Here is a 43,432-nt window from a genome sequence, read left to right on the forward strand (position 1 = left end):
CTTCGTGTTCATGGGGGCCATGCTCGAGCGCTCGGGCATCGCCGAACGATTGCTTGTGGCCATGGGCCAACTGCTGCGGGGAGTCCGCGGCGGCCTGGCCCTGGCGGTGGTGCTGGTGGGGGCGCTCCTCGCCGCAACCACCGGTGTCGTCGCCGCCACGGTCACCACCATGGGACTGATCTCCCTGCCGGTGATGCTGCGGGCGGGCTACGACCGTTCCCTGGCCACAGGAGTCATTGCCGCCTCCGGCACCCTGGGCCAGATCATTCCGCCAAGCATCGTGCTGGTGGTGCTTGGCGACCAGTTGGGGGTCTCCGTTGGTGACCTGTTTCTGGGATCGCTGATCCCCGGGGTGCTGATGACCGCGGGCTTCGCGCTCTACGTCCTGGTCATCAGCAGCCTGAAGCCCGAGCTAGCGCCAGCCCTCACCGCCGAGGCCGGCTCCAGCCAGCCGAGCGGCGGGGCACTGTTGAAGGTGCTGCTGCCGCCCCTGGGCTTGATCCTGCTGGTGCTGGGCAGCATCTTTTTTGGCCTGGCCACCCCCACCGAAGCTGGAGCGATTGGGGCGATCGGAGCCATGGCCCTGGCGGCCCTGGAGGGGGGACTGAATCGCCGCGGCCTCAATCAGGTCTGCGACGACACCCTGCGCACCACCGCGATGGTGATGGCGATTCTGCTGGGATCCACCGCCTTCAGCCTGGTCTTCCGCGGCGTGGGCGGCGATCAGCTGATCAGCGATCTGCTGCTCAACCTGCCGGGGGGCAAGGCGGGCTTTTTGCTGGTGAGCATGGCCGTGATCTTTGCCCTGGGCTTCTTCATCGACTTTTTTGAGATCGCGTTCATCGTCTTGCCCTTGCTGCTGCCCAGCGCGCGGCAGTTGCTGGGACCTGAGGCCCTGCTCTGGTTTGGGGTGCTGATCGGCGCGAACCTGCAGACCTCGTTCCTCTCGCCCCCCTTCGGCTTTGCCCTGTTCTTCCTCCGCGGGGTGGCTCCAGACGAGGTCAGCACCCAGTCGATCTACCGCGGTGCCTGGCCCTTCATCGGCGTTCAACTCGCGGTCTTGCTGCTGATCGTCTGCTTCCCGCCCTTGGTGAACTGGCTGCCGTCGATGCTGCGCGTCTAGGGATGCTCCGGCACTGCCGCGGCATCCGGTCGACGGGGGTCAGCCACACCCCAACTGCCAAGGAGTCTCTCGGCGTCGTAGCGGACTTCTGCAGAGTTCGCTGACCCCATCGCTGGACGCAGCTGGAGTTGATGGCCCCGCTGCTCCAGCAGCCGCCAGGTGTCGGGACTCAACCCCTGCTCCGTGCTGATTTGATCAGGCCAGAGTTGGCTGTGGATCCGGGTCTCTGCCACCGCTGAGGCCAGGTTGAGGCCATGCACCAACCGGTTCAGCAGCACCTGCAGAACTGTGGTGATGATCCGGCTTCCGCCTGGGCTGCCCGTGGCCAGCAGGGGCCTGCCATCGGCGTGGAACACCAGGGTCGGGGTCATCGAGCTGAGGGGACGGCGTTCTGGGGCGATGGCGTTCTGGCTGCCCTGGCGCAGGCCGTAGGCATTGGGCGCTCCGGGCTTGGCCGTGAAGTCGTCCATCTCGTTGTTGAGTAGGAACCCGGCGCCAGGAACGCTGATGCCATTGCCGTAGGCCGTGTTCAAGGTGGTGGTGGTGCTCACCAACCCGCCATCGCGGTCCACCACAGAGAGGTGGGTCGTATTGGTGCCGCCCTGGGCCGGCAGTACCTCGGCTTCCAGCTCAGCGGCAGGGCGGTGACGATCGAGCCGAATCTGTCGCCGTTGGGCATCGGCATAGCGATCACTGAGGAGACGATCCAGCGGCATCGCCACCTGGTCCGGATCGCCCAGGAGTCGGTTGCGGTCCCGGTAGGCCAGGTTCATGGCCTCCACCATCCGGTGAATCGTCGCGGCGCTGTTCAGACCGCTGCGCTGAAGCTGCAGCGGCTCCAGGACCTTGAGCAGTTGCAGCAGGGTGGCCCCGCCCCCGCTGGGAGGGGGCATCGTCAGCACGGGATAGCCCCGGAGTTCCCCCTGCAGCGGACGCATCCAGGGGGCTTGATAGCGCTTGAGATCCTCCAGGCTGATCAGACCGCCCTGGGCCTGCATCAAAGCGACCAGGTTCTCGGCCAAGGGACCGCTGTAGAAGCAACGGGCGCCCTGCTCAGCAATGCAGCGCAGACTGCGCGCCAGCAGCGGTTGCTTCAGGCGCTCGCCGCTCAGGTAGGGGGCCCCATCGGGCTTGAAGAACTGGGAACGGCTCGTGGGATCAGCCTTCAGCAACGGCGCCGCCGCCTGGAGGGAGTCACTCAACTCCGGCCCCACCAGAACACCCTGTTCAGCCAGGTCAATCGCCGGCTGCATCACCTGGGCGAGGGAGAGGCAGCCATAGCGGCGTTGCACCTGGGTCAAGCCAGCCACCGTGCCGGGGACCCCCGTGCTCAGGAGGCTGCGCAGGGCCCGCTGGCGATTCACCGTGCCGTCGGGGTTCAAGAACAGATCCGCCCGGGCCGCCAGCGGAGCCTTCTCGCGGAAGTTCAGGGCCACGGCCTCACCTCGGCCCAGGCTGATGGCCTGGGGAAGCTCCGGTCCCCGGGCTACCGCCGCACAGGTGCGAATCGGCCCCCGCTTGGGCAGCCAGAGCAACAGGAAGCCGCCGCCGCCCAAATTGCCCGCCTGGGGCAGGGTCACCGCTAGGGCAAAGGACGTCGCGACGGCCGCATCGACGGCATTGCCGCCCCGGCGCAGGATCTCAGCACCCACCGCCGCGGCCTGGGCCTCCTGGGCTGCCACGACTCCGGCGGAGGACTCAACGGGATGGAAACGTTGACTGCGCTCCTGCAAGAGGTTCGCCCCGGCCGCGTTGGGGAAGGCCAGGGCGAGGCAGGCCACAGCCATGGCGAAGGGGGAGTGTCGTCTCATGGCTCCATTGCTCCATAGCCGCCGCCACCGGGGGTCGCCATCTGGAGTTGATCACCGGGCTGCAGCTCCACCAGCGCAGAACCCGGCAAGGGCTCCAGCTGCGCAGAGCCGGCCCGCCGCAGGCTGTTTTGACCGCAGGCCCCAGCGCCGCCACCGGCCAGACCGAAGGGGGGCACCAGGCGACTGCCGCTGAGCAGGGAGGCCGTCAAGGGCTCCAGGGCCGTCAGGGTCCGCACCACGCCATGGCCACCGGGCCAGCGGCCGATGCCCCCGCTGCCGGCGCGAATCGCAAACTGCTCAAGCCGCACCGGTAAGCGCTGCTCCAGGATTTCTGGATCCGTCAGGCGGGAGTTGGTCATGTGGCTCTGCACCGCATCGGCACCCGCAAACCCCTCGCCAGCTCCGGTTCCGCCGCACACCGTCTCGTAGTACTGGCAATGGGCATTGCCAAAGCTCAAGTTATTCATCGTCCCCTGGGAGGCCGCCAGCGCCCCCACCGCCGCAAACAGGGCATTGGCCACCGCTTGGGAGGTCTCAACATTCCCCGCCACCACAGCGGCTGGGGGCCGGGGGTTCAATAGACAGCCTTCCGGCACCACCAGTTCCAAGGGATCAAAACAGCCGGCATTCAGGGGAATCGGCTCCTGCACTAGGCAGCGGAAGACATAGAGCACCACAGCCTTGGTGATCGCCAAGGGGGCGTTGAGATTGCCCTCAATCTGAGCGGAGGTCCCGCTGAAATCAATCCGAGCGCGGCGCTGCTGGCGATCCACCGACAGGCGAACGACGATCTCCGGGCCGGCATCCAGCGGAACCCGCGCCTCGCCATCGGACAGTCGACTGAGGACCTGACGCACCGCAGCGGCCGCCTGATCCTGGACGTGACCCATGTAGGCCAGCACCCGCGCTTCACCCACCGCATCCATCAAGGCCAACAGACGCTGAACCCCGAGGTCATTGGCTGCCAGTTGCGCCTGCAAATCCGCCAGCAGCTGATCGGGGTTGCGGGCCGGCCAGGGCCCCTGGGCCAGCCGCTCCCGCCAGGCCTGCTCCAGCAGCCGGCCGCCCCGCACCAGCGGGACGTTGTCGAACAGCAGTCCCTCCTCCGCAATCGAACGACTACTGGATGGCATGGATCCAGGCGTGATCCCTCCCACATCGGCGTGGTGGCCGCGGGAGGCGACGAAGGCCACGGGCTGGTCACCGCCTGAGGGGGAAAACAGCGGCGTAATCAGCGTGAGGTCCGGCAGATGGGTGCCGCCATTGAACGGGTTGTTGGAGACGACCGCATCCCCGGGCTGCAGGGGCTCGAGCTCCCCCTGCTCAACGGCCCGCATCAGGGCCAACACGCTCTCCCCCATGGAGCCCAGGTGAACGGGGATGTGCGGCGCATTGGCCACCAGACGTCCCCGCCCGTCAAAGAGGGCACAGGAGAAATCCAGGCGCTCTTTGATGTTCACCGAGACGCTGGTCTGCTGCAGACGGGTGCCCATCTGCTCAGCAATCGCCATGAAGCGATGGCCGAACAACTCCAAATTGACCGGGTCAGGATCAGTGGTCTGGGCCTTGCTGGACTGAAGACCAGCCGCTGCCTCACGGCTCAAGAGCAATTCGCCCCCAGGCAGGCAGCGCGCACGCCAGGACGCGGGCAGCAGGTTGGTGCCTGTGGCCTCACAGATCAAGGCCGGACCCTCAATGCACTGACCCGGGGCGATCTGGGCGCGCTGCCAGAGGGCGGCGGACCTCCAGGCGCCATCCAGGAAGACCGAGACGCTCCCGGGCCCTTGGGGCTCGGCGGCGACGGCATAGCTGGAGCGGGGGCGAGCCATGGCACCGGGCCAGCTGAACTCCAGGCTGAGGCGATCGACGACAATCTCGGGCCGATCGCCGCTGGGGAGGTAGCCGTAGCGCTGCTGGAACTGGGCGATGAACTGCTGCCGCAGCCGCTCAGGGCCCGGGCAGGGCTGGGGCCAAGGCACCGCCAGGCACTGGTCCCGGCCTGGTAAGCGCAACTGCAGGGTCCGCTGCAGCTGGGGAGACGCGGGGACGGCACGGATCCGTTCAGCCGTGATCGCCTCCAGTGCAGCCAAGTCGCCTGCTGAGAGCGGACGCCCCCAGGACTTCTCCCACACCTGCCCCTCATCCGCCAGGCCAATGCCGTAGGCCGACAGCACCCCAGCGAAGGGATGCAGGAGCACCTGCTGCATCCCCAGCCGCTCCGCCAGGGCACAGGCGTGTTGGCCGCCAGCCCCACCGAAGCAGCAGAGCACGGCTTCACGCACGTCATGGCCCTGCTGGATCGAGATGCGGCGAATCGCCTCGGCCATCCGCTCCAAGGCCAAGTCCAGAGCCCCCTCGGCCGCCGCCTCGGCCGAGCAGCCCAAGCGCTCGCCAAGGGCTTCGAACTGCGACCGCACAACACTCCCATCCAGCGGTTGATCAGCCTTGGGGCCAAAGACCGCGGGGAACTGCTCGCTCTGCAGCCGCCCGAGCAACAGATTGGCGTCGGTGACGGTCAGGGGCCCACCGCGGCGATAGCAAGCCGGACCGGGATCCGCCCCCGCCGACTCGGGACCGACCCGCAGGCGCACACCATCGAACTGGAGGCGCGATCCACCGCCGGCGGCCACGGTGTGAATCGCCAGCATCGGCGCCTGAATCGGCAGCCCCTCGAGCTCCACCTGCTCCAAGCGGGGCCAGGGCCCATCGCAGTAGCAAACGTCGGTCGACGTCCCGCCCATGTCAAAACCGACGATGCGGCCAAAGCCCGCCTCCGCCGCCGTGCGCACCGCACCGACGAGCCCCCCGGCCGGCCCCGACAGGATCGTGTCCTTGGCGCGCAGCGCAGCTGGGGCAGCCAAGACACCACTGGACTGCATCACCCGCAGCGGCACATGGCGGCCCAGGGCCTCTTGCACCTGCTGCAGATAACCCTGCAGCACCGGACCCACGGAGGCCTCCAGCACCGTGGTCTGACCCCGCGGCACCAGGCGCGGCAGGGGACTGACCTGATGGGAGAGGGCGATCTGCTCAAAGCCGAATGGCTCCAACCAGGAGCCAAGTTGCTGCTCATGGCTCCCATTGGTGGTGCTGTGCAGCAGGGCCACGGCAACACTGCTGTAGCCGTCCTCCTTCGCCGCCTGAACGGCAGCCCGCAGTTCCTCATCCAACAGCAGGGGCTCAAGCTCCTGGCCATCGGCCGCCAGGCGGCCCTGAACCTCAATCACCCGGCCCTGCAACGGCTGCGGACGGCGAATGGCCAAGGCGAAGAGATCAGGCCGGTGTTGATCTCCAATCGTCAGCAGATCAGCGAAGCCCCGGTTGATCAGCAACAGGGTGCGCGCACCGCCGCGCTCCAAAAAGGCATTCGTGGCCACCGTGGTCCCCAGCCGCACCTCGGCCACGAGCCCCGGAGGAATGACGTGCTGCTCCGTCCCCAGTCCCAGGCACTGACGAATCACCCGAACCGCCGGATCCCCCGGATGGTCGGGTTGCTCCGAGAGCACCTTGAAGACCTCCAGCTCCCCATCCGGCCTGCTGGCCACCACATCGGTGAAGGTGCCGCCCCGATCGATCCAAAAACGCCAGCCTGAGCGGGTCATGGGCTGACAGAAACGCTGCGATCTAGCGGTAGTTCTGGAACTGCAGGGGCACTTCGACGTCCTGGTCCTTCAGCAGCTGAATCACCGCCTGAAGGTCATCTTTGCTTTTGCCGGTCACCCGCAGGGCATCACCCTGAATGGCGACAGTGACTTTCTTGAGCTCGTCGCGAATGGTTTTGCTGAGCTTTTTCGCCAGCTCCTGACTGAGCCCTTTGCGCAATTTGACCACCTGCTTGACCTTGTTGCCGCCGACGGGCTCAGGGGTTTGGAAGTCGAAGATCTTGAGCGAGAGGTTGCGCTTGGTCGCCTTCTGACGCAGCACATCCTCAACCGCCTGCAGCGTCATATCGCTTGCGGTCGTGATCGTCAGGCTGGTCTCCTCCAGGTCCACTTCGGTGCCCGAATCCTTGAGGTCGTAGCGGGTCGAGACGTCGCGGCGCACCTGGTCCAGGGTGTTCACCAATTCCTGCCAATCGAAATCGGAGACGACGTCGAAGGAGTAGCTGGAGGCCATGCGGTCGCGCGGGGTGAACCGGGCTCAGCCTAGAAAAGGAGGCAACCCAAGCCCGTTGGCCCCGATGCATCCCGCCTTTGCCTGGTCGCTCTTCCTCAGCGCCGGTGTTGTGGTCTCCAGCCTGGTGCCCCTCGGCGCGGCCCGCTCCAAGGCCGACTTCCAACTGAGCGACCTGGCAGCCCCCCGGGCCATGGCCGAGCGGCTGCCGGACTGGGGCAAGCGGGCCAACTGGGCGCACCTCAACAGCTTTGAGGCCTTCACCCTCTACGCCCCGGCCGCGCTGATTTGCCTGATGGCCGGCGTCAGCTCGCCGGTGGCCATCGCCGCCGCTTGGATCTATCCGGCCCTGCGACTGGGCTACATCGCCGCCTACGTCGCCAACCTTCCGCCCGTTCGCTCCCTCTGCTGGGCCGGTGCCATGACCTGCGCCGGTCTTCTCTATTGGGAGGGACTGCAGGCCGTCATTGCCGCGGCCAACTGAGCAAAAGGGTCAGTCGAAGAACATCAGGCTGACCACCTTGCCCATGTCTTCTGCGGTTCGGCAGCTCGCCAGCAGGGTCTCGCTGTCGTGGAAGGCAAAGCAAATCAGCTGATCGCAGCGGCGAATGATCTCCTGGTTGCAGAGGCTGCTGGCCATCGGCAACGGCAGCTCGTCGTTCTCCGGTTTCTCGACCAGGTGCAGAACCCGATCGAGCTGCTCGCGGGATTCCCGGGGTTGTCTATCCAGGCTTTGCGGCAGCAGCACCGTCAACCGTGACGGGTCGATCTCCAGGACACCGCGAATCACAGCGGCATTCACGCCCTGGGAGCCCGAAGTAATCAAGCTGTGCCCCTCCTGGGCCAGGGAGCGGGCCACCAACTCCACCAGGTGGACCGAAACCACCGGCACATGGCGGCTGCCGAGAATGGCAATGCGACGCTTACTCCGGTCCTGGAGCATCGCCAGCTCTTGAGCCAGGGTGTCAATCCGGTCGAGGGCCGGCAAATCAAGAGACCGGGTCAACGCATAACACCAGCTGACGTTTCGAAACTAGCAGTGATTACGCAGGGACTGGCAGCCGTAGGCGACTGAAAAGCCGCTCAAAATCGCAATGCTCTTCCACAAGGCGGAAGGCATAGGTGGCCTTCACCGATTCATGCAGCCGCACCTGACCGAAGGCGTTTTCGATCACCCCAACGGTCGTCAAGGTGTCGTGGTCGACCTTGAGCAAGGGAACCTCAAGTTCCTCAGCCCTGGAGATCAACTGGGGCAACGGTTCACCCGCACCCGTGAGGATCAAACACTGGGTCGAGGCCTCCAGCGCAGCCAATTGGATATCGGTGCGGTCCGCACCCGTGACCACAGCCATGTTGCGGCGGCGACGGAAGAACTCCATGGCGGAGTTCACGTTCATCGCACCAATGGACAGGGTCTCGACCAGAAGATCGTGCCGCTCAGGGCAACACAGGGTCCGGGCATCGAGGCGGCGAGCCAATTCCTCGACGGTGACGCTGCGCAGCAGCGGCGAGCGGGGCATCACCCCCAGCACCGGCAGGCCAAGCCGCTCGAGGGCGGGGACCACATCAGCGCGCAGGGCCGTCACCTGGGCGGGGGGCACTCCATTGAGCACCACCCCAGCCAGCAGCTCACCCAGTTGATCGCGCGCGGCGAGCAGGGGCTCAACGCTGCTGCTGTCGTCCCAGGCGTGGACGAGCAGCACTGGCGCCTGCAAGCCCTCGGCCACCTGGGCCAGGCTCAGTCCATAGAGACGGCCATCGTTGAGGCTGCCTGAGGCCTCCATCAAGGTCAGCCCCTCGCTCGAGGACTGCAGTTGCTGCTGCAGCCGCTGGAATCCAGCCCCTGGCTGGAGGTTGCCATCCAGCAGACGCGCCCGAGCTGCTTCGGCGTCCTTGAGATGAACCGAAGGGACCAGCTGGTCATCCTTGAGTCCCAGGATCTGGCCGACGAAGCGCACGTCATCGTCGATCAGCGGGTCGGAACCCTCAGCGCTATCAGCCAGGGGTTTGCCCAGCCGAACGCTCACTCCACGCTGCAGCAGCTGGCGGGCCAAGCCCAGCACCACCGCCGATTTGCCACTGAAGGGCGCACAGGAACCGATCAGCAGGGCGGGGGAACAAGCGTGATTCGCCGCGTTGCCCTGGCCCATGTCAACCCAGTTGTTCAATCGAATCTAAGGGGTGCCGGGGGGCGGATCGAGTCCAAGCAACAACCATTGCCAGAAGCTCTCAGGCAGATCCATCGAACCGTCCTGCTCCCTGCAATCCATCAGCCAGAGCACCAGCTGAGAGGTGGCCACCGAACAGGCGTAGCTCGCCCCAGGCAGTGCCGGTGACGGACGGGTCGGATCCGCCTCCACCACCAACTCCAACTGCGCCGGCTCCGAAGGGGCCACCCCCGCCCGCCAACGCAGCTCAAAGGGCCGCTGCCCAGCGGGCTTGAGCTGACGCACCCCAGAGCAGGAGCCACGGGCCAAGGTCTCCAGGGCGCGCTCCAATTCCGCCGGGCGCGCGCTCCCCTGGCAATAGGGAGCGAACAAGGCCACCAGCCCCGCCGACATGCCAAGCACCGTCCTCTGCACCGAGGATGGCGCAAGCTGAGGCCATCGCCCACCGCTGCATGGGACTGCCGCGCTTTCAAGGACGCACCGTTGCCCTCACTGGAGCCAGCGGCAGCCTGGGCCAAGCCCTGTTGCAGCAGCTCGACGCGGAGGGAGCGCAGCTGATCGCCCTGACCAGCAGCGATCGACCGCTACGCACTGAACGCGCCAATGGGGACCCCATCCCCCTCGAACAGGTGCGCTGGAGCGTGGGCCAGGAGCAGGCCCTGAGCGACGTGCTGGCGCGGGCCGACATCTTGGTGATCAACCATGGCGTGAACTGCCATGGCGAGCGCAGCCCCGAAGCGATCGTGCGATCGCTCGAGGTCAATGCCCTCAGCAGCTGGAGGTTGCTCGAGCTCTACGCCCAGCAGGACGACGGCACGCGAAAACGGGAGGTCTGGATCAACACCTCCGAGGCCGAGATCCAAGCGGCGGTCAGCCCGCTCTATGAGATCAGCAAACGGCTGCAGGGCCAACTGCTGAGCCTGCGGAGCCTGGACCTGGCCACTGAGACCTTCCGAATCCGCCGGCTGGTCCTCGGCCCATTTCGCTCCGCCCTCAATCCCATCGGGCTGATGTCTGCGGCGTTTGTCGCCCGGGAAATCCTGCGGCAGACCCACTGGGGATTGGGGTTGGTGATCGTCACACCAAACCCCTTGACTTATCTATTGATGCCCCTTGCGACCCTCAGTCGCTGGGCCTACTTCCGGCTGGTCAGCAGCCGGCCCTAGAAGTCGCGGTCGGTCAGGATCTCGCAGCCGTCGCTGGTCACCGCGATGGTGTGCTCCCACTGGGCCGAGAGGCTGCCGTCAACGGTCACCACGGTCCAGCGGTCCTTCAGGGTGCGGCAAACCTTGCTGCCGGCGTTCAGGATCGGCTCCACCGCGAGGGTCATGCCCGGGCGCAGCTTCATGTTCGGCAGCTCCCGGGTGCGGTAGTTGAAGACCGAGGGCTCCTCATGCAGGTTGCGGCCCACGCCATGGCCGGTGTAGTCCTCCACAACCGCAAAACCGTTGGCCTCGACGTGGTCCTGAACCGCACCGGCCAGATCCAGCAGGGTGCTGCCCGCCTTGACCGTCGCCAGGCCCTTCATCAGTGATTCCTGGGCCACCCGCGCCAGGTCCTGGGCCTCCTGGGAAGCACCCTCACCGACCAACAGGCTGATGCAGCTATCGCCGTGGTAGCCGTCGAAGTAGGCGCCGGTGTCGACCTTGACCAGGTCACCGGCCTTAATCACCCGCTTGTTGCTGGGGATGCCGTGGACCACCTCGTTGTTGATCGAGGCGCAAATGCTGGCGGGAAAGCCGTGGTAGCCCTTGAAGCTGGGCGTCGCACCCATCTCGCGAATGCGCTTCTCCGCGTGGGCGTCCAAATCCCCTGTGGTCATGCCCGGTTGGGCCAACTCCATGATCTCCCGCAGGACCGTGGCCACGATCCGGCTGGCCTGGCGCATCGTCTCGATCTCACGCGCGCTCTTGACCTCGACACCGCGGCGACTTTTCTGAATCCGGGGGCCGGTCTGGGTCACCGCCGACTGGGGCACCTGACCTTGTTCTTTCTGGGTGGCGGCCAGCAAATCAGCAAAGAGGTTCATCGCGCCAGTGCAGGCCTGCTCTCTGCAAGTTAGAACCTGAGCCCTGAACTGTGCCGCATGCAAGCAACCCTGGCCTGGATGCGGCGCCTCCATGCCGCCATCGCTCCGCTGGTGGTGCTGCCGCTGCTGCTGACCGTCTGCAGCGGAATGGCCTATCGGCTTCTGAAGGATTGGGGAGGCTTCGGCCGGGACCAGGTGCACTGGCTGATGGTCCTGCACGAAGGGGAATGGCTGGGCACCACCGCGGAGCCGATTTACGTGCTGCTCAACGGGCTCGGTCTGCTATGGATGCTGGTCACAGGCACCACCCTGGCAATCCGCCGGCTGTGGCGTCTGCGCCCCCGGAATTCGGGGGCACCTTGAGCCAGTACACTGGTTGTTTGGCCAGGCGTTTTAACGGAGCTGGGATGGCAGCGGATTCCAAGGACATGACCGACGAGATCAAGAACGAAGAGACCCAGGAAGCCGCCGGCACCGAGGCTGCAACTGACTCCGCCGTAGCTGTGGCCGAAAAGCCTGCTGCTGCAAAAGCAACTGTGGGCAAGCTCAGCGCCCACGCCCTGATGCAGGCCTTTGAGGCCGAGCAGATCGCCAAGAACCCCAAGGAGCTCCCCGACATCTACGTCGGCGACACCGTCCGGATCGGCGTGCGCATCACCGAGGGCAACAAGGAGCGCATCCAGCCCTTCGAAGGCGTGATCATCGCCAAGCGCCACGGCGGCCTCAACGAGACCATCACCGTTCGCCGCATCTTCCAGGGCGTCGGCGTGGAGCGCGTCTTCATGATCCACAGCCCCCAAGTGGCTTCCATCAAGGTGGAGCGCCGCGGTAAGGTGCGTCGGGCGAAGCTCTTCTATCTGCGCGACCGGGTGGGCAAAGCCACTCGCGTCAAGCAGCGCTTCGATCGCTGAGGCTCACCGCCTCCAGCACATCGGCCACTTCTCCCAGGAGTGGCCACTGAAGACCTCTGCTCAGCAGAAGTCTTTGAAGAGGGGACATCGGCCCTGCGCCGTTAGTTCAGTTGGTAGAACGCAGGTCTCCAAAACCTGATGTCGGGGGTTCAAGTCCTCCACGGCGCGTTCGATGTCCCCTACCTGCAGTCTCTCGTTTCCGGACATGGAGTTGGATCTACAGCCCGGTGATGTGGTCAAGGTTCTGGAATCCGCCGCCCTCGGCTGGGTTCGTGCCCGGGTGATCCGCGTCAAATCCGGCGGTCGTGTCGTCGTCCAGAGCGACCAAGGCCGTGAGTTCACTGCCCGCGGCAATCAGGTCCGCCTGATCGAACCCGCCGGCTTCCGCCCCTGATCGTCTGAGCTCCGCTCATCACCATCTCAAGCCCGCCCTTGGCGGGTTTTTTTGTGCCCAAAACCAGGGCCAGTTCACAAGGTTTGCCGGCTCAGGCCCTGAGTGTGTTGACGGAGGGCAGGGCGACAACGGATACTTTTGAGGTCGCAAACGCGACACGGCTGGGGCCTTGAAATCCCAGACGGAGAGAGCTCTTAGAGCGCTCAAGGGACTGTAGTTCAACCGGTTAGAGCACCGCCCTGTCACGGCGGAAGTTGCGGGTTCGAATCCCGTCAGTCCCGTTTCCACCTTGAGGTCAACGCCAGTGACTGGAACTGGAGCGGCGGTCCGTGTGCGTCTCGCCCCCAGCCCGACTGGAACGCTTCATATCGGTACCGCTCGCACGGCGGTCTTCAACTGGCTCTTCGCCCGTCACCTCGGTGGGGAGTTCCTGCTGCGGATCGAAGACACCGACAAGGAGCGCAGCAAGCCGGAATACACCGCCAACATCCTTGAAGGGCTGAAGTGGCTGGGGATCAACTGGGACGCGGAGCCCGTGATCCAAAGCGAGCGAATCGAGGCCCATCGCGCCGCCATTCAGCAGCTACTGGACTCCGGCAAGGCCTATCGCTGCTATGCCAGCGAAGCAGAGCTCACTGAAATGCGGGAGCAGCAGGCGGCCGCCAACCGCGCCCCCCGCTACGACAACCGCCACCGCGACCTCAGCCCCGAGCAGGAGCAGGCCTACATCGCCGAGGGCCGCGAGGCCACCATCCGCTTTCGCATTGATGACGAGGCCGTCATCACCTGGAACGACCTGGTCCGCGGCGCCATGCGCTGGTCCGGTAGCGACCTGGGCGGCGACATGGTCATTGCCCGTCGCGCTCCGGCCGATCAAATCGGCGACCCCCTCTACAACCTGGTGGTGGTTGTGGATGACGCCGCCATGGCCATCAGCCATGTCATCCGCGGCGAAGACCACATCGCCAACACCGCCAAGCAGCTGCTGCTCTACGCAGCCCTCGGTGCACCCGTCCCCGAATTTGCCCACACCCCTCTGATCCTGAACAAGGAAGGGAAGAAGCTCTCCAAGCGCGACGGCGTCACCTCGGTCAATGACTTCCGCGAGCAGGGTTACACCGCTGAGGCCCTGGCGAACTACATGACCCTGCTGGGCTGGTCGCCGCCGGAGGGCATGGAAGAGCGGTTCAGCCTGAGCGACGCGGCCCAGGTCTTTGGCTTTGATCGGGTCAACAAAGCTGGAGCCCGCTTCGACTGGGACAAGCTCAACTGGCTCAATAGCCAGGTGCTCCACGAGCGCAGCCCCGAGCAACTTCTGGCTGAACTCGAGCCCCAATGGAAGGCCCTGGGCTGGAGCCACAGCGACGCCAGCTGGCTCCAGGAACTCTGCGCCCTGCTCGGTCCCTCGTTGGTCACCCTCAAGGACGGCATCGAGCAGGCCCGTCCCTTCTTTGAGCGCCCCGAACTCAGCGAGGCCGCCCTCAAGCAACTCGAGCTTGACGGTGCCCGACCGGCCCTGAAGGCCCTGCTCGAGCATCTGCCCGAGGGCGCTTTGACAGCCGAGACCGCCCAAGAACTGCTGGGCAAGGCCGTGGCCGATGCCGGCGTCAAGAAAGGCGTCCTGATGAAGACCCTTCGGGCCGCCCTACTCGGCAGCCTTCAAGGTCCCGACCTGCTCACCACCTGGTTGCTGCTCCAGCCCAGTGGCGAGGCCAGGGCTCGCATCGAGCGCAGCCTCTAGGTCGCTCTCCACAAGCCCCAAGCGCCGTGCCAGTAGGGGAGCGGACAGCCCCTGCACCGCCACGGTGATCAAGATCGTCAGGAACACCAGGCCCTTCAGCGCACCGCCGCCACTCACCCCGGCGGCGCTCAATTTCAGGGCAAACAAGCTGGCCACGGCCGCCGTCACGATTCCCCGCGGCGCCACCCAGCTGAGCATCAACTTGTCGCCCCAACTCAGGCCCGGCAGGCCCACCGAACCGGCCTGAACCACCAGCCAGCGATACAGCATCAGGGCGGCCACACAGCTGACACCACCCCAGCCCAAGGGCGAGAGCTCAGCCCAGGAGAGATCCGCGGCCAAGAGGGGAAAGAGCACCGTGATCGCCAGCTGCGCCAGGTGGGCAATCAGGTCATCGAGGTTGCTCGCTTCGTCCTTGAGCCGCAGGCCGACCACGATCCCCGCCGACACCGCCGCCGGGAGCCCCGCCTCCGGCAAGAGCACCTGGGTGCCACTCACCAACAGGAACAGCACCCCCAAGCTCAGTTGCAACCGGAGTCCCTCGGCCTCACTCGGCAGGCGCTGCAGCACCAGGACCAGAAGCCAGCCGCAACAACCACCCATCAACACCCCACCGCCCAGGCGCAGCAGCAACAGCGGCAGGACCTGATCCCACTGGGACAAATCACCCAGGGCCAACTGCAGCAGCAGCAGGGCCAGCACGGCCCCCACCGGCTCCAGGATCAGGCCTTCAGCCTCGAGCACCGCCGAAAGGCGCGGCACCAGACGCATCTGCTGCACCAAGGGCGTGATCACCGTGGGCCCTGTCCCCAGGGCGATGGCCCCAAACACCCAGGCCAAGGGCCAGGACAACCCCGCCAGCTCATGGGCCAGCAGGGCTCCGCCCACCAGCCCGAGCAGACCACGGGTAAGCACCAACTGCAGCACCGTGCGCTGCAGGTCGCGGCCAGCCAGACGCAAATTCAGGCCACCGTCAAAGAGCACCAAGCTCACCAGCAACCCCACCAAGGACTCCAGCCCTCCCCCCAGGCGCTCGGGCTGCACCCAATCCAGTCCGGCATCACCGATCAGCAGCCCCGACGCCAGCAGCAGCACCACCGAGGGCCAGCCACTCAGGCGTGCGATCAGCTGGGCCAGGGCACCGGCAAAAAACGAAAAGCCCCAGATCAGCTCAGAAGTCATCGTCATCGAGGGCACCGAAGACCGGCTCCACTCGGATCCCCTTCACGGCGCTGGGGCGCACCACCAGGTACTCACCGGGCAACTCCGTGATCGGCACATTGATGAAGGCATCGGCCGGGCCGGCATTCAGCACCGTGCCGTACCACTGCTGAAAGGCGTCCAGGCTGGGGAAGTGCACCACCTGCTCATGCCCCCCGGAGAGCAGCAGATGGATCGCATAGCGGCTGGGGGTGCGGGTCATCGAGGCGCTCAACCAGGCCGAAGCTCTTCCCCAGAATGGGTCAAACGCAGCGGCTGCGCAGCCTTGGCGGCATAGAGCGGATGCCGGGGCTGGCCACTCGCGGTCAGCCCGAGGGCCAGCAGCGGCACACCCTGCTGCCGCAAGAGGCGCAACACCGCTTGGTCGCGATCCCTCCAGCGGCCGCCGTTGCCCCAGCCCAGCCAGACCGCGGCCCCGGGCGCGTCCGCCAGGACGCCCAGACGCCGCTGCAACCACTGGTCGGTCTGCGGGCCGATCGGATCGGCGCTGCGCCGCAGCACCGCCGGACTGGCCGAGATGCGGGCGAACAGGTTCAGCACCTCCAGCGATCCGTAGCCCCAGGCCTGGGCAAACGCGATCAAGCGCCGCAGGGTCGGATCATCACGCTCGGCCGTGGCGCGGGAGGGATTCAACCCGACGAACAGCAACCGCGGGGCCTGCGGCTGCCACTGCCGCTCGAGCCACCAGCGATAACGGCCGCAGGAACTCAAAGCAGCCCGGCCCGTTCTGCCAGGCTGGGCCCACTTGATCTCCAGGGCGTTTTGACCGGCGGCACCACCCTCAAACCCCTGTTGCTGCTGGTGGATGGCCACTCCCTGGCCTTCCGCAGCTTCTACGCCTTCAGCAAAGGGGGCGAGGGGGGACTGAGCACCAAAGAGGGCATTCCCACCTCGGTCACCTATGGCTTTCTCAAGGCCCTGCTGGACAACTGCAAAGGCCTGGCCCCCCAGGGGGTGGTCATCGCCTTTGACACGGCTGAACCCACCTTCCGCCATGAAGCTGACGAGGCCTACAAAGCCCATCGTGACGTAGCGCCAGAACACTTCTTCCAGGATCTGGGCAACCTGCAGCAGATCCTCGAGCAGTCCCTCGACATTCCCCTCTGCATGGCTCCCGGCTACGAAGCCGACGATGTCCTGGGGACCCTGGCCAATCGAGCCGCCAACGATGGCTGGCGGGTGCGCATCCTCTCGGGTGACCGTGACCTCTTCCAGCTGGTGGACGACGAGCGCGACATCGCTGTCCTCTATATGGGGGGTGGGCCCTATGCCAAGAGCAGCGGACCGCTCGAGATTCGCCGCGATGGTGTCGTGGCCAAGTTGGGGGTCACCCCCGAAGAGGTCGTGGACCTCAAGGCGCTCACGGGCGACAGCAGCGACAACATTCCGGGGGTCAAAGGCGTCGGTCCCAAGACCGCCATCAACCTGCTGCAGGCCTACGGCGACCTCGATGGGATCTACGCGGCGCTGGAGCAACTCGAAGCCGCGGGCCCCAAGGCCAAAGATCCCAAGGGAGCCCTGAAGGGGGCGCTGCTGGGCAAGCTCAGCACGGACCGGGAGAACGCCTACCGCTCGCGGATGCTGGCGGAAATCCTGGTGGATATTCCGCTGCCGACGGATCCGCGTCTGCCCCTCGGTGCAGTCAAGAGCGACTCCCTCGCCGAAAGCCTGGAGGAACTGGAGCTCTTCAGCCTGCGGCGCCAGGTCAACAGCTTCGCCACGGTCTTCTCCAACGAACCACCGCCGGCCGTCGCCGCCGCCGAACCCCAAGCCAAAGCAGAAGCAAAAGCCGAAGCGCTCAGCGATCCGGCCGCCGATGACGGAGACGCCCGCGACGCTGCACCGCCGGCGCTTGCGCCCCAACTGATCACCAGTAGCGAGGCACTCGAGGCCTTGGTGCAGAGGCTCCTGGGCTGCTGCGACCGCCAGAGCCCGGTGGCGCTGGACACTGAAACCACCAGCCTCAACCCCTTCCAGGCCGAACTTGTGGGCCTCGGAGTCTGCTGGGGCGAGGGACTCGATCAGCTGGCCTACATCCCCCTGGGACATCAGGCGGAACTGAGCGATCCAGCGCAACTCCCCCTCGACCAAGTACTGGGGGCCTTGGCTCCCTGGCTCAGCAGCGCCGCGCACCCCAAAACGCTGCAGAACGCCAAGTACGACCGGCTGATCCTGCTGCGCCATGGTCTGCCCCTGGCGGGCGTTGTCATGGACACCCTCCTGGCGGATTACCTGCGGGATGCCAACGCCAAACACGGCCTCGAGCTGCTGGCCCAGCGGAATTTCGGCTTCCTGCCCACCAGCTACAGCGAGCTGGTCCCCAAGGGCGCCAACTTCTCGGCCGTCCCCATGGCCCAGGCCGCCCTCTACTGCGGCATGGATGTCCATGTCACCTACCGCCTGACCCCACTGCTGCGCGGCCAACTCGAGGCCCTGGGTGAACCCCTCACGGCGCTGCTCGATCAGGTGGAGCTGCCCCTGGAGCCGGTGCTGGCCCTAATGGAAGCCACCGGCATTCGCATCGACACCGACTACCTCGGCGAACTCAGCCGGGAACTCAAGGCCACCCTCGAGCGACTGGAGAGCGACGCCAAGGAGGCCGCCGGCACGGACTTCAACCTGGCCTCGCCGAAGCAGCTCGGTGAGCTGCTCTTTGACACCCTCGGGCTCGATCGCAAGAAGTCCCGCAAGACCAAGACCGGCTGGAGCACCGACGCGACGGTGCTCGAGAAGCTGGAGGACGCCCACCCGGTGGTGCCCCTGGTGCTGGAGCACCGCACCTTGAGCAAGCTCAAGAGCACCTATGTCGATGCCCTTCCCGCCCTGATGGAGGCGGAAACCGGACGGGTTCACACGGACTTCAACCAAGCCGTCACCGCCACCGGACGGCTCTCCAGCAGCAACCCCAACCTGCAGAACATCCCCGTACGCACGGAGTTCTCTCGGCGGATTCGCAAGGCCTTCCTGCCGGAGGCCGGCTGGACCTTGATCAGCGCCGACTACTCCCAGATCGAGCTGCGGATCCTGGCCCACCTCTCCGGCGAGGAGGTGCTGGTGAAGGCCTATCAAAGCGGTGATGACGTCCACGCCCTCACCGCCCGGCTGCTGTTCGACAAAGACGAGGTCACCAGCGACGAGCGCCGCCTGGGCAAGACGATCAACTTCGGGGTGATCTACGGGATGGGCGTGCAGCGCTTCGCCCGGGAAACGGGGGTCAGCCAGGCCGAAGCCAAGGAGTTCCTCAGCAAATACAAGCAGCGCTACCCGAAGGTCTTCGCCTTCCTGGAGCTGCAGGAGCGACTCGCCCTCAGCCGCGGCTACGTCGAAACGATCCTGGGACGCCGGCGTCCCTTTGCGTTTGACCCCAGCGGCCTGGGCCGTCACCTGGGCAAGGACCCCCTGGAGATCGAACTGGATGTCGCCCGCCGCGGCGGCATGGAAGCCCAGCAACTGCGCGCCGCCGCCAACGCCCCGATCCAGGGCTCCAGCGCCGACATCATCAAGCTGGCGATGGTGCAGCTGCAGCAACGGCTCACCGAGAGCGCCCTGCCCGCACGGCTACTGCTGCAGGTCCATGACGAACTGGTGCTCGAAGCCGCCCCCGAGGCCCTGGAGACGGTGCTCAACCTCACGCGTGAAACCATGGAGCGCGCGGTGACCCTGTCTGTGCCCCTGGTGGTGGAGACCGGCGTTGGCCCCAACTGGATGGAAGCGAAATGACCCTGCGGCTCACCAACACCCTCACCCGCCGCGTCGAGGAGTTCAAGCCGATCGAGCCGGGCAAGGTCAGCATCTATTGCTGTGGGGTCACGGTCTATGACCTCTGCCACCTGGGCCACGCCCGCAGCTACATCGCCTGGGACGTGCTGCGCCGCCACCTGCGCTGGAGCGGCTACGCCGTGACCTTCGTGCAGAACTACACCGACATCGACGACAAGATCCTCAACCGCGCCAGCGAAGAGGGCAGCTCGATGGAGGAGGTCAGCGAGCGCAACATCGACGCCTTCGTCGCCGACATGGGACGTCTGAACATCCTGCCGGCGGATCGGATGCCGCGGGCCACCCGCAGCCTCGATGCCATCCGCGGCCTGATCAGCGAGCTGGAGTCCAAAGGGGCGGCCTACTCCGCCGATGGAGACGTCTACTTCGCCGTGATGAAGCACGCCGGCTACGGCAAGCTCAGCGGCCGCGATCTGGAGCAGCAGCAGGACAACGCCGCCGGTCGGGTGGCCAGTGCCGAGGAAGCCCGCAAACAGCACCCCTTTGACTTCGCCCTCTGGAAGGGAGCCAAACCCGGCGAACCCAGCTTCCCCTCCCCCTGGGGCCAGGGGCGCCCGGGCTGGCACATCGAGTGCTCAGCCATGGTGCGCGAGGAACTCGGCGACACCATCGATATCCACCTGGGCGGTGCCGATCTGGTCTTCCCGCACCACGAGAACGAGATCGCCCAATCGGAAGCCGCCACCGGCAAGGAGCTGGCCCACTTCTGGCTCCACAACGGCATGGTCAATGTCGGCGGCCAGAAGATGTCGAAATCCCTCGGCAACTTCACGACCATCCGCGCCCTGCTGGATTCCGGGGTCTCGCCAATGACCCTGCGCCTGTTCACCCTGCAGGCCCACTACCGCAAACCCCTCGACTTCACCGCGGAAGCCCTCGAGGCCGCCGCCACCGGCTGGAAAGGACTGAACGCCGCCCTTGGCCTCGCCGGCGACACCACCCCCGCCGCCTCAGAGTTGCCAACCGCCCTGGCGGATGCGCGCGGGCGCTTCGCCGCGGCCATGGACGACGACCTCAACACCTCCGCCGCCCTGGCGGTGCTGTTTGAGTTGGCCAAGCCCCTGCGGGGTCTGGCCAACCGGATCGAGCGCGGCGACGCCAGCGCCCAGGGCGAACTGGAGCAAGCCAGCCATCAACAGCAACTGGCCCTGCTGCTGGAGCTGGCCGAGGTCGTCGGGCTGAAGCACGAGGGAGCCGAGAGCAGCGCCAGCGGCGGCGGTCCGAGCGACGCTGAGATCGAAGCGCAGATCGAAGCCCGTAAGGCGGCCAAAGCAGCCAAGGATTTTGCTGCCGCCGACCGGATCCGCGACGAACTCAAGGCCCAGGGGATCGAACTGATCGACAAGCCCGGCGGCCTGACGGAGTGGCTCAGGGCCTAGGGCTTGGGAGCCTGCTGGTTTTTCATCATCTGCTCGATCTTGCGAATGCGGGTGGCCGTGGTGCTCCAGACCTCCTTCTGAAACCCGGGCTCACACTCCTCGACCAGGGTCTCGATCGGCTCGCCCCGCTCAAAGGCCTCCCAGAGCTGACGCTCCAGCTTCGCCCGCTCAATGAAGTTGAAGCGCTGGAGCCACTGGGGACCGATGGCCATGGGGAGACGAAAGCTCCGCTCAGTTAAGCGCCAGCGCCGCTCCAGCTCTTGGCCAGATCGATGATCGAGATCAGCAGGCCCAGGCTGATGGCCGGCACCGAAATCCAACGCAGCGACCAGCGCAGCAGACGAACGAGCTCAGGCGAGGAACCCGACTCCAGCAGATCGCTGCGGAAGCGATCAGGCACCTGCCAGCCCAGCAGCAGGGCCATCAGCAGGCCACCGGCGATCAGGCAGACCCCGCCAAAGAGGGCATCCATCCGCTCCAGCACCCCAATGTCCAAAGCAGAAGGAAGGCCGATCACGGCAATCAGCAGCACCATCAGCCAGACGGCCCGGGAGCGGCTCCAGCCGAGGCGATCCATCAACGAGCTCACCGGCACCTCCAGCAGCGAGACCGATGAGGTGATCGCAGCCACGTAGGCCAATAGGAAAAAGACAGCCGCCACCACCCGGCCACCGCCCCCCAGGGAGGCCAGGCCCGTCGGCAGGCTGATGAAGAGGGTGCCCACGGTGCTGCCGCTGACCACATCCACCAGACCAAAGCTGGCCACCAGCGGGAAGGTGATGCAGCCGGCCATCAGGCCAACGGCGGTGTCCATCCCCACCACCGCCACGGCCTCACCGGGGAGAGCGCTCTTGCGATCGAGGTAGGTGGCGTAGGCCAAGATCGCGCCGATGCCGGTGCCGATCGAGAAAAAGGCCTGGGTGAAGGCGTTGCGGATCGTGCCCAGGTCCGTGAGCTTGCTGGGATCCCAGCGCAGCAAAAAACCGCTGTAGCCCGCATGGGCTCCGGGCAGAAAGGCCGCCCAGATCGCCAGGGCCAGCAGCAGGAGAAACAGCAGGGGCATGGCCCAGCGGGTGAGGCGCTCAATGCCGGCCTTGATGCCGGCGGCGACCACCACCCCGGTGAGGGCCAGGCTGATCAGGTGCCCCAGCACCGCATCACCGCCGCTGCTGATGCCGGCGAAGAAGCGCTCCGCCGCGGGAATGTCGGCTGGGAGCGGCGAACTCAAGGCATGGATCAAGCTGCGGCCCGTCCAGCCCATCAGGACGGCGTAGTAACTGAGGATCCCCATCGCGGCGGCCAGGAACAGCCAACCCAGCGGGGCCCAGCGGCGACCGCCGGCGGTGATCGGAGCTAGCAGGGGGGCGTGGCCCGTGCTGCGCCCCAGGACCATCTCGGCCACCAGCACCGGCAGACAGACCAGCGAGACGATCAGCAGGTAGAGGAGCACAAAGGCCGCCCCGCCCCCCTGGGAGGCCCGATAGGCGAAGCCCCAGAGGTTGCCCAGACCGACCGCGCTGCCTGCGGCGGCCAACACGAAGCCCAGGGACGAGCCCCACTGCTCGGGGGGGTGACCACGCTCGTGGGACGTCATCGGGGCAGCAAAAAGCAGCCCCCAGTTTCACCGGCGGGGCAAGGGAGCTGCATCAACGGATTGGACTCAGCCGCCCATCTCCGCAGCGCCCATCCGCTCTTGAATCCGCTCGAGGCCCAACACCAAGAGCACACCCAGGCCCATCAGCAGCAGGGCCAGGGCGAAGGCCGAGCCGCTGGGGGGCGCCGCCAGGGCATCCCGCAGGACGATCAACTTGCCCTTGGCGTTGGTGGTGCTCTCCAGCACGGTGCGGAAGGGCCAGATCTTCCAGAGGGAGCCGGCCATGAAACCCATCAACAGGGCCACGGTCTGGCCATGCCAGCGCTTCAGCAGCCAGCTCAGCAGACGCACAAACAGCAGCAGCCCCGTTGCACAGCCCAGGGCGAAGGGCACCAGGGTCGCCAGATCCAGGGCCTTCACCCCTTCCATCACGTACTGGTACTGGCCGAGCACCAGCAGCAGAAAGGAGCCGGAGACGCCCGGAAGAATCATCGCCATGATCGCCACGGCCCCGCTCCAGAAGATCGTGAAGGGGTCGTGGGGCATGGTCACCGGCGTACGGGTCACCAGCAGCAGCGCCGCCGCCACACCAACCACCATCGCCACCAGACCGGCGGCGCCCCAATGGGCATGGCGGGCGATCAACACGATCGAGCCGACGATCAGACCAAAGAAAAAGGCAAAGAGCAGGGCCGGCTGGTTCACATAGAGCCAGGTGATCGGACGCACCAGCACCAGGACTGAACCGAACAGGCCAGCCAGCAGGGGCAGCAAAAAGCCCAGGTGGACCCGCTCGGCGGCCTCCGCCCAGGCGCCGCGTCGCAGGAGGCCGAGGAGCTCGAAGTCAAAGCCCGAGACAGCCTCCAGCAGGGTGCCGTAGATGCCGAGGATGAAGGCCATCGTGCCCCCCGAGACCCCGGGGACCACATCGGCGGCGCCCATGGCGAAGCCACATCCCAGGACGTAGGGCCAGCGCTGAGGCGCCGCCGGGTTCTGCTCGGCCATCGCGGATCAAAGGAGTGCCGGCAACGCTACGCGCCTGGAAATGGGAAACTGGCCGCTGATCCCTGGAGCTCCGCCGTGAAAGCCCTCTCCGTGCTCGGCTCCACAGGCTCAATCGGTACGCAAACCCTCGAGATCGTCGAGGAGTTCCCCGATCGCTTCCGCGTCGTCGCCCTGACGGCCGGGAACAACCTCGATCTGCTGATCCGCCAGATCCAGAAGCACGCCCCTGAGGTGGTGGCCCTGGCGGATGAAGCCAAACTCCCGGCCCTGCAGGAGCGGCTCCAGGCCCTCTCCGCCAGTGAGCGCCCCGCCAAGTTGCCGGAGCTGGTGGGCGGCACTGACGGGCTCTGCACCGCCGCGGCCTGGTCCAGCGCCGACCTGGTGGTCACCGGAATCGTGGGCTGCGCCGGCCTGCTGCCCACCCTGGCGGCGATCCGCGCCGGCAAGGACCTGGCCCTGGCCAACAAGGAGACCCTGATCGCCGCTGGTCCAGTGGTGCTGCCGGAGCTCGCCAAGAGCGGCTCGCGCCTGCTGCCCGCGGACTCCGAGCACTCCGCCATCTTCCAGTGCCTGCAGGGCACCCCCTGGGCTGACACCGCCCGGCTCTCCACCGGTGTGCCGACGCCGGGCCTGCGCCGGATTCAACTGACCGCCAGCGGCGGTGCCTTCCGCGACTGGGATGCGGCGGATCTGCACAAGGCCACCGTGGCCGATGCCACCAGCCACCCCAACTGGAGCATGGGTCGCAAGATCACCGTCGACTCCGCCTCCTTGATGAACAAGGGTCTGGAGGTGATCGAGGCCCACTACCTCTTCGGTCTGGACTACGACCACATCGAGATCGTGATCCACCCGCAGTCGATCATCCACTCGATGGTGGAGCTGGCGGATTCCTCCGTGCTGGGCCAGCTGGGTTGGCCCGACATGAAGCTGCCGATCCTCTACTGCCTGAGCTGGCCGGAGCGCCTGGAGACCCCCTGGCGCCGCCTGGATCTGACCGAGGTGGGGCAACTGACCTTCCGCAAGCCCGACCCCGCCAAGTACCCCTGCATGGAACTGGCCTATGCCGCCGGCCGGGCCGGGGGAACGATGCCCGCGGTGATGAATGCCGCCAACGAGCAGGCCGTGGCGCTCTTCCTCGAGGAGAAGATCCACTTCCTCGACATCCCGAAGCTGATCGACAGGGTTTGCGATCGCCACAAGGCTGACCTCATGGCCCATCCCTCCCTGGACGACGTGCTGGCGGTCGACAGCTGGTCCCGTCAGGCGGTGCGTGAAGCTGCAGCCGTCTCTGTTTGAGCCAGCCGTTGATTCAGCACCACCTGCTGCTCTGCGCCACCCCAGCGAAGGCGCTCTGCAGCCCCGATCCAACGGTCGGCCCTGAGAGCTGGACTGCCCTCAAGCGCCTGGTGCGGGAGTGGGGCCTGGAGGATCCAGCCCGCCCTGAAGGGATCGTGTTGCGCAGCAAGGCCGATTGCCTCCGCATCTGCGTCGAGGGTCCGGTGCTCTTGATCTGGCCCGAGGGAATCGTCTACGGCGGGGTCACCGCTGAGCGCGTTGAGCGAATCCTGAAGGAGCACGTCATCGGCGGCGCGCCCATCGAGGAGTGGATTGTCAAACGGATGCCCTTTCAGGCGAGCAAGGCCTGAAACCAGCGGGCGGTGAGCTGATCGGTCCAGCAACCGCCGCGGCCGTGGAAGCCGTTATGGCCGCCCTTGGCCGTCACGAGCAGCTGTAAGCGCTCATCCTGGAAGGCTTCCAGGCTTCTGGTGGGCTCCACGGGCACCCAGGGATCATCCTCGGCGTGAATCAGCAGGCAGGGGGGCAGCTCTCGCCGGATGCGGGGCTCCTGGAGACGCCAGAGGGGACTGGCCTGGCGGTAGTAGTCGTCCACCGAGCCATAGCTCCAACGGGGAGCCGTGATCGCCGCATCAAAAGCTCGGATGCTCTCGAGGGGCCCCTCCAGGGCCTGACGCTCGGCGGCCGTGACCCCAAACGGGTCGGCCAGGGTCTGGGCCACCAGCCGCTTCAAGAGCCAATGCTGATAGAGGCGGTTGCGGGGCAACTCGATCTGGCGGGAGCAGCTCTCCAGATCGACTGGAGTGCTGATGGTGACCAGCCCATCCAGCAGTGGCGCCTGGGGATCGAGACCGGCTGTCCGGCGCTCCAGTGAGCTGGAGGTCAGGGCATTGAGCAGCTTGGTCCCGCCCAGGGAAATCCCCATCCCAAGCAGGGGGAGGCCAGCGGCCAAGCTGCGGGCCTGGCGCAGGACCGGCAGCAGATCGCGATTGCTGTTGGCCGCATAGGTGCCGCGGGCCAGGGCACGGCCGTCGCCTGCGCCGCGCATGTTCAGCCGGAGCACGGCAAAGCCGGCGCGCTGGAGGGTGTCACCCATCCGCCGCAGTCCGCCGCGCTGGCTCGATCCCCCAAGTCCATGCATCAACAGCACGAGGCCAAGGGGCTCCGGCCCGGAGAGGGGGGCATCCCACTTGGCGAGGAGCTGATCGCCATTGCCCACATCAAAGGGCAAGGGCTGCCCCTGATCGGGGGGAAGGGCATCCGAGCGGAAGGTGTCCCGCAGGGTCTGCAGATCGCCGTTCAGCCAGGGGAAGCGAGGCTCAAAGGGAGGCTCACCGTCCATGGAAAAGGGGCCCCGAGGGCCCCCAATGCTGCTCATTGACGAGGAGCGAATCAAGCGCCCTTACCGACGCCCTGGCTGCGCAGTTCAGCGCAGAGGCCCTGCAGCACAGCCTTGGCATCACCGAAGACCATGGCGGTTTGGGGCAGCTCAAACAGGGCGTTCTTGATGCCGGCATAACCGGCGCCCATGCTGCGCTTGACCACGAACACCTGACGGGCCCCGTCCACCTCAAGCACGGGCATGCCGTAGAGGGGGCTGTTGGGATCGTTCTTGGCGTCGGGGTTCACCACGTCGTTCGCACCCAGGACGATGACCACATCGGTGCGGGGGAACTCGGGGTTGATGGTGTCCATCTCGAGCAGCTGCTCGTAGGGCACATCGGCTTCCGCCAGCAGCACGTTCATGTGACCCGGCATGCGGCCGGCCACCGGGTGGATGGCGTAGCTGACCTCGGAGCCATTGGCTTCGAGCATCTTGGCCAGCTCGCGCAGGGCGTGCTGGGCCTGGGCCACGGCCAGGCCGTAACCGGGGACGAAGACCACGCGCTCAGCGCTCTCGAGGGCCATGGCGCACTCCTCGGGGCTGCAGCTGACGATCCGGGTATAGCCGGCTTCTTCGCCGCCACCACCAACCGGAGCAGCGCCGCCCAGGGCACCACCGAAGAGAACGCTCACCAGGGAGCGGTTCATGCCGTCGCACATCACCTGGGTGAGGATCAGGCCAGCGGCACCGACCATGGCGCCCGCCACGATCAGCAGCTGACTGCCCACCACGAAGCCAGCGGCGGCAGCCGCCACGCCGGAATAGGAGTTCAGCAACGAGATGACCACCGGCATGTCGGCACCGCCGATGGGCAGGGTCACGCCAATGCCGAGCAGGCTCGAGGCCACCACCAGCAGCCACAGGGACGAGCCCGCGGGATCGCCGGGGAGGGCGAAGGCACCCACCAGAGCGGCAACGGCGATGGCGATGTTCACGCCATGGCGCACCTGGCTCTGGGTCCAACCGGGGGTGTCGATCCAGCCCTGCAGCTTGCCCATCGCAACGATGGAGCCGCTGAAGGTGATCGCACCGACGAAGACCGAGATCACGATGGACACCAGGGCCACCATGTCCGACTCAGCGGAGTTGTAGAGGGCCACCGCAATGGCCACCAGCAGGGAGGCCATGCCACCGCAGCCGTTGAAGAGGGCGACGGTCTCCGGCATGGAGGTCATCGGCACCCGGCGAGCCGTGATCAGACCCAGCAGGCCGCCAGCGGCCGTGCCAACAGCAATCCAGACCCAAGCCACCGGCGAGGGCGCCAGCTGAATCAACAGACCAACGACGGCCAGGCCCATGGCCAGGGCAGCCAGTCCGTTCGCGGAGCGGGCGGAGCGAACCTTGGAGAGGCCCTTGAGGCCCAGGGCCAGCAGCAGGACCGCCAGCAGGTCAATCAGATAACCAAACAGCGCGAGGCCACTCATCGGCGTGCTCCTGACTTCTTGCGGCTGAACATGGCGAGCATGCGGTCGGTCACGAGGAAGCCCCCGATCACGTTGAAGAGGGCAAAGCCCAGGGAGACCGCGCCGAGGATCAACATCCCGGGGTTGCCCTGGGCCTGAGCGATCAGGGTCAGGGAGGCCAGCACGGTGATGCCACTGATGGCGTTCGCGCCGCTCATCAGAGGGGTGTGCAGGGTGGGGGGCACCTTGCCAATCAGTTCCAGACCCAGGAGGCTGCCGAGCAGCAGCACCCAAAGGGCTTCATTCAGGCTGCTCATGCAGCACCTCCGGCAGATTCAGGGGCGTTGTGGCTGAACAGGCAGCCCGAGACGATCTCATCGTCCAGATCGAGGTTCACCGAGGAGGCACCCTCGGCGGTGGTGTTGAGCAACAGCTCAAGCAGCGCCGCGATGTTGCGTGCATAGAGGGCGCTGGCGTGGTTGGCCACGCTGCAGGGCAGGCCATCGCCGCCGATCAGCTGAACGCCGTGGCGGATGACGGTCTGGCCGGGCACGGTGCCTTCGCAGTTGCCGCCTTGGGCGACCGCCAGGTCAACCACGACGCTGCCGGGACGCATGTGCTGCAGCATCGCGTCATCGATCAGACGCGGCGCCTTCTTGCCCGGCACCTGGGCCGTGCAGATGACCATGTCGGCCAGGGCCAACTGTTCGGTGAGTTGACGGCGCTGCTCAGCGAGGAAGGCTTCTGTGGCCTGCTTGGCGTAGCCACCGGCTTCGCCGGGCTTCTGATCCAACTCAGGCGGATCAATAAAGCGGCCACCGAGGGACTCCACCTGCTCCTTGGCGGCGGGGCGAACGTCGCTGACGTAGGCCACGGAGCCCAGGCGGCGGGCGGTCGCCAGGGCCTGAAGGCCCGCAACGCCGGCACCCAAGATCAGGGCGCGGGCCGGCTGAATCGTGCCCGCGGCCGTCATCAGCATCGGCACGTAGCGATCCAGGGCCGCCGAAGCGAGCAGAACGGCCTTGTAACCAGCGATGTTGGCCTGGGAGGAGAGCACGTCCATGCTCTGGGCCCGGCTGATCCGAGGCAGCAGCTCAAGGGCGAGTGCGCTCACCTGAGCGGACTGAAAACGCTGCTTGAGGGCGTCGTTGCCGTGGGGCTCCAGCAAACCCAGAAGCAGGGCTCCTGCTTTCGGGGAATGCTTCTGGGCCAGATCCGAACCCTGGACCGTCAGAACGACGTCCGCTTGAGACCACTGCTCAGCACTGGGGTCCGTCAGCGCAGCACCGGCCTCTTCATAGGCCGCGTCGTCGTAACCGCTGGCCTGACCAGCGCCCCGCTCGACGACAAAGGTGCAGCCGCGTGCCGCCAAACGGCGCACGGTTTCGGGAGTGGCCGCGACCCTGGTTTCACCAGGACGGCACTCCCTTGGCACTAAAACACGAATCAATGTCTCGACCCTGGGTGGAGGCAGATTCGCATACGGCCGTAAGCGTTCTCAAGCCAACCAGCTGGCAAGCGCAGGGGGTTCAGGGGCCGGAACGTCCGGAACAGTGCTGGTGATCTCAATGATGCGTCCCGCGCTGGCTGGGACCTCCAAGGCATCCAGGCAAACCCGGGCCACCAGGCGGCGCGGAAGGCTGCCGTCCTCCTGTTGATCAGCACCGGAGAAGCGCAGCTCCTGCGCGGCGATGTCCTCCTCGGCTTCCTTGAGGCCCCCCGGGCGAACAATCGTGACCTCTAGCCCGCTTTGTTCGAGCCACTGCTCGCCGAGGCGTTTCCAGACCAGGATCAGGCCAAAGAGGTTCAGCGGGTGCAGCCAACGGCCCGCACAGAGGGAACTCACCAGCACCAGGCGCTTGAGGCCAACGGAGCGGCAAGCCTCCAGCTGCTGGCGCACGCCAAGGGCATCGACTTTCAGGGGGCCCAACAAATCAATGCTGGGTCGAGCCCCGGTGGCGATGACCAGGGCATCGCAGCCGCGCAGGGCCTGTTGCAGGGCCGCGCTGTCGTTCAGCTGGAGGCGATGCACCTCGGCTCCCTCCAACCCAGGTGGGAGGACTGAGCCAGGTCGGACGATCGCCCGAACCTCGAAACCGCGGGCCAGGGCCTCGGCGACCACTCTCCAGCCGGTTTTGCCGGAAGCGCCGGTGACCGCGACTCGCATGGACTCAGAACAGGGGCAGAAGCTCCTGTTCTAAGCAGCGGGCCTGGGGACTGGAGCCCTGTCGGCGCAACTGGCGCGCCCGCAGGATCATTGGGTCCAGATCGCATTCCAGAGACAGCGCCTCCTCAAAGCGCTGCCGAAGCTCGTCTGGGGTGAGTGCAAACAGAAAACGCTCATCCATGGGCAACAGGGGCAAAGCCCGGGAGCGGGTGATGGCCGGAAGTTAGTGCCTCCAGCGCCAATGCGAATAGGTAGAAGTGCCCAACTTTTTTGGCCGAATCGCCACACAATGGCGGCATGCCATCGCTGTCCTTCGACCTGCGCGTTCCCCGGCGCGCTCCGGCTGCCGCCAAGGCTGTTGAGCAGCGGCCGCTCAGCAACCTGCAACCGCGGCAGTGGCAGACCCAGCTGATCCAACTGCTGCGGCGCCGGCTGGAAACCAACCGGGGCAGCGATGTTCTGATCAACGCCGGGCCCGGGGCCGGCAAAACCCTCGGGGCCCTGCTGAGCTTTGAACGGTTGCTTCGAGAAGGCCGGCTGGAGCGCTTTCTGGTCTTCTGCCACCGCAGCTCCATCGCCGCCCAGTGGATTGCCTCTGCCGAGCGGCTCAATCTGAAGATCCAGGACTGGCAACCGGGGCTCTGCGGCAGCGACCTGGCGGACAGCCAGGGCCTATTGCTCACCTATCAGGCGGCGGGCCGCAACCTGGAGTCCCTGGAGCAGCAGCTCAAGCAGTGGGGCTGGGGTCCCTGGCTGGCCATCGCCGATGAGGTGCACCACCTCGGGGTCGACCCGGAGGAACCGGAGGCCACGGCCTGGGGCCATGCCTTTAGCCGGCTCAGCCAAAGCGCCCAGTTGCGCCTGGGGCTCACCGGGACGCCGTTTCGAGCCGACAACCTCGGCTTCTGTGCCGCCCGGCGGATCCAGGTCCATGACGGCCAGGAGTGGGTCGAGCAGATCGCTCCTGATCTGAGTGTCGAGCCCAGGGAATTGATCCAGGCCGGTGACGTGCGCCCCCTGGAATTCCGCTTCCAGGACGGCTGGGTGGATCACGGCCGGCAGGGGGAACTGTCAGACACCGAGCGCTCGCCCCTCTCCCAGGAAGAGCGCGAGAGCTGGCGGGCGCGGAACCTGCGGCGCGCCATTCGCCTGGGGGACAGCAGCAGCATCGCCCTGCGGCTGCTGCTCAATGCCCGCAAACGGCTGGAATCCGTTCGGCGCGAGCATCCAGAGGCGGGCGGCCTGGTGGTGGCCCGTGACATTGCCCATGCCCGCCGGATTTGCGGACTGCTGGAGGAGGAAGGGGACCGGGTTCAACTGGTGCACTCCCAAGACCCCGAAGCCGCAGAACGCATGGAGCGCTTCAAGGCGGGCGATTCCGACTGGCTGGTGAGCATCGACATGTGCGCCGAGGGCTTCGATGCACCGAGGCTGCGGGTGGTGGCCTACCTCACCACCGTCGTCACCCGCACTCGCTTCGTGCAGGCCATCACCCGAGCCGTTCGCATGAATGGAGAGCGGGCCAGCGCCGAGAGCGTGCCGCGGCACCCCTCCTACGTCTTTGCCCCAGCCGATCCGCTGCTGATGCAGTACGCCCGGACCTGGTCCCTGAGCGAGCCCTACGTCCTGAGGCCGAAAAGCAGCGACGCTCCGGAAGAAGCAAGTGGACAAAACCGAGGCGCCAGTTTGCCGCTGCAGGCCGTCGAGGATGGTGCCGGAGGGGTGATTCGGGTGCGAGGACCACGCCTTCCTGACTTTTTAATGCAGCAATGACTACATCGAATATTCAGCACTGAATGCGAATTTGTGCGAATCAAGCCCGGAAAGCGGCACTCCAGCCGCCAACCTGGTCTCAACCGCACGGAGAACCATGCACGGTTCAACCCAACGGCGCATCTCGGTCGCAAGCAACTGGGCCGTCACTCGCATCGCTTACCTGGATGATCGCGAGCTTTATGAAGACAGCTACGCCCTGACAGAGGAGTTCCGGGAATGGATCCTCTGCGCCGACGACCAGCCCGAACTGATCCTGGACCAGGTCTTGATGGTGCCCAGCTTCGAGAAGGGCTCAGAGAACGAAACCAGCAACGAATCCGACGGCCTACTTGAAATCTAAAGAGAATCTTTAGACCTTCCCGTTTATTTGCTCTGGCGAAGGGGATACGGACAACCGTCCAGCCCCTCCCCAATCGCCGCCAGGGAGATCCCTAAACTAAAGCGAAGTCATTCCGCTTTAGGCCATGGCCGCTGGCGCGCCCGGATCGGTTGAAAACCTCGTCATCGTGGGCTCCGGCCCCGCCGGCTACACCGCAGCGATCTACGCCGCCCGGGCCAACCTCAGCCCTGTGGTGATCACGGGTTTTCAGGACGGCGGAATCCCTGGCGGTCAGCTGATGACCACCACCCACGTCGAGAACTTCCCCGGCTTCCCCGATGGAATCCTCGGCCCCGAGCTGATGGACCGGGTCAAGGCCCAGGCCGTCCGCTGGGGCACCCGCTTAATCGAGGCCGACGCCGAGGCCATCGACCTCTCCCAGCGCCCCTTCCGGATCCAGGCGGACGGGCAGACCATCCAGGCCCACGCTGTGATCCTGGCCACGGGTGCCAGCGCCAATCGCCTGGGCCTCCCCAGCGAGCAGCGCTTTTGGAACGCCGGCATCAGCGCCTGCGCCATCTGTGATGGTGCGACCCCGCAGTTCCGGGATGTGGAGCTGGCGGTCGTCGGCGGAGGCGACTCCGCCTGCGAAGAAGCGGTCTATCTGACCAAATACGCCAGCCGCGTCCACCTGATCGTGCGCAGCGACAAGCTCCGCGCCAGCAAGGCCATGGCAGACCGGGTGCTGGCCAACCCCAAGGTGCAGGTGCACTGGAACCGTCAGGTGGCGGACTGCAGCGGTGGCGAGTGGCTCGAGGCGATCCAGCTCAAGGATCCCGCGACCGGCCAGAGCGAAGAGCTCCCCGTGCGGGGCATGTTCTATGCCATCGGCCACACCCCCAACACCCGCCTGGTGCGCGAGCAGCTCAGCACCGATGGCAAGGGCTACCTGATCACCCAGCCGGGGCGCCCCGAGACCAGCCTTGAGGGGGTCTATGCCGCCGGAGACGTGGCCGATGCGGAGTGGCGCCAGGGGATCACGGCCGCCGGTAGCGGCTGCCAGGCCGCCCTCGCCGCCGAACGCTGGCTGACGGAGAAGGACCTGGCGGTCACCGTCAGCCATGAGCCCGTCGATCCAGCCGAGGTGGGCGAAACCAAGCGCACGGCCGTCAGCGATGAGGCCAACTTCAGCAGCGATGCCCTGTGGCAGAAGGGAAGTTTTGCCTTGAGGAAGCTGTATCACGACAGCACCAAACCGCTGGTGGTCGTCTACACCTCACCCACCTGCGGCCCCTGCCACGTGCTCAAACCGCAGCTCAAGCGCGTCCTGGATGAACTGGGAGGACAGGCCCAGGGCATCGAAATCGACATCGAGGCCGAACAGGAGATTGCGCAGCAGGCCGGTGTCAGCGGCACACCCACCGTTCAGGTCTTCCTGAACAAGGAACTCAAGCAACAGTTCCGCGGGGTCAAGCAGCGCAGCGAGTTCAAGGCGGCGATCGAAAGCCTGCTCTAGGCGGCACGGCCCACAAAAAACCCCTGGCCGCTTTGGCCAGGGGTTGAAGAGTGATCAACGACGACGGGGACCGCCAGGACGGTTTCCACCTGGACGGGGGCCGGCGTTGGCGTTGCGCTCGCGGTAGGTGATGCGACCGCGGCTCAGGTCGTAGGGGCTGATCTCCACCAGCACCTTGTCGCCCGCCAGCAATTTGATGCGGAACTTGGTCAGCTTGCCGGCGGCGCGGCAGAGGCATTGGTGGCCAGCGGGCTGCTCGAGGGTGACCAGGTAGAACCCGTTGCCCTGTTCCTTCTCGATGACGCCGGAGGTCTCAATCATGCGCTGCTGCTAGTGGCCAACCCAAGTGCTCTCCACAGCTTAGTTGTCGCTAGGGTCGCGGCTCACGATTGTTTTGGCAGCCGGCATGGTTCTCCCCCCCGTTTCGATGGATCTGGGTCTGCTGATGATCTCGATCGGGGTTGTGAATCTCTGGAAGGCTCGCCAGGCCTCCTGAACCCTGACCACCCTCCTGTTCCACAAGCCCTACGGCGTTCTCAGTCAGTTCACCCCTGAAGAGGGCAGTCGCTGGGGTTGCCTGGCCGATTACATCGAGGTTCCCGGTGTCTATGCAGCGGGGCGGCTGGATGCCGATAGCGAAGGCCTGTTGCTGCTGACCAGCAACGGAAGACTGCAGCAGAGGCTGACCGATCCCTCCTGGGGCCACTGGCGCCGCTACTGGAGCCAAGTCGAGGGCATTCCCAGCGAGGATGCCCTCAACGCCCTGCGCTCAGGGCTGGTGATTCAGGGCCAACGCACCCTGCCCGCCCAAGCGCAGGCCCTGCAGGACCCGGGTTGGCCCGAGCGTGATCCACCCATTCGCGTGCGCCAGAGCATCCCCACCAGCTGGCTGCAGCTGGAGCTCCGGGAGGGGCGTAACCGGCAGGTGCGGCGGATGACCGCGGCCGTCGGACTGCCCACCCTGCGGCTGCTGCGGGTGGCGATGGACCTGATGGATGGAGGCCCACCTCTCAGCCTGGACGGGCTGGCACCGGGCCAGTGGCGATCGGTCAATGACGACGAAGATCGACGGCTTCAATCCCTGCTGCAATCAGGCCGGGGCGGCCGCGCGGGGGGCGGAAAGTCGGGCCGCGCTGGAGGCTGGGGGAAGGGTGGCGTCGCCAAAGCCAAATTCCGGAGATAAGACAGGGGAAACGCGCGCGCTTCCCCATGGACTACGCCGTGCCCCTACTGGTTGCAGGCATTGTGAGCGCTCTGGCTCTCTATGGAGTGCGAGAGTTGATCCGTGAAGTTGCCGTTGTGCTGGCGCACAAAGGCCATGCCGGGAGCAGCTAAGCATTGAGGAGCGCTGGGGATCTGCTTCGAACAGCAGCGGTGCTCAGCTTCTGGGTCCTGCTGGTCAGCACTGCCGTTCTCTCCTCTCAGCTGCGGCTGCAGCGCTCCAAAAACAGCATTGATTTTTGCGACCAGGACAGCCTGAGCAAGGTCTGCAACTTCCACGCAGTGCTCACGGACTGATTCGGTGAAACAGCTACCTGGCCGCCAACGCCCCCGCTGGATCACGGTCCTGCTGCAGGGTTGCGCCGCCGTGGTGGCCACGATCTGGCTGGCCAGCCTGTTGCCCTATCTGCTGCTGATGGCGCTGGTGGTCAGCCTGATGCTGATCCCGACTCTCCGGCGCCTGCGCAAGGAGGCCGAGCAGACGGTCGCCGCGCAACAACGCAATCCCTTCCAGGGGACTCCGCTGGAGCCGTTTTTCGAGAACCTGTACCGCCAAGCGGCCCCACGGCCGATGGTGGATGTCACACCACCCCACCGCAAGCTGATCCGCACCTTCTGGCAGTGGCGCCAACGGCGCTAGATGCGTTCCCGGTGCTTGGTGCGTAGGCGCTCAGTCACCAAGACCCCTTTGGTACCGAAATCCAGGCCATCCACGAGGGCGACCTCGGCCTCAATGCCCTCGGCCCTGAGCTGCTCGATCAGGCCCTTCATCACCTGCTCCTCCACCAGCTTCTGGTCCAGGCGGTCGGGGGTCAGCGCCTCAAACAAGCGGTTGGTTTTGGCCGCAACGACCTTGGAGGCGTTGGTGATTTTTAAAACCAGCATTCGCCTGAATCGAGGCCGCGCCCGGTAGTCCTAATCGCTTCATCCAGGCTCCGCAATCGCTACGGTCTGCCAAAGGGGGAGATCGGGCGATGGGGGATTCCGAGCAGTTCGTCAAAAACCTCGTGGGCGATGTGCGCCAACTGCTGCGCGCGCCAGCCAATTTGGTCAAGGCGGAACGGGAATGGTCCCTCTCCACAATCTGCGCTGTGATCGATGCCCGAAACAGCGCTCCGCAGGTGGTCACCACCCACGTCGGCACGATCAATTCAGTACTGGTGGCCAGTAGTGCCCTCGATCACCCCTTACTGCAGTCCTTTCTCAAGCGAGCCAGGGAAAGTGACCCAGAGCGAGCCCTAACGGAATTCCTCGATAGTTCCGAGGCGGAGGACTTCACCGAGGTCTATGAGCGTTATCGCGAAGAGCGCGAAGAAAAGGGCCATGCGGTTTGGTCCGTCGGCGATTCTGCAGCCTTTGTGGCCAAATCTCGGGAGGCCTGGAAAGACCGCGAACTGGCCTGCGTTGCGATCACTCCAGGACCGACCAGCAATACCCACGGGGTCCTCACCTTCTCCCTACCCCTGGACTGGCTCTCCTAGCAGGAGAGGCCCTGCTGGTGCTCGATCGCCCACTTGGTGGCTGCCTTTTGGGTCTGCCAAGCCTGCATCAATTGCTTGGCTAGATCGCGCAATTGGTCCGGATCCGTTGTGGCATCCAGAGCGCGATTGAAACGCTCAATCTCAAACTGCTGACCAACCGTGAGTTCGATCGCGTTGGACATTGCGCCTTCAGTCGATGACTGATGGAAACGTATCGGGCTGAACCAAGCAAGACGTAACAGCAGCTACGAGTCAGCGCGATTGTCAGTGTTTCAGGTTGTAAGCAAAGCCACGCCGCCTCGTCCGCGCAGTTGAGAGTGATGGTCTTGCAGATGCAATCCGATGCAGCTGAGTTGGGCCCAACATCTGCAAACGGCCCGACTGATCGAGCGCAGCAGCCATCAGGATTGCGGTACTGCCCTCGCCCTCATGGGCATGGCCCTGCTGGTCCTCAGCGAAGACCTAGCCCGCGCTCAAGAGCAAGAACGGGCTGCGGTCCTGCGCTGACAGCTCCTCAGGCGCTCTTGAGGTCGCAGTGATCGTCCGCGTGGAGTTCCTGATCGGCCACGAGCAACAGGTCCATCAGGCTGGCGAAGTCATGCTCTGAGAGCTCGCCGCTGGGCTGCCACTTCAGGCAGGTCCTCCGTTCGCAGCTTCCGGATTCTGGGTGCCGTTGATCAGCCATCGTCCCCTCCTCTGGCTGTGGTTCTTTTCCTACGACGAGGGAAAGAGTGGTGTCCAGAGCAGAAATACCGGGCCTTACGCAAACATGAAGACCCGCCCAAGGACTGGCCTGTTAGTGCTGGAGTGGACCAGGCGCAAGCGGTGAGACATGGAACAGCACGGTTCTTCAACTGCAGACCAGGCGGCCGCCGACCGGGACTGGCAGGTGCACAACCCTCGGGTCTCCAGCGAGCAACTCGAAGCACTGCGCCAACAGGAAAAGCTGGTGGCCCACCGCGTGCGCCTGCAACAGCAAAAGGATCTCGCGGCCTAAGCAACGGATGGCACGGGTCCTGCGCTGGTTCCTGCTCGGGGCATTGAGCCTGGGAGCAGCGACGCCTGGCCGATCCCTTGAACTCAACGGTCAGAGCTATTTCACCCAGCCCCCCTGGAGGGTTGAGTTCACCAACTACGACTGGCTCGTCGACCAGGGGGGGCCTGAATATTTTTTCACCGTCTCACTGGCGCAGAACGCCGGGGCAGATCTCGGTGGACTGGTGATCACCCAAACCTCAGGCAGCGATCAGACCTTCTGGATTGACCCCACACAAACCACGGCGTTCTTCGGGCGCCCGCGCCAAGAGGGGACAGCGATTCCGGTCCGCGCCCAGTTCCATGAACAAAAACGGATCATGCGAGTGGAGTTTCCCGAGCCACCGCCCGCGGGTTCGACCCTGACCGTGGTCCTGCGGCCACCCAACAACCCCTCCCTCAACGACCTCTATCTCTTTGCAGTCGAGGCCCTGCCAGCGGGCCCCAACCCTGCTGCTGCACCCCTGGGCTTCGCCAGGATGGAGATCCTCGATGACTGGGGGCGCTAGAGACTGCTGCCATGGCAAAGGACAGCGGCATCCAGGCTCTGGTGGAGAGCGTGCGCGAGGAGCTAGCGGACATCGCCCGCCAGGCAGAAGCGCAGGCGAGCTGGTCCCTTGCGCTGCCTGTGGCCGTGATCGATGCCCGCAAACCACCCACCCGGGTCTACGCGACGGCGATTGGAACGATCGGATCGGTGCTGCGCATCTCCCGCACCGTGGATCACCCCTTAATCCAACAGCTCTTCGTGCTGCATGAAGAGATCGGACCCGAGCCAGCGATTGAGGCCCTGCTCAACGGAGCCGATGGCGAGGAATTTGCTGAGCTTTGGGAGGAGTACCGGGAAGAGGCCAAAGGCGAGCTGGTCTGGGGAGCGAACGACGCGGCTGCCTTTGTGACCAAGAGCAAGGCCTGCCATCAAGACCATGAACTCGCTCTAGTCGCCTTGGTTCCGGGACACCTCTATTCCTGCGGTGTCCCGATCCGCTCCCTCACCGCCTAGCCCAGGGCGTCCTTCAGCTCACGCACCACCTGGAGCTGCCCGTAGTAGTAGTTGGCGCGGGCACGGCGATCGGCATCCTCCATGCTGTCGACTACGTCAAAACCGACGGTCTGCCAGAGATCACTGCCGCAGGCGCGGCTGACCTCTTCGACGGCCTCTTGCTCAAGCAAACCGAGACGACGCTGCAGGTTCTTGATCTGAGCAATGGCCACCGAGCTGCCTCAACACTGAATTAATAGTACAAGCGCACCACTCGTTGCGCCAGGGGTCAGAAGGGGAGCTTCTTCTTAGCGTCCTTGTCCAGATCGGCCTCCATGTCGCGCAGGCGCTTGAGGATCGTGTCGTAGTACTCCTTCAGGTAGGCCTCCATCTCGGTGGTCTCCGCGGGGTCCAGGCCGAAGGCGGCATAGCTCTCCTCCATCGGAGCCGACAGGGGCTCGCCACCGCCCATCACCTTGTCGAAGGCCAGGCGTTCCGCCACGTTCACGGCGGGCTCAAAGAAGGAGCTGAAGCCCTGCATCAACCGCAGCAGGAAGGGCTGCACGCGAATCACGCGAGCACTCTTGCCGGTGTACTTCTCACACATCTGGGTGATCTCACCGGTGCTCCAGGCCCGATTTCCCACCACCGGGAAGGCCTTGCGGCTGGTCTCCGGGCGAGCCAGGGCGGCCACCGCAAAGCGGGCCAGGTCCTGGGTGTTCATGTAGGCAATCGGGGTCGGCGTGCCGCTCACCCAGACGGTCTGGCTTTCCAGAACCGGAATCGCGATCTGACTGATCAGGCCCTGCATGAAGGCCACAGCGCGCAGGATCGTGTAGTCGAAGTCGGAATCGATCAGGGCCTGCTCGGTGCAGTGCTTGATGTCCATCAACGGGACATCGCGATGCTTCTCGGCCCCCAGGAGGGAGAGGAAGACAAAACGCTTCACCCCGGCGCGCTCACAGGCGTTCAGGAGATTGAGCTTCCCGGTCCAATCGGTGTCGTAGACGCTGCCCGCATCCGTGGCCCGCGCCGTCGCGGCATCAATGACAGCCTCTTGCCCCTCTAGGGCGTAATCGAGGCTGTCGGGCTCCAGCAGGTCGCCGCGGGTCAGTTCACAGCCCCACTCCTGCAGGAAGGCCGCCTTGCGCGGCGAACGCACCATGCAGCGGACCTGATGGCCGGCATCCAGGGCCTGACGCGCGATCTGGCGACCCAGGGTTCCGGTTCCACCGATCACCAGGACCTGCATCGGGCTGACTCGAAAGACGCCCGAGCCTAAAGGCGAGCCGAACCGGCCCGCGATCAGGGATCAGTTGTCGCCTTGGAGCTTCAGCAGCAGGGCGCCGCCCACCAGACCCAGGGGAATCAGAACCCAGAACAGCGCTGCGGTGCCGAAGATTTCCGAGGCCATGAACCCAAGCCGTAACGGCTACCTATTTAGCGCAGAAGCCAGCTCCACCACGCGTCTGAAGGGCGCATTGCAGCGGAACTGAGCAGACATCACCCCGGAGCGCTTGGCCTCATAGCCCTCCGAGCGCAGGCCGTCGATCAAGGCATCCAAGCGGGGCGGGCCGCCCCCCAGACGTTTTGCCAGCACATCCAGCGGCCAACACGACACCGGCAAACCGTCGTCAGCGCGCAGCCCCTCCAATAGACGGCGGCTCGCCGGAGCCAGGCTCTGCTGGGGCAGGGCCTGGGACTCCTCAAGCAGCTCCTGCAGAACCAGCGGGTCCTGCAGGGGGCCCAGCCAGAGGGGCCCCGAAATTGCCAGGGGAGCGGCCGAGTCATCACCGCAGGCGCAGGGCGGCCATCGGCGCAGCCGCAACAGGCTCTGTTGGGACTGCTCCGCACAGCGATGGCAGTAGGCCCAGAGCCCCAACTGCTCCTCCTCCCGAGGCTGGGGGCGACGCAACAACTGAACGGCCGTCCGGAAGGTGCGGCCCTCACTAAAGGAGAACAGGGGCCGGATGCCCCGGCCGAGGGCCCAGGCGGCCTTGGCCACCACCGCCAACTGAAGGCGGAGGGCCAGCTCCCAGCTGGAGGGATGGGCCCGCGCTGCAGCCCCCAGGGAGCGGATCGCCGCGGGGCGGTCATGGCCTGTCGGAGAGCGACCGTCGGTGCTGGCCAGGTAGAGAACGCCCCCGAACTCCAGGGCCTCTAGCGCCAAGGGAACCAGGGCTGTGGGGCAGCCAAAGGCGTCCAGGTCGAGCAGATCGAAACGCCGCTGCTGCATCAAGCAATCGGCCAGCAGGTGCTGGGCCGTGCGGGCACTGATCTCCAGACGACGGTCCCCCAGGGGCTGGAGGTTCTCCTGCAGCAGGGGCAGGCGATCCCCGTCGGCATCGTTCGCCCAGACCTCCTGGGCCCGCCCCTCCAGGCCATAACGCAGGGCGCGAATGCCGCAGCCGGCCATGGCATCGAGCACCCGCCCGGGCCTCTCCCGGGTCAGCCACCGGCTCAGCAGGACTCCCGCATCCCGAGAGGGACGGGATTGCGGCCGAAAAAAGCCCGGCCCCAGCACCAGTTGCGCGGCCCCTTCGCAATAGTGAGCTGGGCTAGCCGTGTCGGCCACTGTGACTGCGCCACCGCGATTGAATCTCCAGCCTGCCTCTGCGGGGGTGCACTGGGGTGAGCACGGGACCTGGCACTGGCAAGGCCACGCCTGCCATTGGCGCGTCGTCGGAGAGCGGAGCGCACCTGCGCTGGTCTTGATCCATGGCTTTGGTGCCGCCAGTGGCCACTGGCGGCACAACGCCGCCGCCTTCGCGCAGGCCGGCTGGTGCGTCTATGCCATCGACCTCGTGGGCTTTGGCGACTCCAGTCAGCCGCGGCACCGTCGCCATCGCCCCCTGGACAACAGGCTTTGGGCGCGGCAACTCCAGGGCTTTCTGGAGCAGGTCGTCCAGGGACCGGCGGTCCTGGTGGGCAACTCCCTGGGGAGCCTGGTGGCCGTGACCTGCGCCGTCTTTTTTCCCACCTGGGTGCAGGGAGTCGTGGCGGCCCCGCTGCCCGATCCCACGCTGCTGATGCCCCTGCGGCGGCGGCGGCCCCGCTGGCGCCGGGCCTGGAAGCGCCGGCTGGTGATCGTCCTCTGTCGGATCCTGCCGCTGGAGCTGCTGGTCCCCCTGATCGCACGAACACCGCTGTTGGATCTCGGGCTGCGCAGCGCTTATCAGGACCAGGGGGCGGTGGACGGCGAACTGCGGCGGCTGATCGCCCGGCCGGCCCTGCGTCCCCAGGCGGCCCAGGCCCTGCGGGCGATGAGCATCGGCATGGCCCTGCGCCCCCGCGAAGCCACCGCCGCCCCACTGCTGCAACGGATGCAGCAACCACTGCTGGTGCTCTGGGGCAGCCAGGACCGCCTGGTCCCAGCCCAGATCAGCCGGCAACTGCAGCCCCACAAGAGCGATCTCCAGCTCCAGCTGCTTCAGGAGCTGGGGCACTGTCCCCACGACGAACACCCTGAACTGTTCAACAGGGTGGTGACCACCTGGCTGGCACGTAACTTGGGGAGCGGTCAGCCACGCGAACAGCCCTGGGCATGAAGCACACCCTCTCGGTGCTGGTGGAAGACGAATCCGGTGCCCTCAGCCGCATCGCTGGTCTGTTCGCCCGTCGCGGCTTCAACATCGAAAGCCTGGCCGTCGGCCCGGCCGAGAAGCGCGGCCACTCCCGTCTGACGATGGTCGTGGACGGTGACGCCCAAACCCTCGAGCAGCTCACCAAACAGCTGGACAAGCTGGTGAACGTGCTGGCGGTCACCGACCTCACCCCGATCCCTTCAGTGGAGCGGGAACTGATGCTGATCAAGGTCTCGGCACCGCCGGAAAACCGCGCCGCCATCCTCGATCTGGTGCAGGTGTTCCGCGCCAAGGTTGTCGACGTGGCCGACAGCGCTCTGGTCATCGAAGTCGTGGGGGACCCCGGCAAGCTCGTGGCCATCGAGAACGTGCTCGAGAGCTACGGAATCCTGGAGATTGCCCGCACGGGCCGCATCGCTCTGGAGCGCGCCTCCGGAGTGAATACGGCCTACCTGAAGGTCACCAGCCTGGACAAGCGGGTTCCCGCCTAATTGGCGTCGCGCACCAGCGTTCCGCCCTCTAGGACGCTGGCGCTGATCAACTTGTCGCCCTGGTTGATCTGATCGACGACATCCATCCCCTTGGTCACCCGGCCAAAGACGGCATAGCGACCGTCGAGCTCAGGCAGGGCCCGCAGGGCGATGTAGAACTGCGCGCTGGCTGAGTTGGGATCACTGGAGCGGGCCATCGCCAGGGAGCCGCGCTCATGGGGCAGCTTCAGACGCTGCTGTTGGGTTGGACTGGTCACAATCTCCCCGTAACGGGGGCCGGATTCACCCTCAAACAGCAGTTCCAGGGGGATGAAGCGCGGCTGGCCGCTGGAGGGGTCGATGAAGCTGCCGGTTCCCAGAGCCGAGACAGGGGTTTCGGGCTTGGAGCTCTGGGGGTCGCCGCCCTGAACGACAAAGGGAATCGGCTCTTTGACCACCCGGTGGAAGACGGTGCCGTTGTAGGCGCCGCGGCGGACCAGATCGACAAAGTTGCCAGCGGTCAGGGGGGCCTCCGCCCCGTCCAGGCTCAGCTGAACAACACCCTTGCTGGTTTTGAGCTCGACCAGGGCCTTGCCCTGCAGGCAGGGGACTCCCGCTGTTCCGCAGCCGTAGCTCGCCGTCGGCGAGGGGGCGGCGCAGGCCACCAGTCCAAAGGGACTGAGGACCAGCAAGAGGGCTAGAAGAAGGGAGCGCACCATCGCTCAGACGCCCTCCAGGGGAACCCCAAGGAAGCGGGCCAGCTCAGCACCGCCGCGCTCCAGCTCCGCCAGCGGCATCGGCTCACCGACGGTGGTCAGGGGCAGATCGCGGCGACCCTGAACGCGCAGGGCCAGACGACGGCGGGGATTGAGGCCGTCGCGCACGTCCACCTTGACCGCCTGGATCTCCTTGAGGGGAGTGCTGACACTGATCAACTCGCGGAAGCCGCGGCGGGTGACCGTCAGCTGACCACTCTTTTTATTGAAGCTGTTACTGCCGGCGCCCACATCGATGGCAATCACGGCCCAGAGATAGGTGGAGAGCAGGGCGGCGGCGATGCCGTAGAGGCCCATGACCAGTCCCTGGGGAACCCAGGAGAGGGCAGCCGGGTGGCCGATCGGCAGCAGATCCTTGCCCAGGTAGCTCGAGGCGCTGGTCAGGAGAAAACCCAGTCCCCCCGTGCTGACCACAGCGGCCACCAACACATTGGAGAGACGGCGGGAGCCCACCACCGCCTGCTCAAGCAGATCAGAGGAGGGTGCAGCCTTGGCGGCGGAGGCCGATGCCATGCAGGGCAGGATCCGAGGGCCTGCCATCTTCGCTCCCCCGCGCGCCCCTCTGGGGAGGACTAGGCATTAGTACTTAAAAACGCAATGGTGACGTGGCGTGTCAGGCCGTCAAAACCCGTCTCGCAGCGCCAATGAACGTTGTTACCATCGCCCGGTAACCCACAGCTCGCGGTTTTCCCACCCATGACGATCGCTGTAGGGCGCGCGCCGCAGCGGGGATGGTTCGACGTCCTCGAT

General features: G+C 65.9%; 53 protein-coding genes and 2 tRNA genes (1 of these 55 only partly in view). 26 read left to right on the forward strand and 29 right to left on the reverse strand.

Features of this window, described 5'->3' with window-relative positions; all coding sequences use genetic code 11:
- Positions 1-1,123: the 3' portion of a TRAP transporter large permease subunit gene (locus QZ186_RS02495; RefSeq protein WP_296415645.1), read on the forward strand. The gene continues 248 nt to the left of window position 1, outside the view; the window shows 1,123 of its 1,371 coding nt (coding positions 249-1,371); the start codon falls outside the window, past its left edge; it ends in the stop codon at positions 1,121-1,123.
- Here the strand turns inward: QZ186_RS02495 and ggt are convergent.
- Genes ggt through QZ186_RS02510 form a run of 3 tightly spaced genes read right to left on the reverse strand, consistent with a single transcriptional unit; the run spans position 1,120 to position 7,050 of the window.
- Complete coding sequence (gene ggt / locus QZ186_RS02500; RefSeq protein ID WP_367268112.1) at positions 1,120-2,934, reverse strand: gamma-glutamyltransferase; 1,815 nt, start codon at positions 2,932-2,934, stop codon at positions 1,120-1,122. The genes QZ186_RS02495 and ggt overlap by 4 nt on opposite strands.
- The gene (locus tag QZ186_RS02505) at positions 2,931-6,536 is read right to left on the reverse strand and encodes a hydantoinase B/oxoprolinase family protein (RefSeq protein ID WP_296415646.1); all 3,606 of its coding nucleotides are present in this window, start codon (positions 6,534-6,536) and stop codon (positions 2,931-2,933) included. Before QZ186_RS02505 ends, ggt begins: the two co-directional genes overlap by 4 nt.
- Positions 6,537-6,558: 22 nt before the next feature.
- Positions 6,559-7,050, reverse strand: a complete 492-nt coding sequence (locus QZ186_RS02510; protein ID WP_010315780.1) for a YajQ family cyclic di-GMP-binding protein — start codon at positions 7,048-7,050, stop codon at positions 6,559-6,561.
- Between the two features lie 64 nt (positions 7,051-7,114).
- On the opposite strand from QZ186_RS02510, the gene QZ186_RS02515 reads away from it, so the two are divergent.
- Positions 7,115-7,531 carry an MAPEG family protein gene (locus QZ186_RS02515; protein ID WP_247477399.1) on the forward strand — a complete coding sequence of 139 codons (417 nt, stop codon included), beginning with the start codon at positions 7,115-7,117 and terminating at the stop codon, positions 7,529-7,531.
- Between the two features lie 9 nt (positions 7,532-7,540).
- On the opposite strand, the gene QZ186_RS02520 is transcribed toward QZ186_RS02515, so the two are convergent.
- The 3 genes from QZ186_RS02520 to ebsA are packed head-to-tail and all read right to left on the reverse strand — an operon-like array spanning position 7,541 to position 9,608.
- The gene (locus tag QZ186_RS02520) at positions 7,541-8,053 is read right to left on the reverse strand and encodes a hypothetical protein (RefSeq protein ID WP_010315776.1); all 513 of its coding nucleotides are present in this window, start codon (positions 8,051-8,053) and stop codon (positions 7,541-7,543) included.
- 37 nt (positions 8,054-8,090) lie between these two features.
- Entirely contained in the window at positions 8,091-9,197 is a 1,107-nt protein-coding gene (locus tag QZ186_RS02525; RefSeq protein ID WP_247477398.1) for a phosphotransacetylase family protein, read from the reverse strand.
- Between the two features lie 24 nt (positions 9,198-9,221).
- Positions 9,222-9,608 (reverse strand): type IV pilus biogenesis protein EbsA, encoded by a 387-nt coding sequence (gene ebsA, locus QZ186_RS02530; RefSeq protein WP_296415647.1) that lies wholly within the window; start codon positions 9,606-9,608, stop codon positions 9,222-9,224.
- A gap of 26 nt (positions 9,609-9,634) precedes the next feature.
- Here ebsA and QZ186_RS02535 point away from each other — a divergent pair, with 26 nt between their 5' ends.
- On the forward strand, positions 9,635-10,381 hold the full coding sequence (locus QZ186_RS02535; protein ID WP_296415648.1) for an NAD-dependent epimerase/dehydratase family protein: 747 nt from the start codon (positions 9,635-9,637) through the stop codon (positions 10,379-10,381).
- Here QZ186_RS02535 and map read toward each other — a convergent pair.
- Positions 10,378-11,244, reverse strand: a complete 867-nt coding sequence (map, locus tag QZ186_RS02540) for a type I methionyl aminopeptidase (protein WP_010315770.1) — start codon at positions 11,242-11,244, stop codon at positions 10,378-10,380. The two genes, QZ186_RS02535 and map, sit on opposite strands and share 4 nt — an antisense overlap.
- A gap of 57 nt (positions 11,245-11,301) precedes the next feature.
- Here map and QZ186_RS02545 point away from each other — a divergent pair, with 57 nt between their 5' ends.
- The 6 genes from QZ186_RS02545 to gltX all read left to right on the forward strand — a co-directional run bounded on the left by QZ186_RS02545 (position 11,302) and on the right by gltX (position 14,290).
- Complete coding sequence (locus QZ186_RS02545; RefSeq protein WP_010315768.1) at positions 11,302-11,607, forward strand: hypothetical protein; 306 nt, start codon at positions 11,302-11,304, stop codon at positions 11,605-11,607.
- Positions 11,608-11,651: 44 nt separating this feature from the next.
- Entirely contained in the window at positions 11,652-12,155 is a 504-nt protein-coding gene (rplS, locus tag QZ186_RS02550) for a 50S ribosomal protein L19 (protein ID WP_010315765.1), read from the forward strand.
- A 95-nt stretch (positions 12,156-12,250) separates the two neighbouring features.
- Positions 12,251-12,323 (forward strand) — tRNA-Trp (locus QZ186_RS02555).
- Positions 12,324-12,360: 37 nt separating this feature from the next.
- A complete protein-coding gene (locus QZ186_RS02560) occupies positions 12,361-12,549 on the forward strand; it encodes a hyperconserved protein Hcp (RefSeq protein ID WP_006043540.1) in 189 nt (62 codons plus the stop codon).
- Between the two features lie 207 nt (positions 12,550-12,756).
- Positions 12,757-12,830, forward strand: a tRNA-Asp gene (locus QZ186_RS02565).
- A 23-nt stretch (positions 12,831-12,853) separates the two neighbouring features.
- Positions 12,854-14,290: a glutamate--tRNA ligase gene (gltX, locus tag QZ186_RS02570; protein ID WP_247477395.1), complete on the forward strand. Its 1,437-nt coding sequence runs from the start codon at positions 12,854-12,856 to the stop codon at positions 14,288-14,290.
- Here the strand turns inward: gltX and QZ186_RS02575 are convergent.
- Genes QZ186_RS02575 through QZ186_RS02585 form a run of 3 tightly spaced genes read right to left on the reverse strand, consistent with a single transcriptional unit; the run spans position 14,195 to position 16,324 of the window.
- Complete coding sequence (locus QZ186_RS02575; protein WP_296415686.1) at positions 14,195-15,472, reverse strand: cation:proton antiporter; 1,278 nt, start codon at positions 15,470-15,472, stop codon at positions 14,195-14,197. The two genes, gltX and QZ186_RS02575, sit on opposite strands and share 96 nt — an antisense overlap.
- Positions 15,462-15,713, reverse strand: a complete 252-nt coding sequence (locus QZ186_RS02580; RefSeq protein ID WP_296415649.1) for a hypothetical protein — start codon at positions 15,711-15,713, stop codon at positions 15,462-15,464. The genes QZ186_RS02575 and QZ186_RS02580 overlap by 11 nt, the downstream gene beginning before the upstream one ends.
- Positions 15,714-15,721: 8 nt before the next feature.
- Positions 15,722-16,324: a DUF1643 domain-containing protein gene (locus QZ186_RS02585; RefSeq protein WP_296415650.1), complete on the reverse strand. Its 603-nt coding sequence runs from the start codon at positions 16,322-16,324 to the stop codon at positions 15,722-15,724.
- On the opposite strand from QZ186_RS02585, the gene polA reads away from it, so the two are divergent.
- Both polA and cysS read left to right on the forward strand, forming a co-directional pair.
- On the forward strand, positions 16,274-19,231 hold the full coding sequence (polA, locus tag QZ186_RS02590) for a DNA polymerase I (RefSeq protein WP_296415651.1): 2,958 nt from the start codon (positions 16,274-16,276) through the stop codon (positions 19,229-19,231). The two genes, QZ186_RS02585 and polA, sit on opposite strands and share 51 nt — an antisense overlap.
- The gene (gene cysS, locus QZ186_RS02595) at positions 19,228-20,670 is read left to right on the forward strand and encodes a cysteine--tRNA ligase (RefSeq protein ID WP_296415652.1); all 1,443 of its coding nucleotides are present in this window, start codon (positions 19,228-19,230) and stop codon (positions 20,668-20,670) included. Before polA ends, cysS begins: the two co-directional genes overlap by 4 nt.
- On the opposite strand, the gene QZ186_RS02600 is transcribed toward cysS, so the two are convergent.
- From QZ186_RS02600 to QZ186_RS02610, 3 genes are all read right to left on the reverse strand, one after another.
- Positions 20,667-20,882 (reverse strand): hypothetical protein, encoded by a 216-nt coding sequence (locus tag QZ186_RS02600; protein ID WP_010315743.1) that lies wholly within the window; start codon positions 20,880-20,882, stop codon positions 20,667-20,669. The genes cysS and QZ186_RS02600 overlap by 4 nt on opposite strands.
- Before the next feature lie 23 nt (positions 20,883-20,905).
- Positions 20,906-22,264, reverse strand: coding sequence for a sodium-dependent transporter (locus tag QZ186_RS02605; protein ID WP_296415653.1), 1,359 nt, complete (start codon positions 22,262-22,264; stop codon positions 20,906-20,908).
- 66 nt (positions 22,265-22,330) lie between these two features.
- Positions 22,331-23,269, reverse strand: coding sequence for a DUF368 domain-containing protein (locus tag QZ186_RS02610; protein WP_247477359.1), 939 nt, complete (start codon positions 23,267-23,269; stop codon positions 22,331-22,333).
- 75 nt (positions 23,270-23,344) lie between these two features.
- Between QZ186_RS02610 and QZ186_RS02615 the strand changes: the two genes are divergently transcribed.
- Positions 23,345-24,568, forward strand: a complete 1,224-nt coding sequence (locus tag QZ186_RS02615) for a 1-deoxy-D-xylulose-5-phosphate reductoisomerase (protein ID WP_247477357.1) — start codon at positions 23,345-23,347, stop codon at positions 24,566-24,568.
- Positions 24,565-24,918: a (2Fe-2S) ferredoxin domain-containing protein gene (locus QZ186_RS02620; RefSeq protein ID WP_296415655.1), complete on the forward strand. Its 354-nt coding sequence runs from the start codon at positions 24,565-24,567 to the stop codon at positions 24,916-24,918. Before QZ186_RS02615 ends, QZ186_RS02620 begins: the two co-directional genes overlap by 4 nt.
- On the opposite strand, the gene QZ186_RS02625 is transcribed toward QZ186_RS02620, so the two are convergent.
- From QZ186_RS02625 to QZ186_RS02650, 6 genes are all read right to left on the reverse strand, one after another.
- The gene (locus QZ186_RS02625) at positions 24,900-25,910 is read right to left on the reverse strand and encodes an alpha/beta fold hydrolase (protein ID WP_296415657.1); all 1,011 of its coding nucleotides are present in this window, start codon (positions 25,908-25,910) and stop codon (positions 24,900-24,902) included. The genes QZ186_RS02620 and QZ186_RS02625 overlap by 19 nt on opposite strands.
- 50 nt (positions 25,911-25,960) lie before the next feature.
- A complete protein-coding gene (locus QZ186_RS02630; protein ID WP_010315731.1) occupies positions 25,961-27,376 on the reverse strand; it encodes an NAD(P)(+) transhydrogenase (Re/Si-specific) subunit beta in 1,416 nt (471 codons plus the stop codon).
- Positions 27,373-27,672, reverse strand: a complete 300-nt coding sequence (locus QZ186_RS02635; RefSeq protein ID WP_010315729.1) for an NAD(P) transhydrogenase subunit alpha — start codon at positions 27,670-27,672, stop codon at positions 27,373-27,375. Before QZ186_RS02635 ends, QZ186_RS02630 begins: the two co-directional genes overlap by 4 nt.
- Positions 27,669-28,790, reverse strand: coding sequence for an NAD(P) transhydrogenase subunit alpha (locus tag QZ186_RS02640; protein WP_247477348.1), 1,122 nt, complete (start codon positions 28,788-28,790; stop codon positions 27,669-27,671). The genes QZ186_RS02635 and QZ186_RS02640 overlap by 4 nt, the downstream gene beginning before the upstream one ends.
- 63 nt (positions 28,791-28,853) lie before the next feature.
- Positions 28,854-29,522 carry an SDR family oxidoreductase gene (locus QZ186_RS02645; protein WP_010315726.1) on the reverse strand — a complete coding sequence of 223 codons (669 nt, stop codon included), beginning with the start codon at positions 29,520-29,522 and terminating at the stop codon, positions 28,854-28,856.
- 4 nt (positions 29,523-29,526) lie between these two features.
- A complete protein-coding gene (locus QZ186_RS02650; RefSeq protein WP_010315723.1) occupies positions 29,527-29,718 on the reverse strand; it encodes a hypothetical protein in 192 nt (63 codons plus the stop codon).
- A 101-nt stretch (positions 29,719-29,819) separates the two neighbouring features.
- On the opposite strand from QZ186_RS02650, the gene QZ186_RS02655 reads away from it, so the two are divergent.
- The 3 genes from QZ186_RS02655 to trxB all read left to right on the forward strand — a co-directional run bounded on the left by QZ186_RS02655 (position 29,820) and on the right by trxB (position 33,133).
- The gene (locus QZ186_RS02655; RefSeq protein ID WP_010315721.1) at positions 29,820-31,295 is read left to right on the forward strand and encodes a DEAD/DEAH box helicase family protein; all 1,476 of its coding nucleotides are present in this window, start codon (positions 29,820-29,822) and stop codon (positions 31,293-31,295) included.
- 97 nt (positions 31,296-31,392) lie between these two features.
- Positions 31,393-31,638 carry a hypothetical protein gene (locus tag QZ186_RS02660; RefSeq protein WP_010315719.1) on the forward strand — a complete coding sequence of 82 codons (246 nt, stop codon included), beginning with the start codon at positions 31,393-31,395 and terminating at the stop codon, positions 31,636-31,638.
- Positions 31,639-31,762: 124 nt separating this feature from the next.
- Positions 31,763-33,133, forward strand: a complete 1,371-nt coding sequence (gene trxB, locus QZ186_RS02665) for a thioredoxin-disulfide reductase (protein WP_247477342.1) — start codon at positions 31,763-31,765, stop codon at positions 33,131-33,133.
- A gap of 54 nt (positions 33,134-33,187) precedes the next feature.
- Here trxB and infA read toward each other — a convergent pair whose 3' ends face one another.
- Complete coding sequence (gene infA, locus QZ186_RS02670) at positions 33,188-33,454, reverse strand: translation initiation factor IF-1 (protein WP_010310444.1); 267 nt, start codon at positions 33,452-33,454, stop codon at positions 33,188-33,190.
- Positions 33,455-33,632: 178 nt separating this feature from the next.
- Here infA and QZ186_RS02675 point away from each other — a divergent pair, with 178 nt between their 5' ends.
- The 3 genes from QZ186_RS02675 (at position 33,633) to QZ186_RS02685 (ending at position 34,994) form a co-directional block, all read left to right on the forward strand.
- Positions 33,633-34,316, forward strand: coding sequence for a pseudouridine synthase (locus tag QZ186_RS02675; RefSeq protein WP_296415687.1), 684 nt, complete (start codon positions 33,633-33,635; stop codon positions 34,314-34,316).
- A gap of 191 nt (positions 34,317-34,507) precedes the next feature.
- The gene (locus QZ186_RS02680; protein WP_247477340.1) at positions 34,508-34,651 is read left to right on the forward strand and encodes a hypothetical protein; all 144 of its coding nucleotides are present in this window, start codon (positions 34,508-34,510) and stop codon (positions 34,649-34,651) included.
- A 4-nt stretch (positions 34,652-34,655) separates the two neighbouring features.
- Entirely contained in the window at positions 34,656-34,994 is a 339-nt protein-coding gene (locus QZ186_RS02685) for a hypothetical protein (RefSeq protein WP_010315700.1), read from the forward strand.
- Here QZ186_RS02685 and QZ186_RS02690 read toward each other — a convergent pair.
- Positions 34,991-35,239 carry a hypothetical protein gene (locus tag QZ186_RS02690; RefSeq protein ID WP_010315697.1) on the reverse strand — a complete coding sequence of 83 codons (249 nt, stop codon included), beginning with the start codon at positions 35,237-35,239 and terminating at the stop codon, positions 34,991-34,993. The genes QZ186_RS02685 and QZ186_RS02690 overlap by 4 nt on opposite strands.
- 89 nt (positions 35,240-35,328) lie before the next feature.
- On the opposite strand from QZ186_RS02690, the gene QZ186_RS02695 reads away from it, so the two are divergent.
- Positions 35,329-35,835: a hypothetical protein gene (locus QZ186_RS02695; protein ID WP_247477338.1), complete on the forward strand. Its 507-nt coding sequence runs from the start codon at positions 35,329-35,331 to the stop codon at positions 35,833-35,835.
- Here QZ186_RS02695 and QZ186_RS02700 read toward each other — a convergent pair.
- Positions 35,832-36,017, reverse strand: a complete 186-nt coding sequence (locus tag QZ186_RS02700) for a hypothetical protein (protein WP_010315693.1) — start codon at positions 36,015-36,017, stop codon at positions 35,832-35,834. The genes QZ186_RS02695 and QZ186_RS02700 overlap by 4 nt on opposite strands.
- 160 nt (positions 36,018-36,177) lie before the next feature.
- On the opposite strand from QZ186_RS02700, the gene QZ186_RS02705 reads away from it, so the two are divergent.
- Complete coding sequence (locus QZ186_RS02705) at positions 36,178-36,342, forward strand: hypothetical protein (RefSeq protein ID WP_296415663.1); 165 nt, start codon at positions 36,178-36,180, stop codon at positions 36,340-36,342.
- Between the two features lie 7 nt (positions 36,343-36,349).
- On the opposite strand, the gene QZ186_RS02710 is transcribed toward QZ186_RS02705, so the two are convergent.
- Complete coding sequence (locus tag QZ186_RS02710) at positions 36,350-36,520, reverse strand: hypothetical protein (protein WP_010315690.1); 171 nt, start codon at positions 36,518-36,520, stop codon at positions 36,350-36,352.
- A 147-nt stretch (positions 36,521-36,667) separates the two neighbouring features.
- Between QZ186_RS02710 and QZ186_RS02715 the strand changes: the two genes are divergently transcribed.
- From QZ186_RS02715 to QZ186_RS02725, 3 genes are read left to right on the forward strand one after another with little or no spacing between them, the layout of a single operon-like run.
- Entirely contained in the window at positions 36,668-36,832 is a 165-nt protein-coding gene (locus QZ186_RS02715; RefSeq protein WP_296415665.1) for a hypothetical protein, read from the forward strand.
- Between the two features lie 7 nt (positions 36,833-36,839).
- Entirely contained in the window at positions 36,840-37,379 is a 540-nt protein-coding gene (locus QZ186_RS02720) for a DUF2808 domain-containing protein (RefSeq protein WP_296415667.1), read from the forward strand.
- 11 nt (positions 37,380-37,390) lie between these two features.
- Positions 37,391-37,873 carry a hypothetical protein gene (locus QZ186_RS02725; RefSeq protein WP_247477333.1) on the forward strand — a complete coding sequence of 161 codons (483 nt, stop codon included), beginning with the start codon at positions 37,391-37,393 and terminating at the stop codon, positions 37,871-37,873.
- Here QZ186_RS02725 and QZ186_RS02730 read toward each other — a convergent pair.
- Genes QZ186_RS02730 through QZ186_RS02745 form a run of 4 tightly spaced genes read right to left on the reverse strand, consistent with a single transcriptional unit; the run spans position 37,870 to position 40,427 of the window.
- The gene (locus tag QZ186_RS02730; protein WP_010315681.1) at positions 37,870-38,085 is read right to left on the reverse strand and encodes a hypothetical protein; all 216 of its coding nucleotides are present in this window, start codon (positions 38,083-38,085) and stop codon (positions 37,870-37,872) included. The genes QZ186_RS02725 and QZ186_RS02730 overlap by 4 nt on opposite strands.
- Before the next feature lie 56 nt (positions 38,086-38,141).
- On the reverse strand, positions 38,142-39,104 hold the full coding sequence (locus QZ186_RS02735; protein ID WP_010315679.1) for an NAD(P)H-binding protein: 963 nt from the start codon (positions 39,102-39,104) through the stop codon (positions 38,142-38,144).
- Between the two features lie 60 nt (positions 39,105-39,164).
- On the reverse strand, positions 39,165-39,266 hold the full coding sequence (gene petM / locus QZ186_RS02740) for a cytochrome b6-f complex subunit PetM (RefSeq protein ID WP_010315676.1): 102 nt from the start codon (positions 39,264-39,266) through the stop codon (positions 39,165-39,167).
- Positions 39,267-39,284: 18 nt separating this feature from the next.
- Positions 39,285-40,427 carry a N2,N2-dimethylguanosine tRNA methyltransferase gene (locus tag QZ186_RS02745; RefSeq protein WP_296415669.1) on the reverse strand — a complete coding sequence of 381 codons (1,143 nt, stop codon included), beginning with the start codon at positions 40,425-40,427 and terminating at the stop codon, positions 39,285-39,287.
- A 19-nt stretch (positions 40,428-40,446) separates the two neighbouring features.
- Between QZ186_RS02745 and QZ186_RS02750 the strand changes: the two genes are divergently transcribed.
- A complete protein-coding gene (locus QZ186_RS02750) occupies positions 40,447-41,400 on the forward strand; it encodes an alpha/beta fold hydrolase (protein ID WP_296415670.1) in 954 nt (317 codons plus the stop codon).
- A complete protein-coding gene (gene ilvN, locus QZ186_RS02755; protein WP_010315670.1) occupies positions 41,397-41,927 on the forward strand; it encodes an acetolactate synthase small subunit in 531 nt (176 codons plus the stop codon). The genes QZ186_RS02750 and ilvN overlap by 4 nt, the downstream gene beginning before the upstream one ends.
- Here ilvN and QZ186_RS02760 read toward each other — a convergent pair.
- Together QZ186_RS02760 and QZ186_RS02765 are read right to left on the reverse strand one after the other, a co-directional pair.
- Positions 41,924-42,625 (reverse strand): peptidylprolyl isomerase, encoded by a 702-nt coding sequence (locus QZ186_RS02760; protein ID WP_247477331.1) that lies wholly within the window; start codon positions 42,623-42,625, stop codon positions 41,924-41,926. The genes ilvN and QZ186_RS02760 overlap by 4 nt on opposite strands.
- 3 nt (positions 42,626-42,628) lie before the next feature.
- Entirely contained in the window at positions 42,629-43,195 is a 567-nt protein-coding gene (locus tag QZ186_RS02765) for a photosystem I assembly protein Ycf4 (RefSeq protein ID WP_029626171.1), read from the reverse strand.
- Positions 43,196-43,432: the final 237 nt, after the last annotated feature.

Source organism: Vulcanococcus sp. DEBay_Sum29NL08_54 (genome assembly GCF_017859255.1).
Classification (GTDB): Bacteria; Cyanobacteriota; Cyanobacteriia; order PCC-6307; family Cyanobiaceae; genus Vulcanococcus.

Bases quoted from the DNA above. Each gene is read 5' to 3' on its own strand.
- QZ186_RS02690 (WP_010315697.1), bottom strand. From the start codon at position 35,239: ATGCTGGTTTTAAAAATCACCAACGCCTCCAAGGTCGTTGCGGCCAAA.
- QZ186_RS02645 (WP_010315726.1), bottom strand. From the start codon at position 29,522: ATGCGAGTCGCGGTCACCGGCGCTTCCGGCAAAACCGGCTGGAGAGTG.
- QZ186_RS02705 (WP_296415663.1), top strand. From the start codon at position 36,178: ATGCAGCTGAGTTGGGCCCAACATCTGCAAACGGCCCGACTGATCGAG.
- QZ186_RS02710 (WP_010315690.1), bottom strand. From the start codon at position 36,520: ATGGCTGATCAACGGCACCCAGAATCCGGAAGCTGCGAACGGAGGACC.
- QZ186_RS02600 (WP_010315743.1), bottom strand. From the start codon at position 20,882: ATGGCCATCGGTCCCCAGTGGCTCCAGCGCTTCAACTTCATTGAGCGG.
- QZ186_RS02725 (WP_247477333.1), top strand. From the start codon at position 37,391: ATGGCAAAGGACAGCGGCATCCAGGCTCTGGTGGAGAGCGTGCGCGAG.
- QZ186_RS02535 (WP_296415648.1), top strand. From the start codon at position 9,635: ATGGCGCAAGCTGAGGCCATCGCCCACCGCTGCATGGGACTGCCGCGC.
- QZ186_RS02575 (WP_296415686.1), bottom strand. From the start codon at position 15,472: ATGACTTCTGAGCTGATCTGGGGCTTTTCGTTTTTTGCCGGTGCCCTG.
- QZ186_RS02700 (WP_010315693.1), bottom strand. From the start codon at position 36,017: ATGTCCAACGCGATCGAACTCACGGTTGGTCAGCAGTTTGAGATTGAG.
- QZ186_RS02735 (WP_010315679.1), bottom strand. From the start codon at position 39,104: ATGCAGGTCCTGGTGATCGGTGGAACCGGAACCCTGGGTCGCCAGATC.
- ilvN (WP_010315670.1), top strand. From the start codon at position 41,397: ATGAAGCACACCCTCTCGGTGCTGGTGGAAGACGAATCCGGTGCCCTC.
- QZ186_RS02605 (WP_296415653.1), bottom strand. From the start codon at position 22,264: ATGACGTCCCACGAGCGTGGTCACCCCCCCGAGCAGTGGGGCTCGTCC.
- cysS (WP_296415652.1), top strand. From the start codon at position 19,228: ATGACCCTGCGGCTCACCAACACCCTCACCCGCCGCGTCGAGGAGTTC.
- QZ186_RS02505 (WP_296415646.1), bottom strand. From the start codon at position 6,536: ATGACCCGCTCAGGCTGGCGTTTTTGGATCGATCGGGGCGGCACCTTC.
- QZ186_RS02515 (WP_247477399.1), top strand. From the start codon at position 7,115: ATGCATCCCGCCTTTGCCTGGTCGCTCTTCCTCAGCGCCGGTGTTGTG.
- ggt (WP_367268112.1), bottom strand. From the start codon at position 2,934: ATGAGACGACACTCCCCCTTCGCCATGGCTGTGGCCTGCCTCGCCCTG.
- QZ186_RS02580 (WP_296415649.1), bottom strand. From the start codon at position 15,713: ATGACCCGCACCCCCAGCCGCTATGCGATCCATCTGCTGCTCTCCGGG.
- rplS (WP_010315765.1), top strand. From the start codon at position 11,652: ATGGCAGCGGATTCCAAGGACATGACCGACGAGATCAAGAACGAAGAG.
- petM (WP_010315676.1), bottom strand. From the start codon at position 39,266: ATGGCCTCGGAAATCTTCGGCACCGCAGCGCTGTTCTGGGTTCTGATT.
- QZ186_RS02510 (WP_010315780.1), bottom strand. From the start codon at position 7,050: ATGGCCTCCAGCTACTCCTTCGACGTCGTCTCCGATTTCGATTGGCAG.
- QZ186_RS02560 (WP_006043540.1), top strand. From the start codon at position 12,361: ATGGAGTTGGATCTACAGCCCGGTGATGTGGTCAAGGTTCTGGAATCC.
- QZ186_RS02760 (WP_247477331.1), bottom strand. From the start codon at position 42,625: ATGGTGCGCTCCCTTCTTCTAGCCCTCTTGCTGGTCCTCAGTCCCTTT.
- QZ186_RS02765 (WP_029626171.1), bottom strand. From the start codon at position 43,195: ATGGCATCGGCCTCCGCCGCCAAGGCTGCACCCTCCTCTGATCTGCTT.
- QZ186_RS02630 (WP_010315731.1), bottom strand. From the start codon at position 27,376: ATGAGTGGCCTCGCGCTGTTTGGTTATCTGATTGACCTGCTGGCGGTC.
- ebsA (WP_296415647.1), bottom strand. From the start codon at position 9,608: ATGTCGGCGGGGCTGGTGGCCTTGTTCGCTCCCTATTGCCAGGGGAGC.
- map (WP_010315770.1), bottom strand. From the start codon at position 11,244: ATGAACCTCTTTGCTGATTTGCTGGCCGCCACCCAGAAAGAACAAGGT.
- QZ186_RS02525 (WP_247477398.1), bottom strand. From the start codon at position 9,197: ATGGGCCAGGGCAACGCGGCGAATCACGCTTGTTCCCCCGCCCTGCTG.
- QZ186_RS02695 (WP_247477338.1), top strand. From the start codon at position 35,329: ATGGGGGATTCCGAGCAGTTCGTCAAAAACCTCGTGGGCGATGTGCGC.
- QZ186_RS02715 (WP_296415665.1), top strand. From the start codon at position 36,668: ATGGAACAGCACGGTTCTTCAACTGCAGACCAGGCGGCCGCCGACCGG.
- QZ186_RS02625 (WP_296415657.1), bottom strand. From the start codon at position 25,910: ATGGACGGTGAGCCTCCCTTTGAGCCTCGCTTCCCCTGGCTGAACGGC.
- QZ186_RS02660 (WP_010315719.1), top strand. From the start codon at position 31,393: ATGCACGGTTCAACCCAACGGCGCATCTCGGTCGCAAGCAACTGGGCC.
- QZ186_RS02720 (WP_296415667.1), top strand. From the start codon at position 36,840: ATGGCACGGGTCCTGCGCTGGTTCCTGCTCGGGGCATTGAGCCTGGGA.
- QZ186_RS02635 (WP_010315729.1), bottom strand. From the start codon at position 27,672: ATGAGCAGCCTGAATGAAGCCCTTTGGGTGCTGCTGCTCGGCAGCCTC.
- QZ186_RS02610 (WP_247477359.1), bottom strand. From the start codon at position 23,269: ATGGCCGAGCAGAACCCGGCGGCGCCTCAGCGCTGGCCCTACGTCCTG.
- QZ186_RS02545 (WP_010315768.1), top strand. From the start codon at position 11,302: ATGCAAGCAACCCTGGCCTGGATGCGGCGCCTCCATGCCGCCATCGCT.
- infA (WP_010310444.1), bottom strand. From the start codon at position 33,454: ATGATTGAGACCTCCGGCGTCATCGAGAAGGAACAGGGCAACGGGTTC.
- trxB (WP_247477342.1), top strand. From the start codon at position 31,763: ATGGCCGCTGGCGCGCCCGGATCGGTTGAAAACCTCGTCATCGTGGGC.
- QZ186_RS02655 (WP_010315721.1), top strand. From the start codon at position 29,820: ATGCCATCGCTGTCCTTCGACCTGCGCGTTCCCCGGCGCGCTCCGGCT.